We start from the raw sequence: 56,595 nt of genomic DNA, 5'->3' as shown, positions 1-56,595 counted from the left end.
GCCGAGGGTGTACTCGCTGGCGTCAGCGGTACGGATCTCGACGAGGTGGCGGCGGGGAGTGACGTCGGCCTTGGCGAAGTGGCCCTTGAGGGGCTTGTTCACCTTGCGCGGGTCGATCTCGCCGAACGCGATCTGGACGGACTCGTAGCCGTCGACGTCGTTCGTGCGGACCTGGGTGACGACGTTGGGGCCGGCCTTGACGACGGTGACCGGAACAACGCGGTTGTTCGCGTCCCACACCTGCGTCATGCCGAGCTTCTCGCCCAGGATGCCCTTGATCTGCTTAGCCATTCTCAGATCACCGGCCTTCAGAGCTTGATCTCGATGTCGACACCGGCCGGGAGGTCGAGTCGCATCAGAGAGTCAACGGTCTTGGGGGTCGGGTCGAGGATGTCGATCAGGCGCTTGTGCGTGCGCATCTCGAAGTGCTCGCGCGAGTCCTTGTACTTGTGCGGCGACTTGATGACGCAGTACACGTTCTTCTCAGTGGGCAGCGGCACCGGGCCCGCGACCGACGCACCAGTGCGGGTCACCGTCTCGACGATCTTCTTCGCCGAGGAGTCGATGACCTCGTGGTCGTAGGCCTTGAGCCGGATGCGGATCTTCTGTCCCGCCATGGCTACTCAGTAGTCCTGTCTCTCTTACGCTCTGGAACCCGGCGGATTCCTTCTGCTGCCTTCGTTTCTCCGACCCACGCGGTCGGGCGTGTCGCACTGCCGCTGACACAGATGTCCCTTGTTCGAACATCCCTGCTGGGAATGCACACGGCCCTTCCGGAACCGCAGACCGGGGGCGAAGGCCCGCCGGGTGCCTGGCCAGTGCCGCACCGCACTTCCCGAAAGATTCCCGTACGTCCGCCCCAGCGCTGCCTTACGGCAGTTAGGGCGACGAGTACTGTGGGACTCGCTTCCGGTCCCCCCGGCGGGAGGCGCGCAGCATCAACACTCGACCGAGCAACTCGGACAGTCTGCCATATGGGGCGGGGGCTACGCCAATCGAGCCGGAGAGAATACCCCGGGGGTGACGTAGGTCAAACCCACGGCAGGACCGCCCCGGGCCCCGCCCCCTGCAGGAGCCGCTCCAGCTCTGCGTGGTAGGCCCGGTAGCCGGCCTTCCCCCACTCGGGTGCGTCGGACGCCGGGCGCTGGATGCCGGCCAGGTGGACGACGCGCCACATGCGATGGACGCCGGCGGGGGTGATCCCGGCACGGCCCGGTTCGGCGAGGCCACAAGCGGCACGGAGGATCTCCGCGATCCCGGCGGCTCCCTCACCCGCCTCGGTGCCGGCGATGAGGGCGGCGGCGACCAGGGCCTGAAGCAGCCGGGTCAGCTGAAGATCTGCACCGATACGGCACATGCGCCGCATCAGCTCGGGCTCCTCCAGCCGCTCCACGGGGTCGGGGACGCCGGCAGCGCGCCCGGAACCACCCGCCCCGGGCCGGCACACCCGCCCCGAGCCCATCCGGGTCGTACCGGCGTCCGGGCCCCGCTACACCGGCCCCATCGCCGTACTGACCAGTGCACGCCCGTCAGCGCCGGTGGGTCCTTCTGAACCGGAGCTCGGCGTTCGACCGCGCGGTGAGCGTCCTTCGGAACGACGGCTAGACGGAGGCCACGAACCCGACCCAGGCCTCCGGCGTGAGCGCGAGCCGGGGGCCCTGGGTGGCGTGCTTCGAGTCGCGGACGTGAACAGTGTGGGGAGCCAGGGCGATCTCGACGCATGAGTTGCCGTCAGGGCCACTGCTGTAGCTGCTCTTGAACCACGCCAGTTCGGAGGCGTCCCCGACAGAGGACTTGCGGATCATGTCTCTCCCAGCAGTTGCTCAATGAAGGCCAGCGACTCCCGTGGGGGAAGGGCCTGAGCTCGGATGGTGCCATACCGCAGTTCGAGGATCCGGATCTGTTTCGGGTCAGTGATCGGTCGGCCATTGAAGGCACCATCGGACCGGCCCACCGCAGTGCCGTCCCCGAACTTCAGCACCTCGATCCTCCCGTTCAGACCGGGATGGGCCTCGCTGCTCGTCGGCATCACCTGAAGCCTGACGCTACGCAACCGCCCCACCTCCAGCAGGCGCTCAAGCTGCTGACGCCAGACCATTGTGCCTCCGACCGGGCGGCGCAGCGTAGCTTCCTCCTGGACGAAGCTCAGCGACGGCGCCGGCGACCGCTCGAATACGGACTGCCGAGCCATGCGCGCAGCCACCAGACGCTCCACCTCGTCCGGTGAGTACGCGGGCTGCCACGACTCGAACAACGCCCGCGCGTGCTCGGGTGTCTGCAACAGCCCGTTGACGCTGCTGCACTCATACACCCCGATCTCCACCGCCTGCCCCTCCAACTTGGCAAGCTCCCGCACCTTCTTGGGATACCGAACCCTCTTCACGTCCTCCCAGGCCGCCGCGATCAGCCCGCCCGCCCCCAGCACCTCATCCGCCCTGACCAGATAGTCCTGCCGGGGAATCCGCTTTCCGCCCTCGATCTTGTAGACCATGTCCTCGCCGTAGCCGACCGCCGTCCCGAACTCGCCGGCCCGCATCCCCACTGCCTCCCGCCGCAGCTTCAGCTGCCGCCCCACCGTGGCGATGACCGCGACGCCCCACTCGTCGTCCGGGTCCACCTCCCAACCCGGCTCGTCCGCCGCGCCCTTGAGCCGCCCCGAGTCCGCCTCGACCGTCATCCCGCACCCTTCCGCCGCCGTACGACCACGCCCAGCGCCCTACCCGTACGCCCGGCCCCGACAGCCCGGACAACGCCGGACAAGCTCCGGACAGTCACCGTACGCACTCGATGAGTCACTGTTCACGGTAGGCGCGGACAGCCACGCTGGGTGACGTGAAGCAGACCTCCGCCGAACTCCGCACCCGCATTCGCGACTTCAGCCTCCAGCTCTCCGCCACCCCGCGCGGCGCCCGTCTGGCCCGTCTCCTCGCCACCGAACAACTGCGCTCCTGGGGAATCCCGCTGGACCCGGCACGGCAGATCATCGCGGAGCTGTCGACCAATGCGGCGACCCACGGCCGAACCCCCGGCCGCGACTTCCGCCTGCTCCTCTACGTCGTCGCCGACACCCTCCGCATCGAGGTGACGGACACCCGCGGCGACTGCTTGCCGAGTCCACAACTCCCCGACACCGAGGACGAGCCGGGCCGCGGCCTTCTTCTCGTCGAGGCGCTCGCCGACCGCTGGGGCGTCACCCCGGGCCTGCCGCCCCGCAAGACCGTCTGGGCCGAACTCGACCTGTAGCCGGGCAGGGCCAGAAGGTCGGAGACGCCGGGCCGGCCCTAGGCTCCTTGCCCATGGCTCGTACTACTCCACCCCGCCCTGTCGACGTCACAGTGCTCTTCCCCGAGCTCGCGCCCCTCGCCCGGACCACGGTCCGGCTCCACCCCCGCGCCGGCGAGCCCACCACAGCCGACAGTTCGATCGGCGGACCCCTGCTGTGGCCGGCCGACGAGCCGTGGCCGACCTGCCCCGAGCACGTCGGCCCCTGGCACCGCGGTCTCGTCCCGGCCGATGTCCGGCTCCGTCGCCGGATCCTCGCGGAAGCCTGGGCCCGCCCGCGCGCGGAGGGGACCGAGCTGCTGACCCCCGACGAGCGGATGATCGTCGACCGGGCGACAAGCCCGGCCCGCATACCGCAGGACGGGCCGGTTCCGATGGTGGCCGTGGCCCAGCTCCACGCCTCCGACATCCCGGGCCTGCCCTGCCCTGACGGCACCGACCTGCTCCAGGTGCTGTGGTGCCCCTTCGACCACGACCCGGACCACCTGCCGCGCACAGAGCTGCGCTGGCGCACCGCCGACGACGTCACCTCGCCCCTGGCCCAGCCCCCTCGGCCGGCCGTCATCGGCAGTGACTACTACCTCCCCGAGCCGTGCGTCCTGCACCCCGAGCCGGTCACGGAGTTCCCGGCGCCGCACGAGCTGCCCGAAGAACTCGCCGAGCGGATCAGCGCCTGGGAGGAGCAGAACGAGGAGGAGGCCGAAGAGGACGATTCCGTCGTCTGCTACCAGTACGACCTCGCGGTCGCGCCCGGCAACAAGGTCGGCGGTCACGCCCCTTGGAGCTTCTCCGACCCCTTCCCCATGTCCTGCCACGAGTGCGGCTCGGGCGTCCGCCCTCTGCTCACGGTCGACGGCGTCGAATGGGACGGAGGCAGTGGGAGCTGGCGCCCGCTGGAGGACGCCGGCTGGACCGGCCACCACACCGACGGCCCGGCCTGTGCCACTCACCTCAACGTCGGGCGTGGCTACTGCTTGCAGGTGTACGTCTGCACTGCCTCGTACGACCATCCGCATCTACAGAACATGCAGTGACCATTCCCGGGCACGGCAAAGGGGCCCGCACGACCGAAGTCGTACGGGCCCCTTCGAGCCACTCAGGTCAGTAGACCCTCAAGCCAGTCCGAAGACTCACTTGTTGATCTTGGTGACCTGGCCGGCGCCCACGGTCCGGCCACCCTCACGGATGGCGAACTTCAGGCCCTCCTCCATGGCGACGGGCTGGATGAGCTCCACCTTCATCTCGGTGTTGTCACCCGGCATGACCATCTCGGTGCCCTCGGGGAGGGTCACCACGCCGGTCACGTCCGTCGTACGGAAGTAGAACTGCGGGCGGTAGTTGTTGAAGAACGGCGTGTGGCGGCCACCCTCGTCCTTGGACAGGATGTAGGCCTGCGCCTCGAACTCGGTGTGCGGGGTGACCGAGCCCGGCTTGATGATGACCTGGCCGCGCTCGACGTCCTCGCGCTTGATGCCGCGGAGGAGCAGACCGACGTTCTCACCGGCCTGGCCCTCGTCGAGGAGCTTCCGGAACATCTCGATGCCGGTGACCGTGGTGGTGGTCTTCTCCTGCTTGATGCCGATGATGTCGACGGTCTCGTTGACCTTCAGGACACCACGCTCGATACGGCCGGTGACGACCGTACCGCGACCGGTGATCGTGAAGACGTCCTCGATCGGCATGAGGAACGGCTTGTCGACGTCACGCTCGGGCTCGGGGATCGCCGTGTCGACGGCGTTCATGAGCTCGAGAACCGAGTTGCCCCACTCCTTGTCGCCCTCGAGGGCCTTCAGAGCGGAGACCTTGACGACGGGAACGTCGTCGCCCGGGAACTCGTACTCGGAGAGGAGCTCACGGACCTCGAGCTCGACGAGCTCCAGGATCTCCTCGTCGTCCACCATGTCGGCCTTGTTCAGGGCGACGACGATGTACGGAACGCCGACCTGGCGGGCCAGGAGCACGTGCTCCTTGGTCTGCGGCATCGGGCCGTCGGTGGCGGCGACCACGAGGATGGCGCCGTCCATCTGCGCCGCACCCGTGATCATGTTCTTGATGTAGTCCGCGTGACCGGGGCAGTCGACGTGGGCGTAGTGACGCGTCTCGGTCTGGTACTCGACGTGCGCGATGGAGATGGTGATACCGCGCTGGCGCTCCTCAGGAGCCTTGTCGATCTGGTCGAAGGCCGAGGCCTCGTTCAGGTCCGGGTACGCGTCGTGCAGCACCTTGGTAATGGCGGCCGTGAGGGTCGTCTTACCGTGGTCGATGTGACCGATGGTGCCGATGTTGACGTGCGGCTTAGTCCGCTCGAACTTCGCCTTCGCCACTGGGGTCCTCCTGTGGAGTGGTTCTGGTACGCCTTACTCATCGGCGCCAGGTGATCTTTGCTGGATGGCCCGGATCCCCGGGGCATTCCCTCCGCTGTTGCGGCGGAATGCCCCACGAGGCTCCGGAGTCAAGCCTACGGCGTGTAGACGCGGTGCGTTACTCGCCCTTGGCCTTCGCGATGATCTCCTCGGCGACGTTCCGCGGAACCTCGGCGTAGGAGTCGAACTGCATGGAGTAGCTCGCACGGCCGGACGTCTTGCTGCGCAGGTCGCCGACGTAGCCGAACATCTCCGAGAGGGGCACGAGGCCCTTCACGACGCGGGCACCGGCCCGCTCCTCCATGGCCTGGATCTGGCCACGGCGGGAGTTGATGTCGCCGATGACCTCACCCATGTAGTCCTCGGGCGTGGTGACCTCGACGGCCATCATCGGCTCGAGCAGCACGGGGCTGGCCTTGCGCGCGGCCTCCTTGAAGGCCTGCGAGCCGGCGATCTTGAACGCGAGCTCGGAGGAGTCCACCTCGTGGTAGGCACCGTCGAGCAGCGTCACGCGCACACCGGTCATCTCGTAACCGGCGAGGATGCCGAACTGCATGGCCTCCTGCGCACCGGCGTCCACCGAAGGGATGTACTCCTTCGGCACACGGCCACCGGTCACCTTGTTGATGAACTCGTACGAGGCGTCGCCACCCTCGATCGGCTCGATCGCGATGATGACGCGAGCGAACTGGCCGGTACCACCCGTCTGCTTCTTGTGGGTGAACTCGACCTTCTCGACGGCCTTGCGGATCGTCTCGCGGTACGCGACCTGCGGCTTGCCGACGTTGGCCTCGACCTTGAACTCGCGCTTCATGCGGTCCACGAGCACCTCGAGGTGAAGCTCGCCCATACCGCCGATGACGGTCTGGCCGGTCTCCTCGTTGGTGTGCACCTGGAAGGAGGGGTCCTCCTCGGCCAGGCGCTGGATCGCGACGCCGAGCTTCTCCTGGTCGCCCTTCGACTTGGGCTCGATGGCGACCTCGATGACCGGCGCCGGGAAGTCCATGGACTCCAGGATGACCGGGTTCTTCTCGTCCGCCAGCGTCTCACCGGTGGTGGTCTGCTTCAGGCCCATGACGGCGACGATGTCGCCGGCGCCCACCGACTCGATCTCCTCACGCTTGTTGGCGTGCATGCGGTAGATCTTGCCGATGCGCTCCTTGCGGCCCTTCACCGAGTTCAGCACGGCCGTGCCGGAGTGCAGGCGCCCGGAGTACACGCGGACGAAGGTGAGCTTGCCGAGGTGCGGGTCGCTCATGATCTTGAACGCGAGCGCGGCGAGGGGCTCCTCGTCCGACGGCTTGCGCACGACGACCTGCTCCGGGTCCTTGACGTCGTGACCCTCGATGGCCTCGACGTCGAGCGGGGTGGGCAGGTAGCGCACGACCGCGTCGAGCAGGGGCTGAACGCCCTTGTTCTTGAACGCGGTGCCGCAGAACACGGGGGTGACGGTCGTGCCGCCGCCCTTGCCGGACGCGATGGTGATGCGACGGATCGCGGCGTAGAGCTGCTCCACGGTGGGCTCGGTGCCCTCCAGGTACAGCTCCATCAGCTCTTCGTCGTTCTCGGCGACGGCCTCGAGCAGCTTGCCGCGGTACTCCTCGGCAGCCTCGGCGTGGGTGTCCGGGATGTCGACGGTGTCGTACATCTCGCCCTTGGTCGCCTCGGCCGACCAGACCAGGGCCTTCATCGTCACGAGGTCGATGACGCCCTTGAAGTCCGCCTCGGCACCGATCGGCAGCTGCATGACCAGCGGCTGCGCGCCCAGGCGGTCCGAGATCATGTCCACGCAGCGGTGGAACTCGGCGCCGGTACGGTCCAGCTTGTTGACGAAGCAGATACGCGGCACGCCGTAGCGGTCGGCCTGACGCCACACCGTCTCGGACTGCGGCTCGACACCGGCGACACCGTCGAACACCGTCACGGCACCGTCGAGCACGCGCAGGGAGCGCTCCACCTCGACGGTGAAGTCGACGTGACCCGGGGTGTCGATGATGTTGATGGTGTAGTCGTTGTCCTCGAGCGGCCAGTGACAGGTGGTCGCAGCAGACGTGATCGTGATGCCACGCTCCTGCTCCTGCTCCATCCAGTCCATCGTGGCAGCGCCGTCGTGGACCTCACCGATCTTGTAAGACACACCGGTGTAGAACAGGATCCGCTCGGTGGTGGTCGTCTTGCCCGCGTCGATGTGGGCCATGATCCCGATGTTGCGGACCTTGGCCAGGTCAAGTGAAGTGGTAGCCATAAGGCTTCAGTCTTCTCTCGGTCTCGATGTGGGTAGCGACTACCAGCGGTAGTGCGCGAAGGCCTTGTTGGACTCGGCCATCTTGTGGGTGTCCTCGCGCTTCTTCACAGCGGCACCGAGGCCGTTGGAGGCGTCGAGAAGCTCGTTGAGCAGACGCTCGGTCATGGTCTTCTCGCGACGGGCGCGGGAGTAACCGACCAGCCAGCGCAGCGCGAGCGTGTTGGCGCGACCGGGCTTGACCTCGATCGGAACCTGGTACGTCGCACCACCGACACGGCGGGACTTGACCTCGAGGGTCGGCTTGATGTTCTCCAGCGCGCGCTTCAGCGTGATGATCGGGTCGTTGCCCGTCTTCTCACGCAGACCTTCCATGGCGCCGTAGACGATGCGCTCGGCGGTGGAGCGCTTGCCGTTCAGCAGCACCTTGTTGATGAGCGACGTCACCAGAGGAGAACCGTAGACCGGGTCGATGATGACCGGGCGCTTCGGGGCGGGGCCCTTACGAGGCATTCTTACTTCTCCTTCTTGGCGCCGTAGCGGGAACGGGCCTGCTTGCGGTTCTTGACACCCTGGGTGTCGAGGGAGCCACGGATGATCTTGTAGCGAACACCCGGCAGGTCCTTCACACGGCCGCCGCGCACGAGCACGATGGAGTGCTCCTGCAGGTTGTGTCCCTCACCCGGAATGTAAGCGGTGACCTCGATCCCGCTGGTCAGACGCACACGCGCGACCTTACGCAGGGCCGAGTTCGGCTTCTTCGGGGTGGTCGTGAACACACGCGTGCAGACGCCCCGGCGCTGAGGGGAACCCTCGAGTGCGGGCGTCTTGTTCTTCTCGACCTTGTCCTGCCGGCCCTTGCGGACCAGCTGCTGGATCGTAGGCACTACTTCTCCGGTTTCTGTGTGCCGAATGGTGAAGCTAACCTGGAACGTCGCCGACCCACGCGGTCGGGTGTGTCGAACCCGCGGACTCCCGCCGCGAGGCAGAAACAGCGCAGATTACGGTGGCCGGTGTCGGCTCGCCGTGCGGTTCATGGCACACACGCGAGCCAGGGCACACCCCAGGCACAAGGTCTGAGCGTACCTACCGCATTCGCTGCGGTCAAAACAAATGGGCACCGCCCGCATCGCCATGCGGGACATGTCAAGCCCCCCGGCCGTTACCGATCTTCAATTCGACGGCGACTGTCCGTTTTGCATACTTTCACGATGCTACGACGGACACCACCGTGAGCAACACCAGTACGAGTGCCCAGCCCGCCGTGGACAACCACCCGAGCACGAGGCCGGTCAGGGCGAGCCCGTCCCCCAGCTCACCCCGGCTGCGGATCTCGGCCCGGGCCACATGACCCAGCACGACGGCCGGGATCCCGGTCAGCCCCATGGTCGGCACGCACAGCAGCCCGCACACCCCGGCCGCCACGGCCTTGCCGTTGGTCCGCGCACGCGGCACGGGCATGAACGTCGCCGGCACGGGCGCGACGGAGGCCGGCTGCGGCAGCGGCCCCTGCGGCAGGTCCGCGACGAGCAGCGCCAGTTCCCCCACGGTCCGCGCCGCGTACGCCCGCCCCACCCGCTGCTCGAACTCCCCCTGCTCCATCCGCCCCTCGCCGTACCCGGCTCTGAGCACGTCCACGGCCCGCTCCCGATCGGCGTGCGACGCCAGCATCGACGGGCCACCGGAGCCCTGCCAGGGCTGCCACGGCTGCCAGGACGAGTAGGGCGACTGCGACACGGAGCACCTCCCCGAGGGGCCGGAGTCCTTCCATGATGCGCCGAAGCGGAGGTTCCGGCACCGGTGCGTCCGGGGCGGGGCGGCTCATGTCGGCCAGACAGCCGACTCAGGCGCTCCCACGCGCGGCCGCGCCCCGGATTCCCCGCCGCGTCCGCACGCCCGCAGACGGCCGGTGAGACGGCGTCGGAGCCCTTCGGCGCTCGCACGCCGGGACCGGGAACGCCGAAGGGCGGCCACCCCGCAGGGTGACCGCCCTTCGACTCAAGCGACTCGCTTACTGGTTGTACGGACCGTAGTCGTAGTCCTCCAGCGGAACGGCCTGGCCGGAGCCCGTGCCGAACGGCGAGTAGTCGATGTCGTCGTAGCCGACGGCCGAGTACATCGCGGCCTTGGCCTCCTCGGTCGGCTCGACCCGGATGTTGCGGTAGCGGGACAGGCCCGTACCGGCCGGGATGAGCTTACCGATGATGACGTTCTCCTTGAGGCCGATGAGGCTGTCGGACTTGGCGTTGATCGCCGCGTCCGTCAGGACTCGGGTCGTCTCCTGGAAGGAGGCGGCCGACAGCCAGGATTCCGTCGCCAGCGAGGCCTTGGTGATACCCATCAGCTGCGGACGGCCCGAAGCCGGGTGACCGCCCTCCTGGACCACACGACGGTTCTCGGTCTCGAACTTCGAGCGCTCGACCAGCTCGCCGGGCAGCAGCTCGGCGTCGCCGGACTCGATGATCGTCACGCGGCGCAGCATCTGCCGGATGATGATCTCGATGTGCTTGTCGTGGATCGACACACCCTGCGAGTTGTAGACCTTCTGGACCTCGCCGACCAGGTGGACCTGGACGGCACGCTGGCCCAGGATGCGCAGCACGTCATGCGGGTTGGTGGCACCCACGGTGAGCTTCTGGCCCACCTCGACGTGCTCGCCCTCGCTGACCAGGAGACGGGCACGCTTGGAGATCGGGAACGCCGTCTCGTCGCTGCCGTCGTCCGGGGTGACGACGATCTTCTTGGTCTTCTCGGTCTCCTCGATCCGCACGCGGCCCTGGGCCTCGGAGATCGGGGCGACACCCTTCGGGGTACGGGCCTCGAAGAGCTCGACGACACGCGGCAGACCCTGGGTGATGTCGTCACCGGCCACACCACCGGTGTGGAAGGTACGCATCGTCAGCTGGGTGCCGGGCTCACCGATGGACTGGGCGGCGATGATGCCGACCGCCTCACCGATGTCGACCAGCTTGCCGGTGGCCAGCGAACGGCCGTAGCACATCGCGCAGGTGCCGACGGCGGACTCGCAGGTCAGGACCGAGCGGGTCTTGACCTCCTCGACGCCGCGCTGCACGAGCTCCTCGATGAGGACGTCGCCGAGGTCGGTACCGGCCGGGGCCAGCACCTGTCCGTCGACCACGATGTCCTCGGCGAGGCAGCGCGCGTACACGGACGTCTCGACGTCCTCCGTCTTGACCAGACCGGCCTCGGTGCGGTCGGCGATCTTCAGACGCAGACCGCGCTCGGTGCCGCAGTCCTCCTCGCGAATGATGACGTCCTGGGAGACGTCGACCAGACGACGCGTGAGGTAACCCGAGTCGGCGGTACGCAGAGCGGTGTCCGCCAGACCCTTACGGGCACCGTGCGTGGAGATGAAGTACTCCAGCACGGACAGGCCCTCACGGAAGGACGCCTTGATCGGACGCGGGATCGTCTCGTTCTTCGCGTTCGACACCAGACCACGCATACCGGCGATCTGACGCATCTGCATCATGTTGCCTCGTGCACCCGAGTTCACCATCATGAAGATCGGGTTGGTCTTCGGGAAGTTGTCGTTCATCGCCTCGGCGACCTCGTTGGTCGCCTTGGTCCAGATCGCGATGAGCTCCTGCGTGCGCTCGTCCTTGGTGATCAGACCGCGCTCGTACTGCTTCTGGACCTTCTCGTCCTGCGCCTCGTAACCGCGGACGATCTCCTTCTTCGCCTCGGGAACGACGACGTCGGAGATGGCGACGGTGACGCCGGAACGGGTGGCCCAGTAGAAGCCGGCCGCCTTCAGGTTGTCGAGCGTCGCCGCCACGATGACCTTCGGGTAGCGCTCGGCGAGGTCGTTGACGATCTCGGAGAGCTGCTTCTTGCCGACCTCGTAGTCGACGAACGGGTAGTCCTCGGGCAGCAGCTCGTTGAAGAGCGCACGGCCCAGGGTGGTGTTCAGCCGGAAGCTGTCACCCTGCTGCCACTCGGGCTCGCCCTCCTCGCGCGCCGGCGGGGTCCAGCCGCGCGGCGGGATGGTGCCGACCGGGAAGCGGACGTCGATCTTCGACTGGAGCGACAGCTCGCCCGCGTCGAAGGCCATGATCGCCTCGGCGACCGAGGCGAAGGAACGGCCCTCGCCCTTGAGGTCGCGCATCTCGCCGTCGGTGGTGAGGAAGAACAGACCGAGGACCATGTCCTGGGTCGGCATCGTCACCGGGCGGCCGTCGGCCGGCTTGAGGATGTTGTTCGAGGACAGCATCAGGATGCGGGCCTCGGCCTGCGCCTCCGCGGACAGCGGCAGGTGCACGGCCATCTGGTCACCGTCGAAGTCCGCGTTGAACGCGGTGCAGACGAGCGGGTGGATCTGGATGGCCTTGCCCTCGACCAGCTGCGGCTCGAAGGCCTGGATGCCGAGGCGGTGCAGCGTGGGCGCACGGTTCAGCAGAACCGGGTGCTCCGCGATGACCTCTTCCAGCACGTCGTACACGACCGTGCGGCCGCGCTCGACCATGCGCTTGGCGCTCTTGATGTTCTGCGCGTGGTTCAGGTCGACCAAGCGCTTCATCACGAACGGCTTGAAGAGCTCCAGCGCCATCGCCTTCGGCAGACCGCACTGGTGCAGCTTGAGCTGCGGACCGACGACGATCACGGAACGCGCGGAGTAGTCCACACGCTTACCGAGCAGGTTCTGACGGAAGCGGCCCTGCTTACCCTTCAGCATGTCGCTGAGGGACTTCAGCGGGCGGTTACCGGGACCGGTGACCGGACGGCCACGGCGGCCGTTGTCGAACAGCGCGTCCACGGCCTCCTGGAGCATGCGCTTCTCGTTGTTCACGATGATCTCGGGCGCACCGAGGTCGAGAAGGCGCTTCAGGCGGTTGTTGCGGTTGATCACACGGCGGTACAGGTCGTTCAGGTCGGAGGTCGCGAAGCGGCCACCGTCCAGCTGCACCATCGGACGCAGGTCCGGCGGGATGACCGGCACGCAGTCGAGCACCATGCCCTTGGGGCTGTTGCTGGTCTGCAGGAACGCGGAGACGACCTTCAGGCGCTTGAGCGCACGGGTCTTCTTCTGGCCCTTGCCGGTGCGGATGATCTCGCGGAGCTTCTCGGCCTCCTCGTCGAGGTCGAAGGACTCCAGGCGCTTCTGCAGCGCCGCGGCACCCATCGAGCCGTCGAAGTACGTGCCGAAGCGGTCACGCAGCTCGCGGTAGAGCAGCTCGTCGCCCTCCAGGTCCTGGACCTTGAGGTTCTTGAAGCGGTTCCACACCTCGTCGAGGCGGTCGATCTCGCGCTGCGCGCGGTCGCGCAGCTGCTTCATCTCGCGCTCGGCACCCTCGCGCACCTTGCGGCGCACGTCCGCCTTGGCGCCCTCGGCCTCCAGCTCGGCCAGGTCGGTCTCGAGCTTCTTGGCGCGGGCCTCCAGGTCGGCGTCGCGGCGCTGCTCGATCTGCTGGCGCTCGACGGAGACGTGGGCCTCCAGCGAGGGCAGGTCGCGCGTGCGGCGCTCCTCGTCGACGTACGTGATCATGTACGCCGCGAAGTAGATGACCTTCTCGAGGTCCTTGGGAGCCAGGTCGAGCAGGTAGCCCAGACGGCTCGGGACGCCCTTGAAGTACCAGATGTGCGTGACGGGGGCGGCCAGCTCGATGTGGCCCATCCGCTCACGGCGCACCTTGGCGCGGGTGACCTCGACGCCACACCGCTCACAGATGATGCCCTTGAAGCGGACACGCTTGTACTTGCCGCAGTAGCACTCCCAGTCCCGGGTCGGACCGAAGATCTTCTCGCAGAAGAGTCCGTCCTTTTCGGGCTTGAGCGTGCGGTAGTTGATCGTCTCGGGCTTCTTGACCTCGCCGTGGCTCCACTGACGGATGTCGTCAGCGGTGGCCAGACCGATCCGGAGCTCGTCGAAGAAGTTGACGTCGAGCACTATGCGTCAATCCCTCTCAGGGTTGTAAGTCATGGGGTCTGATACGGGGGTCCTGGGGCCGGCGGCCTTCATGACGAAGGCCGCCGGACTCCCGTCAGACCTCTTCGACGCTGCTCGGCTCACGCCGGGACAGGTCGATGCCAAGCTCCTCCGCAGCGCGGAAGACGTCCTCGTCGGTGTCGCGCATCTCGATGGACATGCCGTCCGAGGACAGCACCTCCACGTTGAGGCACAGGGACTGCATCTCCTTGATGAGCACCTTGAAGGACTCGGGGATGCCGGGCTCGGGGATGTTCTCGCCCTTGACGATGGCCTCGTAGACCTTCACGCGGCCGGTCACGTCGTCGGACTTGATGGTCAGCAGCTCCTGGAGGGCGTACGCGGCGCCGTAAGCCTCCAGCGCCCACACCTCCATCTCACCGAAGCGCTGGCCACCGAACTGGGCCTTACCACCCAGCGGCTGCTGGGTGATCATCGAGTACGGACCGGTCGACCGGGCGTGCAGCTTGTCGTCGACCAGGTGGTGCAGCTTGAGGATGTACATGTAGCCGACCGAGATCGGCTCCGGGAACGGCTCGCCGGAGCGGCCGTCGAACAGCGGCGCCTTGCCGGTCGGGAGCACCATGCGCTCGCCGTCGCGGTTGGGGATGGTGTGGTTCAGCAGACCGGCCAGCTCGTCCTCACGCGCACCGTCGAAGACGGGGGTGGCGACGTTGGTGCCCGGTGCGACCTGGTCGGCCTCGATGGCCTGCAGGCGCTGCGCCCAGTCGTCCGCGAGGCCGGAGACGTCCCAGCCGCGGCTGGCGAGCCAGCCGAGGTGGATCTCCAGGACCTGACCCGGGTTCATTCGGGACGGCACACCGAGCGGGTTGAGGATGATGTCGACCGGGGTGCCGTCCTCCAGGAACGGCATGTCCTCGATCGGCAGGATCTTCGAGATGACGCCCTTGTTGCCGTGACGGCCGGCGAGCTTGTCACCGTCGGTGATCTTGCGCTTCTGCGCGACGTACACGCGCACCAGCTGGTTCACACCGGGGGGAAGCTCGTCGCCCTCCTCGCGGTCGAAGACGCGGACGCCGATGACCTTGCCGATCTCGCCGTGCGGCACCTTCAGCGAGGTGTCACGGACCTCACGGGCCTTCTCACCGAAGATCGCGCGCAGCAGGCGCTCCTCGGGCGTCAGCTCGGTCTCACCCTTGGGCGTGACCTTGCCGACGAGGATGTCACCGGCGACGACCTCGGCACCGATGCGGATGATGCCGCGCTCGTCGAGGTCGGCGAGGACCTCCTCGGAGACGTTCGGGATGTCCCGGGTGATCTCCTCGGGGCCGAGCTTGGTGTCACGGGCGTCGACCTCGTGCTCCTCGATGTGGATCGAGGAGAGGACGTCGTCCTGCACGAGGCGCTGCGACAGGATGATCGCGTCCTCGTAGTTGTGACCCTCCCACGGCATGAACGCCACGAGCAGGTTCTTGCCCAGCGCCATCTCGCCGTTCTCGGTGGCCGGACCGTCGGCCAGGACCTGGCCCTCGATGATCCGGTCGCCCTCGTTGACGATGACCTTCTGGTTGACCGAGGTGCCCTGGTTGGAACGGGCGAACTTGGCCAGGCGGTACGTGATGTACGTGCCGTCGTCGTTGGCGGTGGTGATGTAGTCCGCGGAGACCTCCTGGACCACACCGGGCTTCTCGGCCTTGACCACGTCGCCGGCGTCGACCGCGGAGCGGTACTCCATGCCGGTGCCGACGAGCGGGGCCTCGGACTTAATCAGCGGCACGGCCTGACGCATCATGTTCGCGCCCATGAGGGCACGGTTGGCGTCGTCGTGCTCGAGGAAGGGGATCATGGCGGTCGCGACCGACACCATCTGGCGCGGCGAGACGTCCATGTAGTCCACGTCCTCGCCACCGACGTAGTCGACCTCGCCGCCCTTGCGGCGGACCAGCACGCGGGCCTCGGCGAAGCGGAGGTCGTCGGTGAGCGGCGCGTTGGCCTGCGCGATGACGAAGCGGTCTTCCTCGTCGGCGGTCAGGTAGTCGACCTCGTCGGTGACCTGGCCCTCGAACACCTTGCGGTACGGGGTCTCGACGAAACCGAACGCGTTGACCCGGCCGTAGGAGGCGAGCGAGCCGATCAGACCGATGTTCGGGCCTTCGGGCGTCTCGATCGGGCACATGCGGCCGTAGTGCGAGGGGTGCACGTCACGGACCTCGAAGCCGGCCCGCTCACGGGAGAGACCACCCGGGCCAAGAGCCGACAGGCGGCGCTTGTGGGTGAGACCCGACAGCGGGTTGTTCTGGTCCATGAACTGCGACAGCTGGCTGGTGCCGAAGAACTCCTTGATGGAGGCGACGACCGGCCGGATGTTGATCAGGGTCTGCGGCGTGATCGCCTCGACGTCCTGGGTCGTCATCCGCTCGCGGACGACACGCTCCATACGCGCCAGACCCGTACGGACCTGGTTCTGGATGAGCTCGCCGACGCTGCGCAGGCGGCGGTTGCCGAAGTGGTCGATGTCGTCGGTCTCGACGACGATGTTCGTACCGCTGTCGCCGACCGTCTCGGTCTCGCCCGCGTGCAGCTTCACCAGGTACTTGATCGTCGAGATGATGTCCTCGACGGTCAGGATGCCCGCGTCCAGCGGAGCGTCCGCGCCCAGCTTCTTGTTGACCTTGTAGCGGCCGACCTTGGCCAGGTCGTAGCGCTTGGGGTTGAAGTAGAGGTTCTCCAGCAGCGTCTGCGCGGCCTCACGCGTGGGGGGCTCGCCCGGACGCAGCTTGCGGTAGATGTCGAGCAGCGCGTCGTCCTGGCCCTGGGTGTGGTCCTTCTCCAGGGTGGCGCGCATGGACTCGTACTCGCCGAACTCCTCGAGGATCTGCTCGGTGGTCCAGCCGAGCGCCTTGAGCAGGACGGTGACGGACTGCTTGCGCTTGCGGTCGATGCGCACACCGACCATGTCGCGCTTGTCGATCTCCATCTCCAGCCAGGCACCCCGGGAGGGGATGATCTTGGCGGAGAAGATGTCCTTGTCGGACGTCTTGTCGATGGAGGAGTCGAAGTAGACACCGGGCGAACGGACGAGCTGCGACACCACGACACGCTCGGTGCCGTTGATGACGAAGGTGCCCTTGTTCGTCATGAGCGGGAAGTCGCCCATGAAGACCGTCTGGGACTTGATCTCGCCGGTCTCGTTGTTCGTGAACTCGGCAGTGACGAAGAGCGGGGCCGCGTACGTGAAGTCGCGGTCCTTGCACTCGTCGATGGAGTTCTTCGGCGGCTCGAAGCGGTGGTCGCGGAAGGTCAGCGACATCGACCCGCTGAAGTCCTCGATCGGGGAGATCTCCTCGAAGATCTCCTCGAGCCCGGACTTGGTGGGGACGTCCTGACCGTTCTCGAGAGCCTCCTCGACCCGACTCTGCCAGGCGGTGTTGCCGAGGAGCCAGTCGAAGCTCTCGGTCTGCAGCGCGAGCAGGTTCGGAACCTCAAGAGGCTCCTTGATCTTTGCAAAAGAGATGCGCAGCGGGGCAGTGCTGGCGGCGTTGTTCGTATTCGCGGTCGAGGCGTTGCGCGAGGCGGCCAAGAGGGGGTCCTTCCGAGGGCTCGGACTCACTACGCGCGTACCGGCCCCTCTCCCGTACACGGAGACAAGCTGTGCCTTGAGGGCCGAAAGGCCAGGTCAGGCATGTCTTGTCATCGATGCTCGGGCGAGGGCAGACCCCTGGTGACGGGCAGGGGACAGCTAACAGGCAGCGCAAAGGGTCAGTGTAGCCACTTGGCACACTGATGTCCAGTGCGGGTTCTGGAACCCGTGTTCACCCTCGTTGTTCCACTCCTGCGACAAGGCGCTGCCCTCAACGCACGTTGATACTGCCCTCTTCGTCGTCGATCCATGCCTCGGATTCGGATCCTGTGACGACGCGTCCTGAGAATTGCGCGCTGCGTGCGGTTCGTCAAGGCCCCCCTGCCCGATCCGGGGCCGCCCGGCGCCACGACGAAGATCACCATACCCCCCGTCACCGGGGGTTCAAGGCAACCGTGGCCCGCCCCCGAGAACGCCGAAGAGCGACCACCCGGATGGATGATCGCTCTTCCGCGCTTACGCGTTACACGTCCAGTGGGACGTGTCGTGGATCCTGGCGGATCCGGAAGGTCTTACTTGACCTCGACGGAGGCGCCGGCGCCCTCGAGGGACTCCTTCGCCTTCTCGGCGGCGTCCTTGGCGACCTTCTCGAGAACGGGCTTCGGGGCGCCGTCCACGAGGTCCTTGGCCTCCTTCAGACCCAGGGAGGTCAGCTCACGCACGACCTTGATGACCTGGATCTTCTTGTCGCCGGCACCGGTGAGGATGACGTCGAACTCGTCCTGCTCCTCAGCGGCCTCGGCAGCGGCGCCACCAGCGGCACCACCGGCGACGACGACCGGCGCGGCAGCGGCGGCGGTGACGTCGAACTTCTCCTCGAACGCCTTCACGAACTCGGAGAGCTCGATGAGGGTCATCTCCTCGAACTGCGCGAGCAGGTCTTCCTGGCTGAGCTTCGCCATGATTGGCGGTCCTTCCACTAATTCGGCAGGTGCCGGATGTACATGTGAGGCGGGCGTACTACTGGCCCGCGACGGTCGCCGCGTTCAGGCAGCGGCGGCCGGGATGCGAGCCGAGTTACTCGGCACCGCCCTGCTCGTCCTGCTTGGCACGGAGCGCGTCCACGGTGCGGACGAGCTTCGACGGCAGCGCCTGGAAGACAGAGGCAGCCTGGGACTGCTTGCCCTTCATGGCACCGGCCAGCTTGGAGAGCAGAACCTCGCGGGACTCGAGGTCCGCAAGCTTCTTGATCTCATCGGCGGACAACGCCTTGCCGTCAAGGACGCCGCCCTTGATGACGAGGTTGGGGTTGTCCTTGGCGAAGTCACGGAGACCCTTCGCCGCCTCGACCGGGTCACCGGTCACGAAGGCGACGGCCGACGAACCCGCAAAGAGGTCGTCCAGCGTCGTGATCCCGGCCTCGTTGGCCGCAATCTTGGTCAGCGTGTTCTTCGCCACACGGTACTGAGCGTTCTCACCGAGTGAACGACGCAGCTTCTGGAGCTGCGCGACGGTGAGACCGGTGTACGCGGTAACGACAGCAGCGTTGGAGTTGCGGAACTTGTCCCGCATCTCCTCGACGGCATCGACCTTGTCAGGCCTCGCCATGAGCCTCGGCCTCCTTCCGGGTGATTCGGACCGCGCGGACCCGAAGGAGGACTGGGGAAAACGAAACGCCCCGGCGCAAGCGCACGGGGCGTAGCTCAACCGGTCTCACACACGCACGAGGCGGCGGGTTCCGGGAGCTTCTCCAGTGTCACCTGCGCGGGTCGTCCGCCGTTCAGCGGATCCTTCGGCCACCGCGCCCTCAGATGAGCGCGCGGTAACGACCAGCGGTCTTTGGCTTCTGTAGGAGAGTACGGGAACGGTTCACCATGAGGCAAATCCGCCCGTACGGCGGATCGGCGCGGGGCGGTTCAGCCCTGCCCCAGCTCCTTGAACATCTCGCTCAGGTCCGCGACGTCCTTGGCCGGCGGGGCCGTGACGGTGACGGGCTTGTTGTAGTCGAGGAAGGTGATGGTCATGTCCATCGGGCCCTTGTCGGCCTGGCCCTTCATGCGGAACTGCTTGGTGTGGTCCTCGCCGTCGACCCACATGTCCATCGTGAGCTTGTCGACGCCGAGCTTCTCGTACTGCTTGATGCTCTTCTCGCGCTGCTTGCGGGTCGCCGCCTTGTCGTCCTTGAGCGAGGCGCGCAGGTCGGCGAGGGTGACCGTGCCCGTGTAGCGGGTGGTCTCGACGCCGTCGACCTTCTCGCTTCCGACCTTCTTCACGTCCTTGGCGCCCTTGAGGAAGGTGGACTCCGCCGCCGGGTTCTGCTCGGCCTGGCTCGTGGACCCCATCTTGTCCAGGTCCTTGGCGGCGTCGGAGCCGGACAGATCGAACTTCAGCCAGCGCTTGCCGTCCATCTCCTTGGCCATCTCGGCTCCCCCACCGAGGTACATGGCCTTGTCGACGAGACGGATCTCGACGCTCTCGCCCGCCGCCTGGTCGGGCGCCGTCATCTTCATGCTCATGGCGATCGTGGGCTTCAGGCGCATGGACGCCTCACCCTCGACGCGGCCCGACTCCGGGACCGTGCCCTTCAGCCGGTACTGGAGGGACGTGATGTCCTCCGTGTTCTTCGCCGCCTTGGCGATCGCCGCGGCGGGCGTCATCTCCGGCGACTGCTCGGATCCGCAGCCGACGGCGCCGACGGCGAGGAGCAGGGCACACGCCCCGGCGGCAGGTATGGATGTCCTCATCGATTCCCCCCAAGGAATACATGTTTGCTTCACAGCAAGGCCGTGAGCCTATCCCAGAGGGGCACAAGTGATCTATCGGAATAGGCGGAGGCCTCAGGGCCTGCCCGGCTGCTTGCGCATCAGGTCCTCGAAGTCCCCGGTGTCGGACCGCGGGGGCCGTTCGGCCCGGACTTCGACGCCGTAGTCGGCGTAGTGCGCGGTCTGGGTCATCAGGCCGGTGGCCATCCGCGCCTTCTCGACCTTCTTGACCAGCAGGTTCCGCTCATCGACCCAGATGTCGACGGTCTCGGTGGTGACACCGGCCCCGGTGAGCTGCTTGCGCAGGCCGGCATCGGCGACGTCGGCCGCTGTCACCGTGCCGGACCAGTGCGTCGTGGACCGGCCGCGGACGGTCTCCCGACCGACCTTCCTGACGTCTCCGGAGGACAGCAGGAGCTTCACGGACTGGTTCGGCGTGGTGCTGCGCATCTGGTCGCCGAGGTGGGCGCCGGAGCTGCCGGCGAGCTCTTCGAGGTCCTTGTACGCGTACCGGATCCAGCGCCTGCCGTCGGTCTGCTCGGCGAACTTCTCGCCCATGCGGGCGTAGTACGCCTCTGGCAGGTAGCGGGCCTCCATCGAGGGGGTGCCGAGCCGCCGCATGGTGTCGGCGACGGTGCCACCGGTGTACCTGATGGTGAGCGTGCCGGTGATGCCGTCGCTCCAGCGGAGAGTGCCGTCGGCGGTCATCGACATCAGCGAGCCCATGGTCGTCGAGGACTCCACCCGGGCGGACTCGGCGTCTTCGGTGGCGCGCTCGGCGGCGCGCAGGGCGGCGAGCGCCCGGCCGCGTGCGGCGCGGTCGTCCCGGCCGGAGGTGCCGGAGAACTCCTGGGACGTGCAGGCGGCCACCCCCGTCAGCGCGGTCGCCGCGAGCACCAGGCCCACGCGGCGCACGGTCGTGCCCTGCATACGTCCCCCCGTTCGCATCCGGTTCCCGCACGTTAACCCAGGCCACCGGCGTACGTACCGGAAAAGGGAACGGGCCCCGCACCTGTAAGAGGTGCGGGGCCCGTGACCGGTTGGGTGAGCCTCAGGCTCAGACCGCCGCCGGGTCCTCCTCGACGAGGAGGTTGCGGGTGCGGTTCGGGTCGACCGGAATGCCGGGGCCCATCGTGGTGCTGATGGCGGCCTTCTTGATGTAGCGACCCTTGGCGGCCGACGGCTTCAGACGGAGGATCTCCTCCAGCGCGGCGCCGTAGTTCTCCACCAGCTTGTTGTCCTCGAAGGACGACTTGCCGATGATGAAGTGCAGGTTCGAGTGCTTGTCGACGCGGAACTCGATCTTGCCGCCCTTGATCTCGGTGACGGCCTTGGCCACGTCGGGGGTGACGGTGCCGGTCTTCGGGTTCGGCATCAGACCACGCGGACCGAGCACGCGGCCGAGACGGCCGACCTTGCCCATGAGGTCCGGGGTGGCGACGACGGCGTCGAAGTCCAGACGGCCCTTCGACACCTCGTCGATCAGTTCGTCGGAGCCGACGATGTCGGCGCCCGCGGCCTCCGCGGCCGCAGCACGGTCACCGGTCGCGAAGACCAGGACCCGGGCGGTCTTGCCGGTGCCGTGCGGAAGGTTCACGGTGCCACGGACCATCTGGTCGGCCTTGCGCGGGTCGACACCCAGACGGAAGGCGACCTCGACGGTGCCGTCGAACTTGGTCGTGGAGGTCTCCTTGGCGAGACGGACGGCCTCGAGCGGGGCGTAGAGCTTCTCCCGGTCGACCTTGGCGTCCGCAGCGCGAAGGGACTTGCTGCGCTTGCTCACTACTGCTCCTGTGGATTCTTAGGAGTCGTGGTCCGGGCCGAGCAGGCCCTGCCACTTCTGCTGATGGAGGTTGGGGCTCAGCCCTCGACCGTGACGCCCATGGAACGGGCGGTGCCGGCGATGATCTTCTCGGCGGCGTCCAGGTCGTTGGCGTTGAGGTCGGGCATCTTGGTCGTGGCGATCTCACGGACCTGGTCACGCGTGATCTTCGCGACCTTGGTCTTGTGCGGCTCGCCGGAGCCCTTCTCGATGCCCGCGGCCTTCAGGATCATCTTCGCGGCCGGCGGCGTCTTGGTGATGAAGGTGAAGGAACGGTCCTCGTAGACCGTGATCTCCACCGGGATCACCCAGCCACGCTGCGACTCGGTCGCGGCGTTGTAGGCCTTGCAGAACTCCATGATGTTCACGCCGTGCTGACCCAGCGCGGGGCCGACCGGCGGGGCCGGGTTGGCGGCACCGGCCTGGATCTGGAGCTTGATGAGCCCCGTGACCTTCTTCTTCTTGGGAGGCATAGCTCTCCGGGTCCTTTCGATTCGGGTCCTGCCTGCGGACGGGGACCACCCGGACGCAGGCATACCGCACAACGATAACGGGTATAGATGCGCGGCCAAAAACCGCGCAGGTCAGGCGGACGCTCGAGCGTCCGCCTGACCTGCGCGGAAGCGGTGAATCCGGAAGTCAGTTCTTCTGGATCTGGTCGAAGGAGAGCTCGACCGGCGTCTCGCGGCCGAAGATCTCGACGAGGCCCTTGACCTTCTTCGAGTCGGGGTTGATCTCGTTGATGGTCGCCTGCAGCGTGGCGAACGGGCCGTCGGTGACGGTGACCGAGTCGCCGACCTCGAAGTCCAGGACCTGGACCTCGACCTTGCGCTGCGGAGCCGGCTTGCCCTCGGCCTCGGCGGCCTCGCGAGCGGCCTTCTCCTCGGCCTCGGGAGCGAGCATCTTGACGATCTCGTCCAGGGTCAGCGGGTACGGGTCGTAGGCGTTGCCCACGAAGCCGGTGACGCCGGGGGTGTTGCGGACGACGCCCCAGGACTCGTTCGTCAGGTCCATGCGGACCAGGACGTAGCCCGGGAGCTTGTTCTGCTTGATCGTCTTGCGGTCGCCGTTCTTGATCTGGACGACCTCTTCCTGCGGCACCTCGGCCTGGAAGATGTAGTCCTCGACGTTGAGCGAGACGGCGCGCTGCTCGAGGTTGGTCTTCACGCGGTTCTCGTAACCGGCGTAGGTGTGGATGACGTACCACTCGCCGGGCAGGACCCGCAGTTCCTCGCGGAGCTTCTCGATCGGGTCGCGGTCGTCCTCGGGCTCTTCCTCGAGTTCTTCCGCGGCCTCTTCGCCGTCCTCGGTCTCCGCCTCGGCGGCGTCGTCCGCGACGGCGTCGGCAGCCTCGGCCTCGGTGGAGGCCTCGGTGTCCTCGTTGTCCGCGCCCTCGACGATGTCGAGCTCGTCCTCGACGGACTCGACCGGCTCGATGGCGTCGTTCACGTTCGGGTCAGACACGGTGGCTGCTTCTTCCTGGATACATAGGGGTGGAACATGCGAAAGGAGCGCCGGGTACCTCGGCGCTCTTCGCGGACTGCTCAGCCGAACACGTACTTCGCGGCGTTGCTGAGCCCATAGTCAATCACGGTGACCAAGCCGATCATGATGACGACGAAGATGATCACCACGGCCGTGTAGGTCGTCAGCTGGTTGCGGGTCGGCCAGACGACCTTGCGCAGCTCCGCGACGATCTGGCGGTAGAAGAGGGCGAGCCGCTTCAGCGGGCCCTTCTTTCCGCGCTTGCCGCCCTTGCGGGCCTTCTTGGACTCCGGCGCCTCGTCCTGGGCATCAGGCATGTCGATGGAGCCCACGGCGTCCGTCACTCGTCCTCACCTGATTCCGGGTCGTGGCCGTGCCGCGCCCGGTCTGAGCCGCACGGCGGTGCATTGCTGTACGTACATGCGCACACATCCTGGCGATGGAGTGTGTAGCAGGGCCGGAGGGACTTGAACCCCCAACCGCTGGTTTTGGAGACCAGTGCTCTACCAATTGAGCTACGACCCTTTGTGTGTCCCCCAACGTACCGCATCCGTCCGGATGCTTGGTGTGCACCGAACGGGCGCGGCCTGCGAGAGGCCAACGAGGTGAGAGTGTACGTGCTCCGAGGCCGGTCGTCGAACAGAAAGGGCCCGCGGGAGGGCCCGTTGGCGGAAGATCGCCTGCGGAACCGGGGCCGGGCTGACGTGAATCCGCTGAAGATCGCCCAGGCCGAGTGGGTGATCCGCACGGTTGTTCAAGGGTTTGCCCGACGTTGTTCAGTCTGTGAAACCCCCGTGCCGCGCGCGTTTCCGGTCTGAAACGATGGGCCCATGAGCGCTGCAACCCCTCCCACCGAGCGCCGGGTCTCCGCCCGAGTCGGCGCGATCTCCGAGTCCGCCACCCTCGCCGTGGACGCCAAGGCCAAGGCCCTCAAGGCCGCCGGGCGTCCGGTGATCGGCTTCGGCGCCGGTGAGCCGGACTTCCCGACCCCGGACTACATCGTCCAGGCCGCGATCGAGGCCTGCTCGAACCCGAAGTTCCACCGCTACACGCCGGCCGGCGGCCTGCCCGAGCTGAAGGCCGCGATCGCCGCGAAGACCCTGCGTGACTCGGGCTACGAGCCGGACGTCTCGGAGATCCTGGTCACCAACGGCGGCAAGCAGGCCATCTACGAGGCCTTCGCCGCGATCCTCGACCCGGGCGACGAGGTCATCGTGCCCGCGCCGTACTGGACGACGTACCCGGAGTCGATCCGGCTGGCCGGCGGTGTCCCGGTGGAGGTCGTCGCCGACGAGACCACCGGCTACCGGGTGACCGTCGAGCAGCTGGAGGCGGCCCGCACGGAGAAGACGAAGGTCGTCCTCTTCGTCTCGCCGTCCAACCCGACCGGCGCGGTCTACAGCGAGCAGGAGACCGAGGCGATCGGCCGCTGGGCCGTCGAGCACGGCCTGTGGGTGCTGACGGACGAGATCTACGAGCACCTGGTCTACGGGGACGCCTCCGCCGTGTCGCTGCCGGCGGTGCTGCCCGAGCTGCGCGACAAGTGCGTCGTGGTGAACGGCGTCGCGAAGACGTACGCGATGACCGGCTGGCGTGTCGGGTGGATCATCGGCCCGAAGGATGTCGTCAAGGCCGCGACGAACCTGCAGTCGCACGCCACGTCCAACGTGTCCAACGTCGCCCAGGCGGCCGCGCTGGCCGCCGTCTCCGGTGAGCTGGACGCCGTGGCGAAGATGCGCGAGGCCTTCGACCGGCGCCGCAAGACCATCGTGCGGATGCTGAACGAGATCGACGGCGTGCTGTGCCCGGAGCCGGAGGGGGCGTTCTACGCGTACCCGTCGGTGAAGGCGCTGATCGGCAAGGAGATCCGGGGCAAGCGGCCCAAGGACACGGTCGAGCTGGCCGCGCTGATCCTCGAGGAGTCCGAGGTCGCGGTGGTGCCGGGTGAGGCGTTCGGCACGCCCGGATACCTGCGGCTGTCCTACGCGCTGGGCGACGAGGACCTGGTCGAGGGCGTGAGCCGGATCCAGAAGCTGCTGGCGGAGGCCAGGGACTGATCCGGCCTCCTCACCTGAGTCGGCTGAGCGGGCCGTTCCCCTTGCGGGGAGCGGCCCGCTCTGTCGTGTGCTTTGCCGTGTGCGTGTGCGAGCAAGACCACGTTCGGGGAAAACGCTGTTGTGACTGCTGAGGCATGCGGCAGGATCCTGGGATGGAGCGTGAACGTGATGTCTCTGATCTGCCGAAAGCCCATCTGCACCTGCACTTCACCGGGTCGATGCGGCCCTCGACCGTGCTGGAACTGGCCGACAAGCACGGGGTGCGGCTGCCCGACGCGCTGACCGAGGCGCTGGTGGGCGGAGAGCCGCCGAGACTGCGGGCGACGGACGAGCGGGGCTGGTTCCGCTTCCAGCGGCTGTACGACGCCGCGCGTTCGTGCCTGCGGGAGCCGGAGGACATCCAGCGGCTGGTGCGTGAGGCCGCGGAGGAGGATCTGCGGGACGGGTCCGGGTGGCTGGAGATCCAGGTCGACCCGACGTCGTACGCGCCACGACTGGGCGGGCTGATCCCGGCGCTGGAGATCATTCTGGACGCGGTGGAGACGACGTCCCGGGAGACCGGGCTCGGGATGCGGGTCCTGGTCGCGGCGAACCGGATGAAGCACCCGCTGGACGCGCGGACGCTGGCCCGGCTTGCGGCTCGGTACGCGGACCGGGGGGTCGTCGGGTTCGGGCTGTCGAACGACGAGCGGCGGGGGATGGCGCGGGACTTCGACCGGGCGTTCGGGATCGCGCGTGAGGCCGGGTTGCTGTCGGCGCCGCACGGGGGTGAGCTGGCCGGGCCGTCGTCGGTGCGGGACTGTCTGGACGACCTCGGGGCGAACCGGGTGGGGCACGGGGTGCGCGCGGCGGAGGATCCCCGGCTGATGAAGCGGCTCGCGGACCGGCAGGTGACGTGTGAGGTGTGCCCGGCGTCGAACGTGGCGCTGGGGGTGTACGAGAAGCCGGAGGACGTGCCGCTGCGGACGTTGTTCGAGGCGGGGGTGCCGCTTGCGCTGGGCGCGGACGATCCGTTGCTGTTCGGGTCGCGGCTGGCGGCGCAGTACGAGATCGCGCGGCGGCATCACGGGTTCACGGACGCGGAGCTGGCGGAGGTGGCGCGGCAGTCGGTGCGGGGGTCGGCGGCGCCGGAGGATGTGAAGACGAGGCTGCTGGCGGGGGTGGACGACTGGCTGACCGGCTGACTGCGGCTTCGCCTTCCGTGGGGTGGTGGGTCGGGGCCGCGCCGTACGTGGGTGCAGGTCCGCTCAGCCTGCGGGCATGCGTGCCGCCTGGGGCGGCACGGGTGGGCGTGGGGGTCCCCCCTGCTCGAGCGAAGCCGAGAGCTCGGGGGAGGCACCCCGTTCCGCCGGGGCCGCGGACCCACCCGATCTCAGCCCCGACGCCGGGTACCTACAGGCTGACTCCCACCGTCACCGGCTCGTTGACCAGGGTGATGCCGAACGCCTCGTGGACGCCGGCCACGACCTCGCGGGCCAGCGCGAGGAGGTCCTCGGTCGTCGCGCTGCCGCGGTTCGTCAGCGCCAGGGTGTGCTTGGTGGAGATGCGGGCCGGGCCGTCGCCGTAGCCCTTGGTGAAGCCGGACTTGTCGATCAGCCAGGCCGCGGAGGTCTTGGTGCGGCCCTCGCCGGCCGGGTACGCCGGGGGCTCCACCCCGTCGCCGAGCCGGTCGCGGACGCGGGTGCGGAACGTCTCGAAGTCCGTGTCCGTGAGGATCGGGTTGGTGAAGAAGGAGCCCGCCGACCAGGTGTCGTGGTCCTCGGGGTCCAGGACCATGCCCTTGCCGGCGCGCAGCTTGAGCACCGTCTCACGGGCCTGCGCGAGGGGGACGCGATCGCCCGGTTCCACACCGAGGGCACGGGCCGTCTCGGCGTACCGGAGGGGGGCGGACAGGCCCTCGGCGTCCTCCAGGGAGAAGCGGACACGCAGGACCACGTACCGCTCGGGGTCGGACTTGAAGCGGCTGTGGCGGTAGGAGAAGGCGCAGTCCTCGTTGGCCAGCGTGACCGTGTCGCCGGTGCGGCGGTCGTAGGCGACGACCTCGGTGATCGTGGCGGAGACCTCCTGGCCGTACGCTCCGACGTTCTGGATGGGGGTCGCGCCCGCCGAGCCGGGGATGCCGGCCAGGCATTCAATGCCCGCCAGGCCCGCCTCGACCGTACGGGCGACCGCGTCGGTCCAGATCTCACCGGCCGCGAGCTCCAGGCTCGTGCCGTCGAGGGAGAAGCCCTTCGTGGCGATGACGAGGGCGGTGCCGTCGAAGCCCTTGTCGCCGATGACCAGGTTGGAGCCGCCGCCGATGAGCAGCAGCGGGGTGCCCGCCTCGTCGGCTTCGCGGACGGCGGCGATCACCTCGTCGTCCGTCGTGGCGGTGAGCAGCCGGGTCGCGGGGCCGCCCAGCCGGAAGGTCGTCAGCGGGGCGAGGGGGGCGTCGTGGAGTTCCTGCACGGGCCCAAGCGTACGAGACGGCACTGACGGCGCCGGGCACACGTGCGTGCGGCCCCGTTCCCGGAGGACGGGGCCGCACGCGCGCGTGGTGCTTGTCAGGACAGGCGGCGGAGCGCCTCGGACCAGGAGAGGGGGAGGTCGTCGCTGCTCACCTGCCAGGTGGTGAAGGCCGCGTCCTTCATCTGCGGGGCCAGGCCCCGGGAGGCCGGGCCGTGGGCACCGGCGCGGACGAAGGCGTGCAGCGCGTCCTTGGACTCCCAGGCCGACAGGGTCCAGAAGGTGCGCTTCAGGGGCTTCGCCCTCAGGGTCGCTCCGTAGGCGCCGGGGCTGCGGCGGACCTGCCGCCAGACGGCGGGCGTCCCGGCGAGGAACTTCAGCGCTCCCCACAGCGTGCGGGTCTCGAAGCGGGAGGCGAAGACGTGCACCTCGGTGTCGTGGGGCGGGGTGTTCGGGACGGTCCAGGGAAGAGTGGGCATGCCGCTTCTCCTTGTCGGGGTCCTGGGGGGTCAGTGGGCGGCCGTCTCCAGTACCGGTGCCGGTTCGGCCGGGGCCGCCTGCCGCTCGGTGTGCCGCCGGGTCGGTATCAGCAGGGCGGCGATGCCCGCGAGGGCGACCACCGCGGACCCCGTCACCAGGGCGGGCCGCATGCCGTCGACGAACGTCTGGCCGGTGTCGTAGCCGCCCTGGGCCGCGAAGATCGAGGCCATGACGGCGATGCCGAGCGCCCCGCCCACCTCGCGCAGGGCGTTGTTGGCACCGGAGGCGATGCCCTGCTCCGACGGCCGCACGCTGGACATCACCAGATGGGAGGCGGGGGCGAAGAACAGGGCCATGCCGACGCCGCTGATGATCAGGGCGGGCAGCTGGGCGGCGTAGGAGGCGTCCGTGGTGGCCACGACCGACATGTAGCCGAGGCCCATGGCCTGCAGGAACAGACCCGTGGCGACGACCGGGCGGCCGCCGATGCGGTCGGCCAGGAGGCCGGCGATGGGGGCGACCAGCATCGGCATGCCGGTCCAGGGCAGCATCCTCAGGCCCGCCTCCGTGGGCGAGTAGCCGAGGACGCCCTGCATGTACTGGCTGAGCAGGAAGATCGAGCCGAACATGCCGAGGAACATCAGCAGGCTGGCCGCGTTGACGCCGGCGAACGCCCGGGAGCGGAACAGCCGCATCGGGAGCATGGGGTTCTTGGCGCGGACGCTGTAGAGGACGAAGCCGGTCAGCAGCGCGGTGCCGGCGAAGAGGCCCGTGAGGACCATGCCGCCGGTCCAGCCGTCGACGGGGCCGCGGACCAGGCCGTAGACGATGCCGAAGAGACCGCTGCTGGCGAGCAGGGTGCCGGGGACGTCGAGCGGGGCTCCGGTGCCGTGGGACTCGGCGAGGCGCAGGCGGGCGAGCGGGAGCAGGGCCAGGCCGAGCGGGACGTTCAGCCAGAAGATCCACTGCCAGGAGATGTGTTCGGTCAGGGAGCCGCCGACGAGCGGCCCGGATGCCACGGCGAGTCCGTTGACCGCGCCCCAGATGCCGTACGCCATGCCTCGCTTGGCGGCGGGTACTGCGGCGGTGAGCAGGGTGAGCGTCAGCGGCATCATCACCGCCGCACCCGCGCCCTGGACCGCCCGGGCGGCGATCAGGGAGTCGATGCCGGGTGCCATGGCCGCGGCGGCGGAGGCGCCGGTGAAGACGGTGAGCCCGGCGGTGAACAGCCTGCGGCGGCCGAAGCGGTCGCCGAGGGCCGCGCCGAACATCAGCAGGACGGCGAAGGTGAGCGTGTAGGCGCTCACCGTCCATTCCAGGTCGTGCAGTCCGCCGCCCAGATCCTCGCGGATGGAGGGCAGGGCGGTGGTGACGACGAGGTTGTCGAGGGCCGCCATGAACCCGGCGACGCTGGTGATGACGAGGGCCCAGGCGGCTCCCCCGCGACGTGCGGTCTGCTGTGACATCGCTCCCCCATGGAGTGTGTGCCGTGATCGATTAGTTATTGATTACTAACTTTCGAGGTCATGAAAAGGGCCTGACTCCTCACCTTGCTGTGTCAGCCGTCCGACTCCGGCGCACCCAGCCCCGCCCAGACCCGGTGCTCGGCCGGGAAACCCATGGCCACCAGGCAGTTGATCAGCATGCCCTGCGCGAGGAACGTCGTCGTCTCGTGAGCGTCGGCGCCCAGCGGCAGGTGGATGGTGTCCCACAGCCGCATCCAGCCCGCACGCACGGCCTCACCGAACTCGTGGTCCCCCTCCTCCTCGGCGGCCGCCACGGCGAGATACATCTGCATCTGCATCATCAGCCGCTCGGGCTGCTCGGAGATGGTCTCGATGTACGCCCCGCCCATGGCATGGCGGGCTTCCTCGCCATCCAGCCCTTCGGCCGCCTCCGCGAACATCCGGATGGTGTCCTCGACGCACCGCTCGGCAGCCGCCAGGAAGATCGCCTTCTTGCCCGGGAACAGCCGGAAGAGATACGGCTGCGAGACGCCGACCCGGCGGGCGATCGCCTCGGTCGAGGTGCCGTGGTAGCCGCCGCGGGCGAACTCGGTCGTCGCCGCCCGGATGACGCTCTCGCGTCGCTCTTCCGCACTCATCCTGGCCATGAAAGTGAAGTTAGTACTCAATCACTAACTCTGTCAAGCGGTGCTTGGCTCCCTCGATGCGTAAGGGGCGCCCCGCTGCGGCGAGCGCCCCTTACGTGTTGCTGTGCATCACGTGATGTCGCGCATCACGTGATGTCGCGAACCGCCTCAGGCCAGCCGGACGACCGCCCGGGACATGCCGAGGACCTTCTGCCCGGCGCTGGTCGCCGTCAGGTCCACGCGGACGGTGTTGTCGTCGAGCTTGACGGCGACCTTGCCGGCCACCTCGATCACGGCGCCCTGGTCGTCGTTCGGGACCACGACCGGCTTGGTGAAGCGGACGCCGTACTCGACGACCGCGCCCGGATCGCCGGTCCAGTCGGTGACCACCCGGATCGCCTCGGCCATGGTGAACATGCCGTGCGCGATGACGTCCGGCAGGCCGACCTCCTTGGCGAACTTCTCGTTCCAGTGGATCGGGTTGAAGTCACCGGAGGCACCCGCGTACTTGACGAGGGTCTCGCGGGTCACGGGGAAGGTCCGGGCGGGCAGTTCGGTGCCGACCTCGACGTCGGCGTAGGAGATCTTCGCGGTCATGGGTCGCTCACGCCTCCTCGGCCGCGCGGGCCACGAGCTTGGTCCAGGCGGTCACGACGTGCTCGCCGGCCTCGTCGTGCACCTCGCCGCGGATGTCCACGATGTCGTTGCCCGCGAGAGACTTGATCGCCTCGATGGTCGAGGTGACCGAGAGCCGGTCGCCGGCGCGGACCGGGCGGCGGTAGGAGAACTTCTGGTCGCCGTGCACGACGCGGCTGTAGTCCAGGCCGAGCTGCGGGTCCTGGACGACCTGGCCCGCGGCCTTGAAGGTGATCGCGAAGACGAAGGTCGGCGGAGCGATCACGTCGGGGTGGCCGAGCGCCTTGGCGGCCTCCGCGTCCGTGTACGCCGGGTTGTCGTCCCCGACCGCCTCGGCGAACTCACGGATCTTCTCCCGGCCCACCTCGTAGGGCGCGGTGGGCGGGTACGTCCGCCCCACGAAGGACTGGTCGAGCGCCATGGCTCGGCACCTCCTGGTAGCTCTGCAGCTCTACTGACCGGTACGGGTACCTCAACGACGCGAGGCCGTCCCCGATCACTCGGGAACGGCCTCGTGTACGAGCCTGATTTATCGCGTCTCGCGGTGCGCGGTGTGCGCGTTGCAACGCGGGCAGTGCTTCTTCATCTCAAGACGGTCCGGGTTGTTACGCCGGTTCTTCTTGGTGATGTAGTTCCGCTCCTTGCACTCCACGCAGGCCAGCGTGATCTTCGGGCGGACGTCGGTGGCAGCCACGTGAGTGCTCCTAAGACGAACGGATGGACTATTTAACGCAAGAAAGAGTAGCCGATCGAAGGACCGACCCCGCAATCGGCTACTAAGAGTAGCGGTGACCGGACTTGAACCGGTGACACAGCGATTATGAGCCGCTTGCTCTACCGACTGAGCTACACCGCTTTGATGTGGTCCGGCTCCGCCTCTCGACGGAACCAGTCACACCAGAGCCCCAAAACGGAATCGAACCGTTGACCTTCTCCTTACCATGGAGACGCTCTGCCGACTGAGCTATTGGGGCGAGCGATGAAGACATTACACGCTCGGCCGCCGTTCGCCCAAATCCGTTTCGAGGCCCCCGCCCCGGGCGCTCGAACCGTCCTCCCGGCAGCCCCGTGAACGCCTCCCGCCCCAGAACGGACCCGGTCTGACGGTGGGCGCACCACGGGCGGACCACGCCAGTACGACTATTGCGCTCCTCCCCGACAGTTGCGTGAGGCCGTCCTAGGCTCGTCTCACTCTGCGTGATCACGCGTCCTCCCGTGCGCAGCCCGAGCCCCTGGAGTGCGATGCCCGACAGCCGGCCGCAGCCACCACCGCCCCCGTCGTCCTCGCCGGGTCCGGCCGACCCGTCGTCGCTGCTGCTGTGCGGGGCGCGGCTCACCGACGGCCGGACCGTGGACGTACGGCTGTGCGGCGGGCGCATCGAGGCGGTCGGCACGGCCGGCAGCCTGGGAGCGGGCCGCACGCGCGCGTGCGGGGCACGGGTGGACCTCAGCGGCTATCTGCTGCTGCCGGCCCCTGCCGAGCCACACGCCCACGCCGACACGGCCCTGTCGGCCGACACCGAGGGGCCCGTCTCCTACGAGCCGCAGGACGTGCAGCGCCGGGCCACGGAGGCCGCACTGCTCCAGCTCGGGCACGGGGCGACGGCGCTGCGGGCGCACGTGCGCGTGGGTGACGTCCAGGGTCTCGGCGCGCTGACGGCCGTGCTGCAGGCGCGGCGGGCACTGCGCGGGCTCGCGGAGCTGACGACGGTGGCGATGCCCCGGGTGCTGACCGGGGTGGCCGGCGCGGACGGGCTGGCGATGCTGCGGGACGCGGTGAAGATGGGCGCCTCGGTGGTGGGCGGCCGGCCGGACCTCGACCCGGATCCGGCGGGGTACGTGGAGGCGGTCCTGGAGATGGCCTCCGAGCACGGCTGTCCCGTCGACCTGCACACGGACGCCGGGGACCCGGCCCGGCTCGCCCGGCTCGCCGCGATGGCGGGCGGACTGCGCCCCGGGGTGACACTCGGCCCGTGCGGCGACCTCGGCCGCCTGCCCTCCGAGGTGGCCTCGCGGACGGCCGACCAGCTCGCGGCCGCCGGGGTGGCCGTGGCGTGCCTGCCGCAGGGCGGCTGCGGCGGCGTCGACCGGCGCGGGGCGGCTCCGGTACGGCTGCTGCGCGCGGCCGGGGTGCGGGTGGCCGCCGGGAGCGGGGCGCTGCGGGACGTGTCCAACCCGGTGGGACGCGGAGACCCCCTGGAGGCGGCCTTCCTGCTGGCCTCGCGCTACGGGTTGCCGCCCGAGGAGGCGTACGACGCGGTGAGCTCCTCGGCGCGGGCGGTGCTGGGGCTGCCGGAGGTGCGGGTGGAGGCGGGTTTCCCGGCGGAGCTGCTCGCGGTGCGCGGGGAGCGGCTCGCGGGGGTGCTGTCCCTGGCCTACAGCCGCATCGTCGTGCACCAGGGGCGCGTGGTGGCGCGGACCAGCGCGGTGCGCGAGTACTGCAGTTCGGCGGCCTCGGTCGAACTGGGGCTGCCGCGGCAGGGCCGGGGCGAGGTGTCGTAGGCCGGGGTGGGCCCTGGGGCGGGGGGAAGTGTCGCGGGCCGGCGGTGGGACGCGGCCCAAGTCGTGCGGCGGAGGGTCCTGTCGAGGCGTACGGTCGAAGACATGCGCATTGTCATCGCTGGTGGTCATGGTCAGATCGCGTTGCGGCTGGAGCGGCTGCTCGCCGCGCGCGGGGACGAAGCAGTCGGGATCATCCGGAAGGCCGAACAGGCCGACGAGCTGCGACAGGCCGGTGCCGAACCGGCTGTGCTCGACCTGGAGTCGGCGTCCGTCGACGAGGTCGCGGAGCGGCTCAGGGGCGCCGACGCCGCGGTCTTCGCGGCGGGCGCGGGGCCTGGCAGCGGGGCGGCCCGCAAGGACACGGTGGACAAGGCGGCGGCGGTCCTCTTCGCGGACGCGGCGGTGAGGGCGGGCGTGCGGCGCTTCGTGATCGTGTCGTCCATGGGCGCCGACCCGCGTCACCAGGGTGACGAGATCTTCGACGTGTATCTGCGGGCCAAGGGCGAGGCGGACGCGTACGTGCGCGGCCTGGACGCCCTGGACTGGACGATCCTGCGCCCCGGCCGGCTCACCGACGACGCCGGCACCGGTCTCGTACGGCTGGAGGCGCGCACGGGCCGCGGTCCGATCCCGCGCGACGACGTGGCCGCCGTCCTGGCGGAGTTGGTGGACACGTCGGCGACCGCCGGGCTGACCCTGGAGCTGATCAGCGGTCCGGTACCGGTGTCCGTGGCGGTGAAGTCGGTGGCCGGGAACTGAGGTTCGCGGCCGACGACCCGTGGGACCCTTCGCAGAAATCTAGAACAGGGGCAGTTGGCCGGGGAAGTCCGGGACCGTGTAGCCGTCCAGGGACGGCTGCTCCGGGCCCGGGCGGGCCTGGCGGCGGGAGCCCGGGCACGAGGTGAGTTCGCCGTGCTCGCGGGCGCCGGGCGGGTCGTGGCGTGCGTACCGCCCGGCGACGACGGCGATCTCACGGCGGCACTCGGGGCAGAGTCTGCGGCGGGAGGACATGGGGCCAGTGTGCCGCGCGGAGCAGCTCCCCGGCGGTCACGGCCCCTTTGGCGTCCGGGGCATGAGGGGGCGTCGCTGGGCGCGCGCCGCTGGGGTGGTGAGCCCGGTCGCCCGCATGCCCCACCGGCCGCACGACGTCATGTCAGCCGGTCGCCGCCCCGAACCACCTCGGCAGCCGGTCGAGCAGATCCTGCTGGTCGTCGCCGGCCCATGCCACGTGTCCGTCCGGTCGCAGCAGCACCGCGGGCACGTCGAGTTCCTCGCTGACGTCGACGACGTGGCCGATCCGGTCCGACCAGCCCGCCACCGACAGCCGGCCGCCGGTCTGGTCGAGCAGCAGACCGCGGCCGTCACGCATCCGCTCGTAGAGGCGGCCCCGTCGCAACGCCACGTCCCGCAGCCTCCGGCCGAGCAGTTCATGGCCCTCGCCGCAGTCGTAGCGGACGGCGATCGCGGTGACCTTCTCGATCAGGAGCCGGTTCACCTCCTCGAAGTCCATCAGCTCCGCCAGGAGCCGGCGCACGGCCTGCGACCCCGGCTCGGGCGCCAGCAAGTGCATCTGCGCGCGGGTGTTGTCCAGCACCGCGGCGCCCACCGGATGGCGTTCGGTGTGGTAGCTGTCCAGCAATCCCTCCGGTGCCCAGCCGCGCAGTTCGGCGGCCAGCTTCCAGCCGAGGTTGAAGGCGTCCTGCAGGCCGAGGTTGAGCCCCTGCCCGCCGGTCGGCGGGTGGACGTGCGCGGCGTCGCCGGCCAGCAGCACCCGGCCGGTGCGGTAGCGCTCGGCCTGCCGCGTGGCGTCGCCGAAGCGGGAGAGCCAGCGCGGGGAGTGCACACCGAGGTCGGTGCCGGCGAACTTGCGCAGCTGCCCCCTGAATTCCTCGAAGGTCGGCGGGGCCGAGCGGTCCTCGGCCACGCCCTCGGCGGGCACGATGACGCGGTGGACCCCGTCCCTGACCGGCATGGCGCCGAACCGGAAGTGGGTTTTGCGGACTTCGGCCATCACGGCCGCCAGTTCCTCCGGTGAGGCGGCGACCTCCATTTCACCCATCAGCGTCTCGACCCTGGAGGGCTCGCCGGGGAAACCGACGCCGAGCAGTTTGCGCACCGTGCTGCGGCCGCCGTCGCACCCGACGAGGTAGCGGGAGCGCAGCCGCGTGCCATCGGCCAGCTCGGCCGTCACACCGTCGTCGTCCTGGCCGAGTCCGACCAGTTCGCAGCCGCGCCGGATCTCGGCCCCGACCTCGGCAGCGTGCTCGGTCAGCAGGCGGTCGGTGACGGGCTGCGGGATGCCGAGGACGTATCCGTGCGCGGTGTCCAGCCGGTCGGGTGCCGGCTTGGCGAGTCCGGCGAAGAAGCCGCCGAGCGGGTGCTTGCTGCCCTCGGCGAGGAAGCGCTCCAGCAGCCCGCGTTGGTCGAGCATCTCGATGCTGCGCACGTGGAGGCCGAGGGCGCGAACGTACGGGGCCGGCTCCGCCTCCTTCTCCAGCACGAGCACCCGCACGCCGTGCAGCCGCAGCTCTCCGGCCAGCATCATTCCGGTCGGACCACCGCCGGCAATGACCACATCGATCAAGACAGACCCCAATTTTCGCCCGTTTCTGACTTCAGGCCGGAAATTGTGCGGTACGACAGGGGCCTTGCCGCAAGACCCCCCATGCGCTATACGTTGAGAGTGGCAAGGAGAGAGGAACTCCTTGCCTTTCTCATGCGTACCAACGCATCTCATTTCGCTACGGAATGGCAGGTCAGAGGCCGTCATGCGGTCCGCTGCACGTGGCCGTCGAGGTGAGGGAACGTTGTTTTGAGGGGCATGGGGAAAGCCCCCTCTCATCTGCTTCTTCGGAGATGAGAGGGGGCTTTCCCGGTGTGCGGCGCACATAGTGGGGCCGGGGAGGACTGAGCCCCCGAATCCCGCCCGATGACCGAAGGGCGTCAGCGCACGTCGACGTAGTCCGCCGCGCTGGTGGCCACGCCGGTCGTGGAGTTGCCGTAGTACACCCAGCGGAAGGAGCCGTCGACCGAGGCGGTGACCGTGGTCTTCAGTCCCCCGGTGCTGCTGGTGGTGGCCTTCTTCAGCGTCTTGTAGCTGTCGGTGCCCTTGGCGCGGAACTGGAGGCTGACCGTACGGCCGCTGTAGGCGTCGTACTTCTTCGTGCTCCAGTTCGCCCGGGTCAGCTTGCCCGTGACGGTGATCGTCTTGCCCTTGGTGACCGGCTCCGGCGAGGCGTTGGTGGTGGCCTTGGCCGCGCGCTTCAGCTGGACGGTCGCGGACCGCGTCTCCAGTTCCCCGGTCTTCAGCCCGCCGTCGGCCTTCCAGAGCTTGAGCGAAACGCCGACTTTCCAACTGGTGGCGTCACTGTTGGAGTCGACGTGCTCCTGGCTCGGGTGCGGGTCGATGTAGAGGTTGCCCTCGCAGCGAGCGTGCTTGGCGTCGATCTCGAAGCAGGTGTAGCCGCCCGGCTGGATGAAGTTCTCACCCGTGTCGGCCGCCGTCTTGATGGTGCCGCGGTAGAGGAAGGGGTACGCGTCGTACCGGGAGGGGTCCGCGGTGCTGTACCCGGAGGGCAGTGCGATGTTGAAGCTGATGGGCGGCTCCACCACCTTCGACGTGCCGACGACGATCGGCTTGCCGTTGTTGATGACGATGTCCGACACGGTGATACCGGTGTCCGCCGCTTGAGCGGTCGGCGCGTTCAGCACCGAAAGCCCCAGCGCCCCCACGAGCGTGGCCACCGCGACGGTCCGTCTGACTGTTTTCATTACACCTCTTCAGAAGGGTGCCGTTACAAGAGGCGGCAGCGTATCTGACGCGCTCATGCCTGACGGTCCGGCGAGGTGTAGTGATCATGCTCACGCCCGGGGAGGCCAGGGGATGCCCTGGGGCTCCGGGGGACATCTGGGGGACTGGACTGACCTGGAGCACACAACGAGAGACCCCCTCTGATCAGATCCACAATCTGATCAGAGGGGGTCTTCCCCAGTGTGGCGGCGCCAGGATTCGAACCTGGGAAGGCTGAGCCGGCAGATTTACAGTCTGCTCCCTTTGGCCGCTCGGGCACACCGCCGGGGTTGCTGCCCTTCGAGCCGCTCTTTCGCGGCGCTCCGTGGCAACGACGTAAACAATACCTGATGCCGAGGGGTGCTTCGCCACCCGATTGATCAGCGCTCGGAGGGCCGCGGGTGGCTAGGCTGGTCCGGATGCGGCCCGGGACCCGACCGGGCCCTGCGACCGCCCACCACGCCGGTACGCACGATACGCAACCCGATACAAGGAGCCACAGGACATGGCCGACTCCAGTTTCGACATCGTCTCGAAGGTCGAGCGGCAGGAGGTCGACAACGCACTCAACCAGGCCGCCAAGGAGATCTCGCAGCGCTACGACTTCAAGGGCGTGGGTGCCTCGATCTCGTGGTCCGGTGAGCAGATCCTCATGGAGGCGAACTCCGAGGACCGGGTGAAGGCCATCCTCGACGTCTTCCAGTCCAAGCTGATCAAGCGGGGCATCTCGCTGAAGGCCCTGGAGGCGGGCGAGCCCCAGCTCTCCGGCAAGGAGTACAAGATCTTCTCGTCGATCAAGGAGGGCATCTCCCAGGAGAACGCGAAGAAGGTGGCGAAGACCATCCGCGACGAGGGCCCCAAGGGCGTGAAGGCGCAGGTGCAGGGCGAGGAGCTGCGGGTCAGCTCCAAGAACCGTGACGATCTGCAGGCCGTCATCGCCCTGTTGAAGAGCAAGGACTTCGACTTCGCCCTGCAGTTCGTGAACTACCGGTAGGTCCGGCCTCCCGGCCCCCACGCCTCGACGGACATGGGAAGGGTGCGCACCGGCGGTGCCCACCCTTCTCGTCTGCCGGCTTGCGCCGGCGGGCGCGTCAGTCCCGCGAGTTGCCGAACAGGAGGCGGTAGGCGATCAGGAGGACGAGCGATCCACCGATCGCCGCTGCCCAGGTCGCACCGTCGTAGAAGTCCTTGGTGATCGGGTGGTCCATCCAGCGGGCCGAGATCCAGCCGCCGATGAACGCGCCCGCGACGCCGATCAGGGTCGTGCCGATGAGGCCACCCGGGTCGCGCCCGGGCAGCAGGAACTTCGCGATGGCTCCTGCCAACAGTCCCAGGATGATCCAGCTGATGATGGTCATGCCGTGAACCTGCCCTTTCACGCTGTGCCCGCACGGTTTCGGACATGTGATCTTGCTTTCGGCAGGCCCGGCCCGTGCGTCGTACGTCGGGCGTCCCGCGCGCGGCCTCCTCGCCCCGAACGGTCACGCCGTCTTGGTCGCAAGGACGCCCCGGCCACGCCCGCCGGTTGCACTGATCAGTAGGGTGCGACGCATGACAGCCTCCGGCCCTGGACTGCGCCGCACGCTCGGTGTGGGCGACGCCGTCGTCATCGGACTCGGCTCGATGGTGGGAGCGGGGATCTTCGCCGCCCTCGCACCGGCCGCGCACGCCGCCGGCTCCGGGCTGCTCCTCGGGCTGGCCGTGGCCGCTGTGGTCGCGTACTGCAACGCCATGTCGTCGGCTCGCCTCGCCGCCCTTTATCCGGCCTCGGGCGGTACCTATGTGTACGGGCGGGAGCGGCTCGGGGAGTTCTGGGGGTATCTCGCGGGCTGGTCGTTCGTGGTCGGGAAGACGGCCTCCTGTGCGGCGATGGCGCTCACCGTGGGCACGTACGTGTGGCCGGAGCAGGCGCACGCGGTGGCGGTCGCGGCCGTCGTGGCGCTGACCGCGGTGAACTACGGCGGTGTACAGAAGTCCGCCTGGCTGACGCGGCTGATCGTGGCGCTCGTCCTGGCGGTCCTCGCATGTGTGGTGCTCGTGTGTCTGGCATCCGGTGAGTCCGACGCCGGGCGGCTGGACATCGGGGCCTCGGGCGGGGCGGACGGGGTGCTGCAGGCGGCAGGTCTGCTGTTCTTCGCCTTCGCGGGGTACGCCCGGATCGCGACCCTCGGCGAGGAGGTGCGGGATCCGGCACGGACCATTCCGCGTGCGATCCCGCTGGCGCTGGGCATCGCCCTGGTGGTCTACCTGTGTGTCGCGGTGGCTGTCCTTTCGGTACTGGGGTCGAGTGGGCTCGGGGCCGCTACTGCACCGCTGGCCGATGCGGTGCGGGCCGCGGGGGCGCCTTGGCTCGTGCCGGTGGTGCGGGTGGGTGCCGCCGTGGCCGCGCTGGGGTCGCTGCTGGCGCTGATCCTGGGGGTGTCGCGGACGACGCTTGCCATGGCACGGGACCGGCATCTGCCGAGGGCGCTGGCCTCTGTGCATCCGCGGTTCCAGGTGCCGCACCGGGCGGAGCTGGCCGTGGGTGCGGTGGTGGCGGTCCTGGCGGCCACGGTGGACGTCCGGGGCGCGATCGGGTTCTCCTCCTTCGGTGTGCTGGCGTACTACGCCGTGGCCAACGCGTCGGCCTGGACCCTGTCTTCGGCGTGGTCTGCGAGGGTGGTGCCGGCGGTGGGGCTGGCCGGGTGCGCGGTGCTGGCGTTCTCGCTTCCCGGGGTGTCGGTCGTCGTGGGCGCGGGGGTGCTGGTGGTGGGGGTCGTCGCGTATGCGGTGCGCCGGTGGAAGCAGTCAGGGGCCGGGGCAGGGGAACGGTAGGACCGGCCTCCACGACGGACCGGGCCCTCAGGCGCCTCGCGGCTCTTACCCTCAGCCGCCTCGCGGCTCTGACCCTCGGGCACCTCTCGGCTCGGATCTCCCACGGTCGTTCGCCATCGCCCTTCCGGCGTCTCGTATCGCGGTGTTCGGCTCGTGGCACGGAGTACCGCCCATCCAGCCGGTGTTGTGTGTCTCGGTCGTCACTCGGGTCGGCAACTGCTCGATCGCGGTCATGGATCCATGATGCAGACCGCCGCCGACAGCCGGGCGGGCCTGTGGACGACCTCCGGCCTGTGGACAACGGAGGGCGGCGACTCTCCGTTCAGCGCACCGCGAAGGGCTCGTTCGTCCGCACGATGTCGCGGCCGAGCGGAAGCAACGAGACCGGGATGAGCTTGAAGTTGGCGATGCCCAGCGGGATGCCGATGATCGTGACGCACAGGGCGATGCCGGTGGCGATGTGGCCCAGGGCGAGCCACCAGCCCGCGAGCACCAGCCACAGCACGTTGCCCACACACGATGGCGCGCCCGCGTCGCGGCGCTCGACCGTCGTATACCCGAAGGGCCACAGGGCGTAGACACCGATGCGGAAGGCCGCGATTCCGAACGGGATGCCGATGACGGTGATGCAGAGCAGCAGGCCCGCGAGCATGTAGGCGAGGAACAGCCAGAAGCCGCTCAGGACGAGCCATATGACGTTGAGTATGGTCCTCACTGGTTCCCACCTGCCATCTTTTCGAGCCGGGCGATGCGTTCCGCCATCGGCGGGTGTGTGGAGAACATCTTCGAGAGGCCCTGGCCGGGCCGGAACGGGTTCGCGATCATCATGTGACTGGCGGTCTCGATGCGTGGCTCGGGAGGCAGCGGAAGCTGCTTCGTGCCGAGTTCGAGCTTGCGCAGGGCGTTGGCCAGGGCAAGCGGGTCGCCGGTGAGCTGGGCACCCGAGGCGTCCGCCTGGTACTCCCGCGAGCGGCTGATGGCGAGTTGGATGAGCGAGGCGGCGAGCGGGCCCAGGAGCATGATCAGCAGCATGCCGAGCAGACCGGGGCCGTCGTCGTCGTCCGAGCGTCCGATGGGGATCAGCCAGGCGAAGTTGACCAGGAACATGATGACGGAGGCGAGGGCGCCGGCGACCGACGAGATGAGGATGTCGCGGTTGTAGACGTGGCTGAGCTCGTGGCCGATGACGCCGCGCAGTTCGCGCTCGTCCAGCAGGCGCAGGATGCCGTCGGTGCAGCACACCGCGGCGTTGCGGGGATTGCGGCCTGTGGCGAAGGCGTTGGGTGCCTCCGTCGGGGAGATGTACAGGCGCGGCATGGGCTGGCGGGCCTGGGTGGAGAGCTCGCGGACCATGCGGTAGAGCGCCGGGGCCTCGAACTCGCTCACCGGGCGGGCGCGCATCGCGCGTAGGGCGAGTTTGTCGCTGTTCCAGTACGCGTAGGCGTTGGTGGCCAGTGCTACCAGGACGGCGATGACGAGCCCCATGCGGCCGAAGAAGCTGCCGATGACGATGATGAGTGCGGACAGTCCTCCCAGGAGTATCGCTGTCCTGAGCCCGTTGTGCCGGCGGTGCACGGTACGCCCTCCAAGTCGTGCGGCAGGGGACCCTTGCTTGCTGAATCTGCGGTGCCACTGGTGCCGCGTTCTCACGTCCAGTGGACCCTCCCGTACTGGTCAACGCCAGGCGGCGGGCGCGAGTTCCCTGGTGCGTGCGGCGCCGGGTGTGGACCGTCCGGGTGACGGTGCCATCAACCGGCACGCACGCGTGGAGCGGGTGCCCCGCACGCGTGCGGTGTAAGCGGCCGTCCTTCCGGTGGGCCTCCGTACCCGGAACGAGGTTCAGAAGAGACCGGTGTCGGTGAAGCGCAGGACCAGCTGGGGCGCGCCGGACAGGGCGATACCGAGGACGCCGGTCAGGGCGATCGCGGCGGTGACCGGTCCGGGGACACGGTGCTTCTCGGGTTCACCCTCGGGGGCGCGGAACAGCAAGGCCGTCCACTGGAGGTAGTAGACCAGTGCGATCACGACGTTGACGGCCATGACCACGGCCAGCCAGCCGAGCCCGGCGTCGACGGCCGCCGAGAAGACGGTGACCTTGGCGAAGAGACCGATGATGCCCGGCGGCAGTCCGGCGAGGCAGAGCAGGAAGAACGCCAGGAGCAGCGCGGACAGCGGGCTGGAGGCGTACAGGCCACGGTAGTCGGCGACTCGGTTGAGGGTTTGCGTGCGGCCCACGAGGGCGGCAACCGCGAAGGCGCCGAGGTTCACGGCGCCGTACATCAGGGCGTAGGCGACGGTGGAGCCGATCGACTTCTCGGCGTTCCCCGAGTACGCGGCGGCGGCGATCGGCACCAGGAGGTAGCCGGCCTGGCCGACGGAGGACCAGGCGAGCAGGCGGACGGCGCTGTACGCGCGCGTGGCTTGCTGGCGCAGGGCTCCGGCGTTGCCCACGGTCATGGTGAGCGCCGCCAGGGCTGCCAGGGCGGGACCCCAGACGTCGGCGTACGACGGGAGGGCCACGACCGTGACGAGGATGAGGCCGCTGAAGCCGACCGCCTTGCCGATGACCGACAGGTAGGCCGCGATCGGCAGAGGTGCCCCCACATAGGTGTCGGGCACCCAGAAGTGGAAGGGCACGGCGGCCGTCTTGAAGGCGAAGCCGACGAGGGTGAGGACGACGCCGGTCTGGGCGAGGGTGTGGAACTGCCCGTCGACGTGCTGGATGCGGTCGGCGACCTGGGTGAGGTAGAGGGTGCCGGTGGTGGCGTACACGAAGCTGATGCCCAAGAGGCTGACCGCGGTCGCGGTGACCGAGGACAGGAAGAACTTCAGGGCCGCCTCGGAGGACTTCCGGTCGCCGTACCTGAGGCCGACCAGTGCGAAGGCGGGCAGGGAGGCGACCTCCAGGGCGACGATCAGGGTCGCGAGGTCGCGGGAGGCGGGCAGGAGTGCGGCGCCGGCCGCGGAGGACAGCAGCAGAAACCAGTACTCCCCTTCGGGGAGGTCCTTGCGTGCGTCCTTCAGGGCGGTGACCGACAGGAGGGCGGCGAGGAGAGCGCCGCCGAGGACCAGGAACTGGATGACCAGGGTGAAGCGGTCGGCTGTGTAGCTGCACACGGTGGCGTCGCCGGTCAGGCAGAAGGTGCTGCGGTCGCCGCCCAGGAGGGGCAGCAGCATCAGCGTGGCGGCGGCCAGACCCGCCACGGATGTCCAGCCGAGCAGGGCCTTGCGGTGTTCGGCGACGAACAGGTCGGCCACCAGGACGACGAGTGCGACGACCGCCACGATGGTGGGCGGCGCGATCGCGAGCCAGTCGACGGACTGGACCAGCGACGCCGCCAGGGGCTGGGCCGGGGAGCTCATCGGGTGCCTCCTGCGAGGAGCTGCTGGACGGCCGGGTCGCTCAGGCCGAGGAGGGCTCTGGGCCACAGGCCCGCGACGACGGTGAGGGCCACGAGCGGGGTCCACGCCGCGAACTCGTAGGAACGGACGTCGGGGAGCGTCGGAGCGTCCTGGGGCAGGGCGCCCATGCAGACACGGCGAACCACGACCAGCAGGTAGGCGGCCGTCAGCAGCGTGCCGAACGCGCCGATCGCCATGAAGGTGAGGAAGGCCGGGCGGCTGAGGCCCTCGGCGGGCCGGAACGCACCGAACAGGGCCAGCATCTCGCCCCAGAACCCGGCCAGGCCCGGCAGGCCGAGCGAGGCGGCGGCGGCGAAGGCGATCAGGCCGCCGAGGCGCGGGGCCTTGCCGTAGAGGGCGGCGCCGGTCTCCTCGGCGAGGGTGTCGAGGTCGGTGGTGCCGGTGCGGTCCTTCAGCGCGCCCACCAGGAAGAAGAGCAGGCCGGTGATGAGGCCGTGGGCGATGTTGGCGAACAGGGCGCCGTTCACGCCGGTCGGGGTCATGGTGGCGATGCCGAGCAGGACGAAGCCCATGTGGCCGACGGAGGAGTAGGCGACGAGGCGCTTGAGGTCGCCCTTCGCGCCTTGCTTGGCCAGGGCCAGACAGGCCAGGGATCCGTAGATGATGCCGACGACGGCCAGGGCGGCGAGGTAGGGCGCGAAGGTGCGGAACCCGTCGGGTGCGATGGGGAGCAGGATCCGGACGAATCCATACGTACCCATCTTCAGGAGCACGCCGGCGAGGAGGACCGAGCCGACGGTCGGCGCGGCGGTGTGGGCGTCGGGCAGCCAGCTGTGCAGCGGCCACATCGGCGTCTTCACCGCGAGCCCGATCCCGATCGCCAAAACAGCGATGACCTGCACGGATGTGCTCAGTGACCGGCCGTTGTCAGTGGCCAGTGCCATCATGTCGAACGTGCCCGCCTTGATCCCGATCAGGAGCAGGCCGAGCAGCATGACCACGGAGCCGAGCAGGGTGTAGAGGATGAATCGCCAGGCGGCCTGGCTCCGACCCTCCCCGCCCCAGCGGGCGATGAGGAAGTACATCGGGATGAGGACCATCTCGAAGGCGAGGAAGAACAGCACCAGGTCGAGGACGGCGAAGGTCGCGAGCGTGCCGCCTTCGAGGACGAGCAGCAGGGCGACGAAGGCCTTCGGGGCCGGGCCTTCGGCCCGCGGCGTCAGCCGCTGATGTTGCTGCTTGAAGTACGAGTAGAGCGCGCAGAGGAAGGTCAGCAGCGCGGTCAGGACCAGGAGGGGGAGGGAGATGCCGTCGATGCCGAGGTGGATGCGTACGTGGAGTGCGGGAATCCAGCTGATGTCCGTGCCGGCCTGCATCTTCGACGGCTGGTCGTGGTCGAAGCCGAGCGCGAGGACGATCGCCGCGATGAGGATCGCGCCGGTGACCGTGACACCGTGCCGGAGGACGGCCTGCTCGGGTGACTTCCCCTTCAGTCCGGGCGGGGCGGGCAGCAGAGCCGCGGCGGCGCCGAGGAGCGGGCCGACGACGACGAATGCCAGAAGGAACTGCATCACGGACTCGTTGATATCGATCACGCCTGCTCACGCTCCCGTGGCGACGAGGACGGCGGCGACCGCGAGGACGACGGTGCCGGCGAGCAGCGCGCTCACATAGGTCTGGACGTTGCCGGTCTGGGCACGCCGTGCGGCGGCGCCGAGCCAGCGGGGCAGCTCCCCCGCACCGCGGACATAGGTCTCGACGACCTCGCGGTCGAGGAACCTGACGAGGCTCGCCCCGGCCTGGACCGGGCGGACGAAGAGTGCCGTGTACACCGCGTCCAGGTGGAAGCCGGCGGCCGCGTGGCGGTGCAGCGGGCCGAGCAGGAGCCGCCCGGGGTCGGCGGGGTCGGGTGCGTAGGCGATGTCGCCGTAGGCCGGCTCATGGGTGGCGATGGCTTCCGCCTCGACCTGGGCGGCGTCGCCCTCGGGATGGGCCGCGACGGCTCCCAGCGGAACGCGGGCCGCGAGGGCGGTGGTGTGCCGCCAGGCGGCGTAGGTGACGATGCCGCCGACCAGGGCCACGCCCGTGCCGAGCACGGAGGTGGTCAGGGTCGGGCCGAGGTCACGGCCGTCGAACCAGTCGGGCAGCAGGCGGAACGCGAACCCGCCGAGGGCCAGGGACGGCACGGCGAGGACCCACAGCACGACGGTCATCGTCAGTGGCTGCCTGCCGTGGTCGGGGGCTTCGGTGCCCCGGCCGCGGAAGGCGAGCAGCCACAGGCGCATCGCGTAGGCGGCGGTGAGCACGGCCGTGATCAGGCCGGCGACGAGGACGATCCAGCCCGCGGCGGCGGGGGCGTGCTCGGTGTGCCCGGTGACGACGTGCTCGGCGACGCCGAGGACGGCCTCCTTGGAGAAGAAGCCGCTGAACGGCGGGATCGCGGCGAGCGCGAGCAGCGCCACGGTCATCGTCCAGTAGGCGTCGGGGATGCGGTCGCGCAGGTTCCGCATGCGGGACATGGCGGCGAGCGAGTTGGTGCCGGCGGCGTGGATGATCACGCCGGCCGCGAGGAACAGCAGCGCCTTGAAGGCGCCGTGGGACAGGAGGTGGAAGACGGCGGCCCCGCGGTCGCCGACGGCGAGCGCGCCGGTCATGTAGCCGAGCTGGCCGATCGTCGAGTAGGCGAGGACGCGCTTGATGTCGTCCTGGGCGAGGGCGGCGAGCGCGGAGCCCGTCATCGTGACGGCGGCCATGACGGCGAGGACGACCATCGCGGCCTGGGAGGCCTCGAAGACCGGGAGGAGACGGGCGATGAAGTAGACACCTGCGGCGACCATCGTCGCTGCGTGGATCAGGGCGGAGACGGGGGTCGGGCCCGCCATCGCGTCGGGGAGCCAGGTGTGCAGCGGGAACTGCGCCGACTTGCCCGCCACTCCCGCGAGGAGCAGCAACGCGATGAGCGTCGGGTTGTCGAGCCCGCCGCTCGCGACGGTGCCGAGGATGCGGGTGATGCGGAACGAGCCTGCGTCGGTGGCGAGGGCGAACAACCCGATGAGGAAGGGGACGTCGCCGAGCTTGGTGACGAGGAAGGCCTTGATGGAGGCGGCGCGGGCCTCCGGGGTCTCCCAGTAGTGGCCGACGAGGAAGTAGGAGCAGATGCCCATGACCTCCCAGCCGACCAGCAGCACGATCAGGTCGCCGGAGTAGACGACCAGGAACATCGCGGAGGTGAACAGCGAGACGAGGGCGGCGTAGGAGGGGTAGCGCGGGTCGTCGCGCAGGTAGCCCGTCGAGTAGATCTGCACGCAGGAGGCGACCAGGCCGACCAGCACGGCGACGAGGGCGGCGAAGCCGTCGATGTGCAGGGCGAGCTCGATCGGGACCGAGCCGGTGGGGGTGAGTTCCGTGGCCGAGTCGACGGCCGCTCCGCCGCCCTGGCGTACGGCGACCAGTGCGGCGAGCACCAAGGAGGTGAGCGTCGGCAGGACGGCGAGGGGCCGGACGAAGCCGGGTGCCGTGCGGCCCAGCAGCAGACCGGCGGCGGCGCCGAGGAACGGAAGGAGGGGGACGAGTGCGGCGAGGGTGGTCGTGGTCACGCGGTGGCCTCAGCCTTCTGGGCCTCGTCGGACTGCTCGGCCGGGCGGACGTCGTGGCCGGGGTCGTCGGGGTCGTGCCGTTCGGCGGTGTCGCGGAGCTTGTCGATGTCCGAGGTGCCGCGGTTGCGGTGGACGGCGAGGACGATGGCCAGCCCGATGCCGATCTCTGCGGCGGCGATGGCGATGGTGAACAGGGTCAGGGCCTGACCGGAGTGCAGGGTCTCCCTGGCGGCCTTGCTGAGCCAGACGTCGAAGGCGACCAGGTTCAGGTTGACGGCGTTGAGCATGAGCTCGACCGACATCAGGACCAGGATCGCGTTGCGACGGGCCAGGACTCCGTACAGACCCGTGCAGAAGAGCAGGACGGAGAGCACGGCGGGGTAGGCGAGGTGCATCAGCGGGTGCCTTCCTGCGCGGAACGCTCCGAACGGCCTGAACCTGAACTCTCCGTGACCGTCCGGGAACTCTTGGTGGCGTCCGGGGCGTTCACGGGGGGAGAGCTCGACTCCGCCTTCGCCTTGCGGGACAGGACGATGGCGCCGACCAGTGCGGCGAGGAGGAGAACGGAGAGGGCCTCGAAGGGGAGCACCCAGTTCTGGAAGAGGCTCGCGCCGGTGGCCTCGGTGGAGCCGGCGGCGGCGCCGTCCAGGTCGATCCAGGTCGTGCGGAAGGCGTCGACGACGACCCAGACCAGAGCGGCGGCAGCGGCGACGGCCACGACGAGGGCGGCCCAGCGGTTGCCGGAGTCGGCATCCGGAGAGCGCCCGATGGGGGCCCTGGTGAGCATCAGACCGAACAGGAGGAGGACGACGACGGAACCGACATAGATGAGGACCTGCACCCAAGCGATGAACTCGGCGGTGAGCAGGAGGTACTCGACGGCGAGCCCGCCGAGGGTGACCACCAGCCACAGGGCGGCGTGCACCAGTTGCCTGGTGGTGACGGTGACGAGGGCGGCGCCGAAGGTCACCAGGCCGACGAGGAGGAAAGCGATCTCGACGCCGGTCGGGGAGAGGAAGCCGCGGGTTTCGGCGGCGGCCCCGGTGGCCGGGCCGGTCGCGAGGAGAGCGGCGTGTGCGGCGAGCGTCATTCCGCGCCCTCCTGACCGGGCTTGGGGCGACCTGGCTTCGGGTGCCCCGGCTCCGGACGAGTCGGCCTCGGGCGATCCGGCTCCTGACGTACCGGCTCCTGGCGGTCCGGCTCCTGGCGGTCCGGCTTCGGCTGGTCGGTCTGCTGCTTGGAGTCGCCCTGGGGTCGGGTGGGCTGTTCGGCGGCGCGGGCCTGCTCGTCGGCGTGGGGTTCGGTGGCCGGCGGGGCCTGCTGGGCGGCCAGCTTGTCGGCGGCCTTGCGGGCGGCGGCGAGTTCCTTCGGTTCCTCCGCGCCGGGGTCGAGGGCCGGCGGGGCCGGGACGGTCCACATCCACTCGCGGAGCTTGTCGCGCTCGTGAGTGAGGTCGCGGATGTCGGTCTCGGCGTACTCGAACTCAGGTGACCAGAACAGGGCGTCGAAAGGACAGACCTCGATGCAGATACCGCAGTACATGCACAGGGAGAAGTCGATGGCGAAGCGGTCGAGGACGTTGCGGCTGCGCTCGCGGCCCCCCGGGGCCGCAGGCGGGACGGTCTCCTTGTGGGAGTCGATGTAGATGCACCAGTCCGGGCACTCGCGGGCGCACAGCATGCAAACCGTGCAGTTCTCCTCGAACAGGCCGATCACACCGCGGGTGCGGGGCGGGAGGTCGGGCTGGGCGTCGGGGTACTGCGCGGTGACGGACTTCTTCGTCATCGTGCGCAGGGTGACGGCCAGGCCCTTGGCGAGGCCACTGCCGGGGATGCGGGGCCGGGAGGGCGGGAGCGACGCAGCCATGGTTACCGGATCACCACCTTGACGATGCCGGTGAGGGCGATCTGGGCGAGGGAGAGGGGGACGAGGAGGGTCCAGGCGAGCTTTTGGAGCTGGTCCTCGCGCAGGCGCGGGTAGGTGACGCGCAGCCAGATCACGAGGAAGGCGAGGACGGCGGTCTTCAGCAGGGTCCAGACCCAGCCGAGGCCGTCGGCACCCCAGGGGCCGTGCCAGCCGCCCAGGAAGAGGACGGTGGTCAGGGCGCACAGGACGACGATTCCGGCGTACTCGGCGAGGAGGAAGAGAGCGAAACGGAGGCCCGTGTACTCGGTGTAGGCGCCGAAGATGATCTCCGAGTCGGCAACGGGCATGTCGAAGGGCGGCCGCTGGAGTTCGGCGAGTCCGGCCACGAAGAACACGATCGCGCCGACGATCTGCCAGGGCAGCCACCACCACTCGAAGGCGTCGAGGATGCCGGGGAGGGAGACGGTGCCGGCGGCCATGGCCACCGAGGCGGCGGTCAGGAGCATCGGCAGTTCGTAGGCGAGGAGCTGGGCTGCGGTGCGCAGTCCGCCGAGGAGGGAGAACTTGTTCGCGGACGCCCAGCCGGCCATGAGCGAGCCGAGGACGCCGACGCCCATGACGGCCAGGACGAAGAAGACGCCCGCGTCGATGACCTGCCCGACGGCTCCCTCACCGGGGCCGACGGGGATGGCGAGCAGGACGAGGAGGTAGGGCAGGAGGGCGACGGCGGGGGCCAGTTGGAAGATGCGGCGGTCGGCGCCCGCGGGGACGACGTCCTCCTTCTGCGCGAACTTCACACCGTCGGCGATCAGCTGGGCCCAGCCGTGGAAGCCACCGGCGTACATGGGGCCGAGGCGGCCCTGCATATGGGCCATGACCTTGTGCTCGGTCTGGCCGATGATCAGGGGGAAGGTGAGGAAGACGACGAAGACGACCAGGAGTCGCAGGGCGACGTCGAGCACGTCGTTCACTGCGGGCCTCCTGTGGGGTTCTCGGTGTCGGCGGGATGCCCGGCGTCGCCGGGGCCGACGGGGTGGCCGCTGGGCTGCGCCTTGTCGTCCGTGGCCTGCGGCTTGTTGTCCGTGGCCGTCGGCTCGTCATCAGAGGCCTGCGGCTCGTCATCCGTGGCCTGCGGCTCGTCGTCCGTAGCGGTCGGCTCGTCATCCCCGGCCTGCGGCTCGTCGCCCGTGGCCTTCTGCTTGTCCGCCGAGCCCGAGGTGCCTGGGATGGCAGAGGCCTGTGCTGCCTCCGGCGACGGTTCGGGTGCCGGTTCGTCGAAAGCCGGACGGGCGTGGTGCCAGGGGGCGTCCGTGCTGCGCGGGGCGCTGGGGGCCGTATCCGGTGTGGTGTCGCCCCGGTCGGGCTCGGTCTTCTGGGCCGGAGCAGTCGGCTCGCCGGGGACGGGCCGACTCGCCGGGCTATCAGCCGCCGTACGCGTACGCCGGGAGGCAGCCGGAGTCCCGCCAGGGGCAGCGGACTGGCTCACGGAGCCCTCCGACGCCGAACGTGCACGACGCGGGGCAGCCGGGCCACCCGCTCCCGCTGCCGGAGTCTCCGCACCGGCAGCGGGCTGGCTCGCCGAGCCCTGCGACGCCGAGCGGGTGCGTCGTACGGGGCGTTCGCCCGCTGGGCGTGCGGCGCCTCGGGCCGGGCGTTCGCCTGCGGCGCGGCCTGCGCCTCGGGCAGGGGCCGGCGGGAGCTGGCCCTTGAGGGGGCCCCATTCGTTGGGGTCGGGGACGCCGGGCGGGAGCATCTGACGGCGCTTGGGGCCGCCGTGGTCCGACTCGCCCGGCTCCTTCGCGCCGGGCCAGGCCTTGGCGACGCGGGCGGCGAGGACGAAGTCCTTGCGCAGGGGGTGGCCTTCGAAGTTCTCGGGCAGGAGCAGGTGGTCGAGCGCCGGGTGGCCTTCGAAGATGATGCCGAACATCTCGTACGTCTCGCGTTCGTGCCAGGCGGCGCCCGCGTAGACGTCGACCGCCGAGGGCAGGGAGGGGGCGTCGTGCGGCACCGTCGTACGGAGCAGGAGGCGTCGGACGGGAGCGAGCGCGGCGACGTGGGCCGTGACGCGGAAGCCCGTGCCCGGTTCGTCGACGGCGCTCAGCCAGTCGAAGTAGGTGCAGCCGAGGCGGTCGCGGGCGGTCTCGAGGGCGGTGATCCAGGCTGCCGGGGGAACGTCGACCGTCAGGACGTCGTAGGACTCCTCGGCCGTGGCGTCCGGGCCGAAGAGTTCCTCGGAGGTGGCGGGCAGCCAGCCGACGGCGGTCATCGCCCCTCCCCCGGGGCCGTCTCCGGTGCGGGCGGTTGCACCAGTCCGCTCTGCAGCGCCGCAGCCGAGGGGCGCTCGGCACCGCTGCCGTACCGCTCCCCAAGCGACTCGCGGGCGATCTTCTCCTGGAGCTTGAGGATGCCCTGGAGCAGCGCCTCGGGGCGGGGCGGGCAGCCCGGGACGTAGACGTCGACGGGGATGATCTGGTCGACGCCCTTGGTGACGGAGTACGAGTCCCAGTAGGGGCCGCCGCAGTTGCTGCACGCGCCGAAGGAGATGACGTACTTCGGTTCCGGCATCTGCTCGTAGAGGCGCTTCACGGCCGGGGCCATCTTGTCCGTGACCGTGCCGGAGACGACCATCAGGTCGGCCTGGCGGGGGCCCGGGGCGAACGGGATGACGCCGAGGCGGATGAAGTCGTGGCGGGCCATGGAGGCGGCGATGAACTCGATCGCGCAGCAGGCGAGGCCGAAGTTGAAGACCCAGAGCGAGTAGCGGCGGCCCCAGTTGAGGACGACCTTCATCGGCTCGGGGGCGAGACGGGCCAGGGCGCCCAGCCGCTTGGGCTCGGGCAGCGACACAGGCTCGGACACCGAGGGGTTCACGTCCATGCCAGGACGCCCTTCTTGTAGGCGTAGAGCAGGCCGACCGCCAGGAAGCCGAGGAAGACGAACATCTCGGCCAGGGTCGTCGCGCCGTAGCCGGGGGCGGCGAAGACGGTCGCCCAGGGGAACAGGAAGATCGAGTCGACGGCGAAGATCACGTAGAGGAAGGCGTACACGTAGTAGCGGACCTGGGTGTGGGCCCAGCCCTCGCCGACGGGGTCGACGCCGCACTCGTACGTCAGGAGCTTCTCGGGGGTGGGGACCACGGGCCGCAGCAGGCGGCCGGCCCCGAAGGCGACGGCGACGAACAGCACACCGATCACGGCGAGCAGTCCGACGACCGAGTAGGACTGGAAGTAGTCCGCCGCGACGACGGTCGTGGTGACGACGGTCGGTTCCGGCACGTCCGTCCCTCGCTCCCTCAGAATTTCGGACCTGGATCCTTCGACGAGGCCGCGGCTCGCTGGGTGCCGCCGTTCGACGATCTGTACGCACGGGAGTCTAGGCCCTGATAAGGGCAGGGTAAGCAGCCCGTCACCGCCGGGCATACGGGGGGTGGGGTTTTCCTCAGCCGATCCTGGCGGTCCCCCTCATGGCGCAGCCGTCCGCCGCCGGGCAGGCTGACGCACATGACCCAACGCATCCCGTCCTCGGGCACGACGGCGGCCCGGTCGGCCGCCGGGCCGGACGACCGTCCGCCGCCTGCCCGGCTCGCCTATGACCGGCACACCTGGAAAGAGATCGCGCACCTGCTGGCGAACCTTCCGGTCGCGCTGCTCGGTTTCACCTATGTGGTGACGATGCTGTCCATCGGTTTCGGACTGACCGTCACGGTGATCGGATTCCCGCTGCTCGCGGCCGGTCTCATGGGTGCGCGGCTGCTGGGCAGGCTGGAACGGGCGCGGGCCCGGGCGCTGCTCGGGGTGCGGATCGAGGAGCCGAGCCGGCTGCGGCTGTGGGGCGAGGGCGGCTTCTTCCAGCGGTTGTGGATACAGCTGAAGGACCCGGTGGGCTGGCGCACGGTGCTGTACGAGTTCATCCGGCTGCCCTGGGGCGTGCTCACCTTCGGCGTCACGCTGGCCTCGCTGTTCGTGCTGTGGCCGGTGCTGCCGTTCATCGCGCGGGGGCTGGCCAATGCCGACCGGGCCATGGTGCGGGCGCTGCTGTCACCCTCGGACGAGCTGGAGCGGCGGATCGCCGAGCTGGAGTCGGACCGGGGGGTCGTGGTGGACACGGCCGCGGCCGATCTCCGGCGTATCGAGCGGGATCTGCACGACGGGGCGCAGGCCCGGCTGGTCAATCTGGCGATGGGGCTCGGCCTGGCGAAGGAGAAGGTGCTGGAGGATCCCGACGCGGCGGCGGCGATGGTCGAGGAGGCGCACGGCGAGGTGAAGCTGGCGCTGCAGGAGCTGCGGGACCTGGCGCGCGGCATCCATCCGGCGGTGCTGACCGACCGGGGTCTGGACGCGGCCCTGTCCTCGGTGGCCTCGCGCTGCACGGTCCCGGTGAAGGTGACGGTCGACCTGCCGGAGCGGCCGGCCGCGGCCATCGAGGGCATCGCCTACTTCACCGTCTCGGAGCTGCTGCAGAACGTCAGCAAGCACAGCAGGGCGAATGCGGCCTCGGTGGAGGTGTGGCGGACCGACACCCGGCTGCTGATTCAGGTGGGGGACGACGGGGTGGGCGGCGCGAGCCTCGACGGCGGTACGGGGATGAAGGGCCTGGCGGACCGGCTGGACGCCGTCGACGGGCTGTTCGTCCTGGAGTCGCCCGAGGGCGGCCCGACGACGGTCACCGCGGAACTGCCGTGGCGTGACCGGTCCGGGGCCCGGGGGTAGGGAAAACCCCCCGCTCGAGACGCCGACGCACTCCATGGTCCGCCGGCCTGCGGCGGAGCAGGGTGGAGGTACGGGAGCACAACAGTCGCACGACGAGGAGAAGGACGGCGCCGATGGCCACGGAGTACGGACAGGGGTACGGGCTCGACGGTGGGTCCGGGTTCCCCGGGAGCACCGAACGGCGGTACCGGCTGCCGGCCGCACTGCGGGCGCCGGTCGAGGGCCGTACCTGGCGCGAGTTCGCCCATGTGCTGCTCAGCCTGCCGGTCGGCATCCTGGCCTTCACCTACGCGGTCACCATGGTGTCGCTGGGGGCGGGGCTGCTGGTCACGTTCCTCGGCGTTCCGGTGCTGGCGGCGGCGCTCGCCGGGTGTCGCGGTATCGGGGCTCTGGAGCGGACGCGGGCGCGGGCGCTGCTGGGCCTGGAGGTGGGCGAGCCGGAGCCGCTGCGGACGGCCAAGCCGGGCGCGATGGCGTGGATGGGGGCCGTCCTCAAGAGCGGCGTCTCGTGGCGGGCGCTGCTGTACGCGGTGGTGCAGCTGCCCTGGGGGGTGTTCTCGTTCGCCGTCGCCGTGAACGTGTGGCTGCTGGGCTGGGGGCTGCTGACGTATCCGCTGTGGTTCTGGGCGCTCCCGATGGGGGCCGGCGCGGACGGATTCCAGCTGTACAGCAGTGAGACGCACGGGATCCGCCTCGACAACCCCTTCGAGATCACGGTGACCGCGCTGGTGGGACTGCTGTTCACGATCGCGGCGCCGTGGATCGTGCGGGCGCTGACGATGGTGGACCGGCTGCTGGTGCACGGGCTGCTCGGGCCGTCGCGGCTGGCCTCGCGGGTGGTGGAGCTGGAGTCGGACCGGGGGGTGGTGGTCGACACCGCGGCGGCCGATCTGCGGCGGATCGAGCGGGATCTGCACGACGGGGCGCAGGCCCGGCTGGTGGCGCTGGCCATGGATCTGGGGCTGGCGAAGGACAAGCTCCAGGAGGACCCGCGGGCGGCCGCACGGATGGTGGACGAGGCGCACGGCGAGGTGAAGACGGCGCTGCAGGAGTTGCGGGACCTGGCGCGCGGCATCCATCCGGCGGTCCTGACCGACCGCGGCCTGGACGCGGCCCTGTCCTCGGTCGCCTCGCGCTGCACGGTCCCGGTGCGGATCGAGGTCGACCTGGCGGAGCGGCCGGCACCGGCGATCGAGGGGATCGCCTACTTCACGGTGTCGGAGCTGCTGCAGAACATCAGCAAGCACGCGCGGGCCACCTGGGCCGGTGTGGAGGTGTGGCGGACGGAGAACCGGCTGATGCTGCAGGTCGTGGACAACGGCGTGGGCGGGGCCGACGTGTCCCGGGGCTCAGGCCTGGCGGGTCTGGCGGACCGGCTCGACGCGGTGGACGGGGTCCTGGTGGTGGACTCACCGGCGGGTGGCCCGACCCGGGTGACCGCGGAGTTGCCGTGGCGGGGAGCTCATGTGCGGTGACCTCCCGTCGGGGGCCGGTGCCGGGGTTCCGCGCCGATGACCTGTCCAGGCCGCTCCGTCCCCTGGGCCCGCGGCCGTCGCCCGCCCGCCATCCGACACGGGAGCGCGGGAAGCGAAGCCGAGGGACCGGCCGGACGAGAGCCGCAGGGGCCCTGTTCCGCAGGACAAGAAGCCGCTCCTGCCCCCATCCACCCCCCGACCCTGAAATGCTGGACCCGTCGCACGGGTGGGCGCGCAGCCGTTGTGGGCTGCGGACGGGCGGCATCGGGCTGTGGGGGGCCGGACAATCGTGGAGGACAGGGTGCGGGTGGTCATCGCCGAGGATTCAGTGCTGCTCAGAGAGGGCCTGACCCGGCTGCTGACCGACCGGGGTCACGACGTCGTCGCCGGTGTGGGTGACGGCGTGGCACTGATCAAGACCATCACGGAGCTGGACGCGCAGGGCGAGCTGCCGGACGTGGTCGTGGCCGACGTCCGTATGCCGCCGACGCACACCGACGAGGGGGTGCGGGCGGCGGTGCAGCTGCGCAAGGCACACCCGGGACTCGGAGTGCTGGTGCTGTCGCAGTACGTGGAGGAGCGCTACGCCACGGAGCTGCTCGCGGGATCCAGCCGGGGTGTCGGCTACCTGCTGAAGGACCGGGTCGCCGAGGTACGGGAGTTCGTGGACGCGGTGGTGCGGGTCGCGGAGGGTGGTACGGCGCTCGACCCGGAGGTGGTCGCGCAGCTGCTGGGGCGCAGCCGCAAGCAGGACGTGCTGGCGGGGCTCACCCCGAGGGAGCGTGAGGTGCTGGGGCTGATGGCCGAGGGGCGGACGAACTCGGCGGTCGCTCGGCAGCTCGTGGTCAGCGACGGGGCGGTCGAGAAGCACGTCAGCAACATCTTCCTGAAGCTGGGGCTGTCCCCGAGCGAGGGCGACCACCGCAGGGTCCTGGCCGTGCTGACGTATCTGAACTCCTGACGTTCACGATCCCCGCGTCCGGAAACCCGGACAAAGACGGACGCATAGCCATACCGAAGTCGTGTCCAAGATGCGAATGACCCGAAGAACGCGACCCCCGCGGTCGTAGTGTTGATCCTGGGAAGGCCTCCGGGAAGGCCTGTCCCGGACAGCGTCCTCTAGGGAGGTCCAGTTCAGTGACCAGCCAGGTCAGTAGCCCAGTGGAGCAGGCCGACGAAGCAGTCGCAGAAGAGCAGCGCGAAGGGGCGGGCGCGAAGGACGTGCGTCGCCTGGACCGGGTGGTCATCAGGTTCGCGGGGGACTCGGGTGACGGTATGCAGCTCACCGGTGACCGTTTCACCTCGGAGACGGCGTCGTTCGGCAAC

55 protein-coding genes and 4 tRNA genes (1 of these 59 only partly in view) are annotated in these 56,595 nt (G+C 69.3%); 12 read left to right on the top strand and 47 right to left on the bottom strand.

Annotated features, from left to right (window positions below; translation table 11 throughout):
• The 5 genes from rplC to ADK65_RS32090 all read right to left on the bottom strand — a co-directional run.
• Positions 1 to 291, bottom strand: the beginning of a protein-coding gene (gene rplC / locus ADK65_RS32110) for a 50S ribosomal protein L3 (protein ID WP_033308969.1). It extends 354 nt beyond the left edge of the window; only the first 291 of its 645 coding nucleotides appear in the window; its start codon is at positions 289 to 291; its stop codon lies beyond the left edge, outside the window.
• A 17-nt stretch (positions 292 to 308) separates the two neighbouring features.
• Positions 309 to 617, bottom strand: a complete 309-nt coding sequence (gene rpsJ, locus ADK65_RS32105) for a 30S ribosomal protein S10 (RefSeq protein WP_003948644.1) — start codon at positions 615 to 617, stop codon at positions 309 to 311.
• 413 nt (positions 618 to 1,030) lie between these two features.
• On the bottom strand, positions 1,031 to 1,393 hold the full coding sequence (locus ADK65_RS32100; protein ID WP_053674518.1) for a hypothetical protein: 363 nt from the start codon (positions 1,391 to 1,393) through the stop codon (positions 1,031 to 1,033).
• A 208-nt stretch (positions 1,394 to 1,601) separates the two neighbouring features.
• A complete protein-coding gene (locus ADK65_RS32095; RefSeq protein ID WP_053674517.1) occupies positions 1,602 to 1,805 on the bottom strand; it encodes a DUF397 domain-containing protein in 204 nt (67 codons plus the stop codon).
• Positions 1,802 to 2,677: a helix-turn-helix domain-containing protein gene (locus tag ADK65_RS32090; RefSeq protein ID WP_053674516.1), complete on the bottom strand. Its 876-nt coding sequence runs from the start codon at positions 2,675 to 2,677 to the stop codon at positions 1,802 to 1,804. The genes ADK65_RS32095 and ADK65_RS32090 overlap by 4 nt, the downstream gene beginning before the upstream one ends.
• Before the next feature lie 155 nt (positions 2,678 to 2,832).
• Between ADK65_RS32090 and ADK65_RS32085 the strand changes: the two genes are divergently transcribed.
• Entirely contained in the window at positions 2,833 to 3,243 is a 411-nt protein-coding gene (locus tag ADK65_RS32085) for an ATP-binding protein (RefSeq protein ID WP_053674515.1), read from the top strand.
• 53 nt (positions 3,244 to 3,296) lie between these two features.
• A complete protein-coding gene (locus tag ADK65_RS32080; RefSeq protein WP_053674514.1) occupies positions 3,297 to 4,316 on the top strand; it encodes a hypothetical protein in 1,020 nt (339 codons plus the stop codon).
• Positions 4,317 to 4,412: 96 nt separating this feature from the next.
• Here ADK65_RS32080 and tuf read toward each other — a convergent pair whose 3' ends face one another.
• The 16 genes from tuf to ADK65_RS32000 all read right to left on the bottom strand — a co-directional run bounded on the left by tuf (position 4,413) and on the right by ADK65_RS32000 (position 23,969).
• Positions 4,413 to 5,606 carry an elongation factor Tu gene (tuf, locus tag ADK65_RS32075; RefSeq protein WP_030233924.1) on the bottom strand — a complete coding sequence of 398 codons (1,194 nt, stop codon included), beginning with the start codon at positions 5,604 to 5,606 and terminating at the stop codon, positions 4,413 to 4,415.
• Between the two features lie 157 nt (positions 5,607 to 5,763).
• The gene (gene fusA / locus ADK65_RS32070; RefSeq protein ID WP_053674513.1) at positions 5,764 to 7,890 is read right to left on the bottom strand and encodes an elongation factor G; all 2,127 of its coding nucleotides are present in this window, start codon (positions 7,888 to 7,890) and stop codon (positions 5,764 to 5,766) included.
• 39 nt (positions 7,891 to 7,929) lie between these two features.
• Positions 7,930 to 8,400, bottom strand: a complete 471-nt coding sequence (rpsG, locus tag ADK65_RS32065; RefSeq protein ID WP_003992340.1) for a 30S ribosomal protein S7 — start codon at positions 8,398 to 8,400, stop codon at positions 7,930 to 7,932.
• A 2-nt stretch (positions 8,401 to 8,402) separates the two neighbouring features.
• Entirely contained in the window at positions 8,403 to 8,774 is a 372-nt protein-coding gene (gene rpsL / locus ADK65_RS32060; RefSeq protein WP_003948652.1) for a 30S ribosomal protein S12, read from the bottom strand.
• Positions 8,775 to 9,093: 319 nt separating this feature from the next.
• Entirely contained in the window at positions 9,094 to 9,624 is a 531-nt protein-coding gene (locus ADK65_RS32055; RefSeq protein WP_053674512.1) for a DUF1707 and DUF4190 domain-containing protein, read from the bottom strand.
• Positions 9,625 to 9,898: 274 nt separating this feature from the next.
• Entirely contained in the window at positions 9,899 to 13,795 is a 3,897-nt protein-coding gene (locus ADK65_RS32050) for a DNA-directed RNA polymerase subunit beta' (RefSeq protein ID WP_053674511.1), read from the bottom strand.
• Between the two features lie 94 nt (positions 13,796 to 13,889).
• Positions 13,890 to 17,375 (bottom strand): DNA-directed RNA polymerase subunit beta, encoded by a 3,486-nt coding sequence (rpoB, locus tag ADK65_RS32045; protein ID WP_053674510.1) that lies wholly within the window; start codon positions 17,373 to 17,375, stop codon positions 13,890 to 13,892.
• Between the two features lie 572 nt (positions 17,376 to 17,947).
• A complete protein-coding gene (rplL, locus tag ADK65_RS32040; RefSeq protein ID WP_053674509.1) occupies positions 17,948 to 18,337 on the bottom strand; it encodes a 50S ribosomal protein L7/L12 in 390 nt (129 codons plus the stop codon).
• Positions 18,338 to 18,452: 115 nt separating this feature from the next.
• Complete coding sequence (gene rplJ / locus ADK65_RS32035) at positions 18,453 to 18,983, bottom strand: 50S ribosomal protein L10 (RefSeq protein WP_053674508.1); 531 nt, start codon at positions 18,981 to 18,983, stop codon at positions 18,453 to 18,455.
• A 308-nt stretch (positions 18,984 to 19,291) separates the two neighbouring features.
• On the bottom strand, positions 19,292 to 20,119 hold the full coding sequence (locus ADK65_RS32030) for a hypothetical protein (protein ID WP_053674507.1): 828 nt from the start codon (positions 20,117 to 20,119) through the stop codon (positions 19,292 to 19,294).
• Positions 20,120 to 20,212: 93 nt separating this feature from the next.
• Positions 20,213 to 21,067 (bottom strand): hypothetical protein, encoded by an 855-nt coding sequence (locus ADK65_RS32025; protein WP_053674506.1) that lies wholly within the window; start codon positions 21,065 to 21,067, stop codon positions 20,213 to 20,215.
• 127 nt (positions 21,068 to 21,194) lie between these two features.
• Positions 21,195 to 21,920 (bottom strand): 50S ribosomal protein L1, encoded by a 726-nt coding sequence (gene rplA / locus ADK65_RS32020; protein WP_053674505.1) that lies wholly within the window; start codon positions 21,918 to 21,920, stop codon positions 21,195 to 21,197.
• A 77-nt stretch (positions 21,921 to 21,997) separates the two neighbouring features.
• Positions 21,998 to 22,432, bottom strand: coding sequence for a 50S ribosomal protein L11 (gene rplK / locus ADK65_RS32015; protein ID WP_003992325.1), 435 nt, complete (start codon positions 22,430 to 22,432; stop codon positions 21,998 to 22,000).
• Positions 22,433 to 22,598: 166 nt separating this feature from the next.
• Entirely contained in the window at positions 22,599 to 23,423 is an 825-nt protein-coding gene (nusG, locus tag ADK65_RS32010; protein WP_053674504.1) for a transcription termination/antitermination protein NusG, read from the bottom strand.
• A gap of 80 nt (positions 23,424 to 23,503) precedes the next feature.
• Complete coding sequence (gene secE / locus ADK65_RS32005; protein WP_053674503.1) at positions 23,504 to 23,788, bottom strand: preprotein translocase subunit SecE; 285 nt, start codon at positions 23,786 to 23,788, stop codon at positions 23,504 to 23,506.
• Between the two features lie 108 nt (positions 23,789 to 23,896).
• A tRNA-Trp gene (locus ADK65_RS32000) sits at positions 23,897 to 23,969 on the bottom strand.
• Between the two features lie 305 nt (positions 23,970 to 24,274).
• Here ADK65_RS32000 and ADK65_RS31995 point away from each other — a divergent pair.
• Together ADK65_RS31995 and ADK65_RS31990 are read left to right on the top strand one after the other, a co-directional pair.
• The gene (locus tag ADK65_RS31995; protein WP_053674502.1) at positions 24,275 to 25,501 is read left to right on the top strand and encodes a pyridoxal phosphate-dependent aminotransferase; all 1,227 of its coding nucleotides are present in this window, start codon (positions 24,275 to 24,277) and stop codon (positions 25,499 to 25,501) included.
• A 152-nt stretch (positions 25,502 to 25,653) separates the two neighbouring features.
• Positions 25,654 to 26,685 (top strand): adenosine deaminase, encoded by a 1,032-nt coding sequence (locus ADK65_RS31990; protein ID WP_053674501.1) that lies wholly within the window; start codon positions 25,654 to 25,656, stop codon positions 26,683 to 26,685.
• 208 nt (positions 26,686 to 26,893) lie between these two features.
• Here ADK65_RS31990 and ADK65_RS31985 read toward each other — a convergent pair whose 3' ends face one another.
• The 9 genes from ADK65_RS31985 to ADK65_RS31945 all read right to left on the bottom strand — a co-directional run bounded on the left by ADK65_RS31985 (position 26,894) and on the right by ADK65_RS31945 (position 32,128).
• Positions 26,894 to 27,949 carry a UDP-N-acetylmuramate dehydrogenase gene (locus ADK65_RS31985; protein WP_053674500.1) on the bottom strand — a complete coding sequence of 352 codons (1,056 nt, stop codon included), beginning with the start codon at positions 27,947 to 27,949 and terminating at the stop codon, positions 26,894 to 26,896.
• A 95-nt stretch (positions 27,950 to 28,044) separates the two neighbouring features.
• Positions 28,045 to 28,425: a DUF3291 domain-containing protein gene (locus tag ADK65_RS31980; protein ID WP_053674499.1), complete on the bottom strand. Its 381-nt coding sequence runs from the start codon at positions 28,423 to 28,425 to the stop codon at positions 28,045 to 28,047.
• 30 nt (positions 28,426 to 28,455) lie between these two features.
• Positions 28,456 to 29,892, bottom strand: a complete 1,437-nt coding sequence (locus tag ADK65_RS31975; RefSeq protein WP_053674498.1) for an MFS transporter — start codon at positions 29,890 to 29,892, stop codon at positions 28,456 to 28,458.
• 92 nt (positions 29,893 to 29,984) lie between these two features.
• Positions 29,985 to 30,539 carry a TetR/AcrR family transcriptional regulator gene (locus tag ADK65_RS31970; RefSeq protein WP_199825741.1) on the bottom strand — a complete coding sequence of 185 codons (555 nt, stop codon included), beginning with the start codon at positions 30,537 to 30,539 and terminating at the stop codon, positions 29,985 to 29,987.
• Between the two features lie 147 nt (positions 30,540 to 30,686).
• Positions 30,687 to 31,115 carry a MaoC family dehydratase gene (locus tag ADK65_RS31965; RefSeq protein ID WP_053674496.1) on the bottom strand — a complete coding sequence of 143 codons (429 nt, stop codon included), beginning with the start codon at positions 31,113 to 31,115 and terminating at the stop codon, positions 30,687 to 30,689.
• 7 nt (positions 31,116 to 31,122) lie between these two features.
• Positions 31,123 to 31,575, bottom strand: coding sequence for a MaoC family dehydratase N-terminal domain-containing protein (locus ADK65_RS31960; protein ID WP_053674495.1), 453 nt, complete (start codon positions 31,573 to 31,575; stop codon positions 31,123 to 31,125).
• Between the two features lie 108 nt (positions 31,576 to 31,683).
• Positions 31,684 to 31,848: a 50S ribosomal protein L33 gene (gene rpmG / locus ADK65_RS31955; RefSeq protein ID WP_003948671.1), complete on the bottom strand. Its 165-nt coding sequence runs from the start codon at positions 31,846 to 31,848 to the stop codon at positions 31,684 to 31,686.
• An 89-nt stretch (positions 31,849 to 31,937) separates the two neighbouring features.
• A tRNA-Met gene (locus ADK65_RS31950) sits at positions 31,938 to 32,010 on the bottom strand.
• Between the two features lie 45 nt (positions 32,011 to 32,055).
• Positions 32,056 to 32,128, bottom strand: a tRNA-Thr gene (locus ADK65_RS31945).
• A 268-nt stretch (positions 32,129 to 32,396) separates the two neighbouring features.
• Here ADK65_RS31945 and ADK65_RS31940 point away from each other — a divergent pair.
• Together ADK65_RS31940 and ADK65_RS31935 are read left to right on the top strand one after the other, a co-directional pair.
• The gene (locus tag ADK65_RS31940) at positions 32,397 to 33,656 is read left to right on the top strand and encodes an amidohydrolase family protein (protein ID WP_053674494.1); all 1,260 of its coding nucleotides are present in this window, start codon (positions 32,397 to 32,399) and stop codon (positions 33,654 to 33,656) included.
• Positions 33,657 to 33,758: 102 nt separating this feature from the next.
• Positions 33,759 to 34,415 (top strand): NAD(P)H-binding protein, encoded by a 657-nt coding sequence (locus ADK65_RS31935; RefSeq protein WP_053674493.1) that lies wholly within the window; start codon positions 33,759 to 33,761, stop codon positions 34,413 to 34,415.
• A 39-nt stretch (positions 34,416 to 34,454) separates the two neighbouring features.
• On the opposite strand, the gene ADK65_RS31930 is transcribed toward ADK65_RS31935, so the two are convergent.
• From ADK65_RS31930 to ADK65_RS31915, 4 genes are all read right to left on the bottom strand, one after another.
• Positions 34,455 to 34,667, bottom strand: coding sequence for a hypothetical protein (locus ADK65_RS31930; protein WP_053674492.1), 213 nt, complete (start codon positions 34,665 to 34,667; stop codon positions 34,455 to 34,457).
• Between the two features lie 142 nt (positions 34,668 to 34,809).
• Positions 34,810 to 36,240, bottom strand: a complete 1,431-nt coding sequence (gene rox, locus ADK65_RS31925; protein ID WP_053674491.1) for a rifampin monooxygenase — start codon at positions 36,238 to 36,240, stop codon at positions 34,810 to 34,812.
• 359 nt (positions 36,241 to 36,599) lie between these two features.
• Positions 36,600 to 37,427 carry a hypothetical protein gene (locus ADK65_RS31920; RefSeq protein WP_053674490.1) on the bottom strand — a complete coding sequence of 276 codons (828 nt, stop codon included), beginning with the start codon at positions 37,425 to 37,427 and terminating at the stop codon, positions 36,600 to 36,602.
• Between the two features lie 223 nt (positions 37,428 to 37,650).
• Positions 37,651 to 37,732: transfer RNA gene (locus ADK65_RS31915), tRNA-Tyr, on the bottom strand.
• A gap of 219 nt (positions 37,733 to 37,951) precedes the next feature.
• Between ADK65_RS31915 and ADK65_RS31910 the strand changes: the two genes are divergently transcribed.
• Entirely contained in the window at positions 37,952 to 38,440 is a 489-nt protein-coding gene (locus ADK65_RS31910) for a YajQ family cyclic di-GMP-binding protein (RefSeq protein ID WP_053674489.1), read from the top strand.
• A gap of 97 nt (positions 38,441 to 38,537) precedes the next feature.
• Here ADK65_RS31910 and ADK65_RS31905 read toward each other — a convergent pair whose 3' ends face one another.
• Positions 38,538 to 38,804 carry a GlsB/YeaQ/YmgE family stress response membrane protein gene (locus ADK65_RS31905; protein ID WP_053674488.1) on the bottom strand — a complete coding sequence of 89 codons (267 nt, stop codon included), beginning with the start codon at positions 38,802 to 38,804 and terminating at the stop codon, positions 38,538 to 38,540.
• A gap of 193 nt (positions 38,805 to 38,997) precedes the next feature.
• Between ADK65_RS31905 and ADK65_RS31900 the strand changes: the two genes are divergently transcribed.
• A complete protein-coding gene (locus tag ADK65_RS31900) occupies positions 38,998 to 40,260 on the top strand; it encodes an APC family permease (protein ID WP_053674487.1) in 1,263 nt (420 codons plus the stop codon).
• Positions 40,261 to 40,582: 322 nt separating this feature from the next.
• On the opposite strand, the gene ADK65_RS31895 is transcribed toward ADK65_RS31900, so the two are convergent.
• The 12 genes from ADK65_RS31895 to ADK65_RS31840 all read right to left on the bottom strand — a co-directional run bounded on the left by ADK65_RS31895 (position 40,583) and on the right by ADK65_RS31840 (position 52,360).
• Positions 40,583 to 40,975: a YccF domain-containing protein gene (locus ADK65_RS31895; protein WP_053674486.1), complete on the bottom strand. Its 393-nt coding sequence runs from the start codon at positions 40,973 to 40,975 to the stop codon at positions 40,583 to 40,585.
• A complete protein-coding gene (gene htpX / locus ADK65_RS31890) occupies positions 40,972 to 41,835 on the bottom strand; it encodes a zinc metalloprotease HtpX (RefSeq protein ID WP_053674485.1) in 864 nt (287 codons plus the stop codon). The genes ADK65_RS31895 and htpX overlap by 4 nt, the downstream gene beginning before the upstream one ends.
• Before the next feature lie 264 nt (positions 41,836 to 42,099).
• Positions 42,100 to 43,623: an NADH-quinone oxidoreductase subunit N gene (locus ADK65_RS31885; protein ID WP_053674484.1), complete on the bottom strand. Its 1,524-nt coding sequence runs from the start codon at positions 43,621 to 43,623 to the stop codon at positions 42,100 to 42,102.
• A complete protein-coding gene (locus ADK65_RS31880; protein WP_053674483.1) occupies positions 43,620 to 45,218 on the bottom strand; it encodes a complex I subunit 4 family protein in 1,599 nt (532 codons plus the stop codon). The genes ADK65_RS31885 and ADK65_RS31880 overlap by 4 nt, the downstream gene beginning before the upstream one ends.
• 6 nt (positions 45,219 to 45,224) lie before the next feature.
• Complete coding sequence (locus ADK65_RS31875) at positions 45,225 to 47,219, bottom strand: NADH-quinone oxidoreductase subunit L (RefSeq protein WP_053674482.1); 1,995 nt, start codon at positions 47,217 to 47,219, stop codon at positions 45,225 to 45,227.
• Positions 47,216 to 47,614, bottom strand: coding sequence for an NADH-quinone oxidoreductase subunit NuoK (gene nuoK, locus ADK65_RS31870; protein WP_053674481.1), 399 nt, complete (start codon positions 47,612 to 47,614; stop codon positions 47,216 to 47,218). Before nuoK ends, ADK65_RS31875 begins: the two co-directional genes overlap by 4 nt.
• Positions 47,614 to 48,309, bottom strand: a complete 696-nt coding sequence (locus tag ADK65_RS31865; RefSeq protein ID WP_053674480.1) for an NADH-quinone oxidoreductase subunit J — start codon at positions 48,307 to 48,309, stop codon at positions 47,614 to 47,616. Before ADK65_RS31865 ends, nuoK begins: the two co-directional genes overlap by 1 nt.
• Positions 48,306 to 49,085, bottom strand: a complete 780-nt coding sequence (locus ADK65_RS31860) for a NuoI/complex I 23 kDa subunit family protein (protein ID WP_053674479.1) — start codon at positions 49,083 to 49,085, stop codon at positions 48,306 to 48,308. The genes ADK65_RS31865 and ADK65_RS31860 overlap by 4 nt, the downstream gene beginning before the upstream one ends.
• Positions 49,086 to 49,087: 2 nt before the next feature.
• A complete protein-coding gene (locus ADK65_RS31855) occupies positions 49,088 to 50,056 on the bottom strand; it encodes a complex I subunit 1/NuoH family protein (protein WP_053674478.1) in 969 nt (322 codons plus the stop codon).
• Positions 50,053 to 51,351: an NADH-quinone oxidoreductase subunit C gene (locus ADK65_RS31850; protein WP_078956253.1), complete on the bottom strand. Its 1,299-nt coding sequence runs from the start codon at positions 51,349 to 51,351 to the stop codon at positions 50,053 to 50,055. The genes ADK65_RS31855 and ADK65_RS31850 overlap by 4 nt, the downstream gene beginning before the upstream one ends.
• Positions 51,348 to 51,962: an NADH-quinone oxidoreductase subunit B gene (locus ADK65_RS31845; protein ID WP_053674477.1), complete on the bottom strand. Its 615-nt coding sequence runs from the start codon at positions 51,960 to 51,962 to the stop codon at positions 51,348 to 51,350. The genes ADK65_RS31850 and ADK65_RS31845 overlap by 4 nt, the downstream gene beginning before the upstream one ends.
• Positions 51,953 to 52,360, bottom strand: a complete 408-nt coding sequence (locus tag ADK65_RS31840) for an NADH-quinone oxidoreductase subunit A (RefSeq protein ID WP_053674476.1) — start codon at positions 52,358 to 52,360, stop codon at positions 51,953 to 51,955. Before ADK65_RS31840 ends, ADK65_RS31845 begins: the two co-directional genes overlap by 10 nt.
• 225 nt (positions 52,361 to 52,585) lie before the next feature.
• On the opposite strand from ADK65_RS31840, the gene ADK65_RS31835 reads away from it, so the two are divergent.
• The 4 genes from ADK65_RS31835 to ADK65_RS37670 form a co-directional block, all read left to right on the top strand.
• Positions 52,586 to 53,794: a sensor histidine kinase gene (locus ADK65_RS31835; protein ID WP_053674475.1), complete on the top strand. Its 1,209-nt coding sequence runs from the start codon at positions 52,586 to 52,588 to the stop codon at positions 53,792 to 53,794.
• A gap of 113 nt (positions 53,795 to 53,907) precedes the next feature.
• Entirely contained in the window at positions 53,908 to 55,269 is a 1,362-nt protein-coding gene (locus tag ADK65_RS31830) for a sensor histidine kinase (protein WP_053674474.1), read from the top strand.
• 301 nt (positions 55,270 to 55,570) lie between these two features.
• A complete protein-coding gene (locus ADK65_RS31825) occupies positions 55,571 to 56,230 on the top strand; it encodes a response regulator transcription factor (protein WP_324614330.1) in 660 nt (219 codons plus the stop codon).
• A 176-nt stretch (positions 56,231 to 56,406) separates the two neighbouring features.
• Positions 56,407 to 56,595: hypothetical protein (locus tag ADK65_RS37670; protein ID WP_159038853.1), on the top strand; the 189-nt coding region annotated here is incomplete at its 3' end.

This window comes from Streptomyces sp. NRRL B-1140, assembly GCF_001280065.1.
Classification (GTDB): domain Bacteria; phylum Actinomycetota; class Actinomycetes; order Streptomycetales; family Streptomycetaceae; genus Streptomyces.
The sequence above is the reverse complement of the archived record's forward strand: the minus strand, read 5'-3'. Positions and strand labels throughout refer to the sequence as shown.

Coding starts and splice junctions, on each gene's coding strand:
- ADK65_RS32030 (WP_053674507.1), bottom strand. CDS start 20,119: ATGAGGACATCCATACCTGCCGCCGGGGCGTGTGCCCTGCTCCTCGCC.
- rplL (WP_053674509.1), bottom strand. CDS start 18,337: ATGGCGAAGCTCAGCCAGGAAGACCTGCTCGCGCAGTTCGAGGAGATG.
- ADK65_RS31905 (WP_053674488.1), bottom strand. CDS start 38,804: ATGACCATCATCAGCTGGATCATCCTGGGACTGTTGGCAGGAGCCATC.
- ADK65_RS32095 (WP_053674517.1), bottom strand. CDS start 1,805: ATGATCCGCAAGTCCTCTGTCGGGGACGCCTCCGAACTGGCGTGGTTC.
- ADK65_RS31935 (WP_053674493.1), top strand. CDS start 33,759: ATGCGCATTGTCATCGCTGGTGGTCATGGTCAGATCGCGTTGCGGCTG.
- rplK (WP_003992325.1), bottom strand. CDS start 22,432: ATGCCTCCCAAGAAGAAGAAGGTCACGGGGCTCATCAAGCTCCAGATC.
- ADK65_RS31910 (WP_053674489.1), top strand. CDS start 37,952: ATGGCCGACTCCAGTTTCGACATCGTCTCGAAGGTCGAGCGGCAGGAG.
- ADK65_RS31970 (WP_199825741.1), bottom strand. CDS start 30,539: ATGGCCAGGATGAGTGCGGAAGAGCGACGCGAGAGCGTCATCCGGGCG.
- nuoK (WP_053674481.1), bottom strand. CDS start 47,614: ATGCACCTCGCCTACCCCGCCGTGCTCTCCGTCCTGCTCTTCTGCACG.
- rpsG (WP_003992340.1), bottom strand. CDS start 8,400: ATGCCTCGTAAGGGCCCCGCCCCGAAGCGCCCGGTCATCATCGACCCG.
- ADK65_RS31830 (WP_053674474.1), top strand. CDS start 53,908: ATGGCCACGGAGTACGGACAGGGGTACGGGCTCGACGGTGGGTCCGGG.
- ADK65_RS31995 (WP_053674502.1), top strand. CDS start 24,275: ATGAGCGCTGCAACCCCTCCCACCGAGCGCCGGGTCTCCGCCCGAGTC.
- rpsJ (WP_003948644.1), bottom strand. CDS start 617: ATGGCGGGACAGAAGATCCGCATCCGGCTCAAGGCCTACGACCACGAG.
- ADK65_RS31845 (WP_053674477.1), bottom strand. CDS start 51,962: ATGGACGTGAACCCCTCGGTGTCCGAGCCTGTGTCGCTGCCCGAGCCC.
- ADK65_RS31980 (WP_053674499.1), bottom strand. CDS start 28,425: ATGCCCACTCTTCCCTGGACCGTCCCGAACACCCCGCCCCACGACACC.
- ADK65_RS31900 (WP_053674487.1), top strand. CDS start 38,998: ATGACAGCCTCCGGCCCTGGACTGCGCCGCACGCTCGGTGTGGGCGAC.
- ADK65_RS31865 (WP_053674480.1), bottom strand. CDS start 48,309: ATGACGCTCGCCGCACACGCCGCTCTCCTCGCGACCGGCCCGGCCACC.
- ADK65_RS31940 (WP_053674494.1), top strand. CDS start 32,397: ATGCCCGACAGCCGGCCGCAGCCACCACCGCCCCCGTCGTCCTCGCCG.
- ADK65_RS32080 (WP_053674514.1), top strand. CDS start 3,297: ATGGCTCGTACTACTCCACCCCGCCCTGTCGACGTCACAGTGCTCTTC.
- rplJ (WP_053674508.1), bottom strand. CDS start 18,983: ATGGCGAGGCCTGACAAGGTCGATGCCGTCGAGGAGATGCGGGACAAG.
- ADK65_RS32090 (WP_053674516.1), bottom strand. CDS start 2,677: ATGACGGTCGAGGCGGACTCGGGGCGGCTCAAGGGCGCGGCGGACGAG.
- ADK65_RS31975 (WP_053674498.1), bottom strand. CDS start 29,892: ATGTCACAGCAGACCGCACGTCGCGGGGGAGCCGCCTGGGCCCTCGTC.
- ADK65_RS31920 (WP_053674490.1), bottom strand. CDS start 37,427: ATGAAAACAGTCAGACGGACCGTCGCGGTGGCCACGCTCGTGGGGGCG.
- ADK65_RS31930 (WP_053674492.1), bottom strand. CDS start 34,667: ATGTCCTCCCGCCGCAGACTCTGCCCCGAGTGCCGCCGTGAGATCGCC.
- ADK65_RS31990 (WP_053674501.1), top strand. CDS start 25,654: ATGGAGCGTGAACGTGATGTCTCTGATCTGCCGAAAGCCCATCTGCAC.
- ADK65_RS32025 (WP_053674506.1), bottom strand. CDS start 21,067: ATGCAGGGCACGACCGTGCGCCGCGTGGGCCTGGTGCTCGCGGCGACC.
- ADK65_RS31965 (WP_053674496.1), bottom strand. CDS start 31,115: ATGACCGCGAAGATCTCCTACGCCGACGTCGAGGTCGGCACCGAACTG.
- ADK65_RS31860 (WP_053674479.1), bottom strand. CDS start 49,085: ATGGCTGCGTCGCTCCCGCCCTCCCGGCCCCGCATCCCCGGCAGTGGC.
- ADK65_RS31850 (WP_078956253.1), bottom strand. CDS start 51,351: ATGACCGCCGTCGGCTGGCTGCCCGCCACCTCCGAGGAACTCTTCGGC.
- ADK65_RS31835 (WP_053674475.1), top strand. CDS start 52,586: ATGACCCAACGCATCCCGTCCTCGGGCACGACGGCGGCCCGGTCGGCC.
- fusA (WP_053674513.1), bottom strand. CDS start 7,890: ATGGCTACCACTTCACTTGACCTGGCCAAGGTCCGCAACATCGGGATC.
- ADK65_RS31885 (WP_053674484.1), bottom strand. CDS start 43,623: ATGAGCTCCCCGGCCCAGCCCCTGGCGGCGTCGCTGGTCCAGTCCGTC.
- ADK65_RS31960 (WP_053674495.1), bottom strand. CDS start 31,575: ATGGCGCTCGACCAGTCCTTCGTGGGGCGGACGTACCCGCCCACCGCG.